The 55430-nt window shown below is 55.1% G+C and carries 59 protein-coding genes and 2 pseudogenes (2 of these 61 cut by a window edge); 37 read left to right on the top strand and 24 right to left on the bottom strand.

Annotated elements, in window-relative coordinates:
* The 3 genes from OR1_RS11975 to OR1_RS11965 all read left to right on the top strand — a co-directional run.
* Nucleotides 1-248, top strand: partial view of a hypothetical protein gene (locus OR1_RS11975; RefSeq protein ID WP_041972097.1) — the 3' portion only. 994 nt of this gene lie to the left of the window's left edge; only the last 248 of its 1242 coding nucleotides appear in the window; its start codon lies beyond the left edge, outside the window; the stop codon is at nucleotides 246-248.
* A 74-nt stretch (nucleotides 249-322) separates the two neighbouring features.
* The gene (locus OR1_RS11970; RefSeq protein ID WP_041972096.1) at nucleotides 323-1141 is read left to right on the top strand and encodes a hypothetical protein; all 819 of its coding nucleotides are present in this window, start codon (nucleotides 323-325) and stop codon (nucleotides 1139-1141) included.
* Nucleotides 1138-2220, top strand: coding sequence for a radical SAM protein (locus OR1_RS11965; protein WP_041972095.1), 1083 nt, complete (start codon nucleotides 1138-1140; stop codon nucleotides 2218-2220). Before OR1_RS11970 ends, OR1_RS11965 begins: the two co-directional genes overlap by 4 nt.
* A 37-nt stretch (nucleotides 2221-2257) precedes the next feature.
* Here the strand turns inward: OR1_RS11965 and OR1_RS20865 are convergent, their stop codons facing one another.
* The 6 genes and pseudogenes from OR1_RS20865 to OR1_RS21625 all read right to left on the bottom strand — a co-directional run.
* Entirely contained in the window at nucleotides 2258-2767 is a 510-nt protein-coding gene (locus tag OR1_RS20865; RefSeq protein WP_052440414.1) for a DUF4124 domain-containing protein, read from the bottom strand.
* A 91-nt stretch (nucleotides 2768-2858) separates the two neighbouring features.
* On the bottom strand, nucleotides 2859-3782 hold the full coding sequence (locus OR1_RS11955) for a chemotaxis protein (RefSeq protein WP_041972094.1): 924 nt from the start codon (nucleotides 3780-3782) through the stop codon (nucleotides 2859-2861).
* Between the two features lie 134 nt (nucleotides 3783-3916).
* A complete protein-coding gene (locus tag OR1_RS11950; protein WP_152609879.1) occupies nucleotides 3917-4204 on the bottom strand; it encodes a hypothetical protein in 288 nt (95 codons plus the stop codon).
* A 203-nt stretch (nucleotides 4205-4407) separates the two neighbouring features.
* A complete protein-coding gene (locus tag OR1_RS11945; RefSeq protein WP_041972092.1) occupies nucleotides 4408-4803 on the bottom strand; it encodes a type II toxin-antitoxin system VapC family toxin in 396 nt (131 codons plus the stop codon).
* Entirely contained in the window at nucleotides 4800-5033 is a 234-nt protein-coding gene (locus OR1_RS11940) for a type II toxin-antitoxin system Phd/YefM family antitoxin (protein WP_041972091.1), read from the bottom strand. Before OR1_RS11940 ends, OR1_RS11945 begins: the two co-directional genes overlap by 4 nt.
* Nucleotides 5034-5121: 88 nt before the next feature.
* Nucleotides 5122-5265, bottom strand: a pseudogene (locus OR1_RS21625) (transposase); the annotation flags it as partial.
* A 392-nt stretch (nucleotides 5266-5657) separates the two neighbouring features.
* On the opposite strand from OR1_RS21625, the gene OR1_RS22505 reads away from it, so the two are divergent.
* Nucleotides 5658-6194, top strand: coding sequence for a hypothetical protein (locus tag OR1_RS22505; protein WP_082002924.1), 537 nt, complete (start codon nucleotides 5658-5660; stop codon nucleotides 6192-6194).
* A gap of 254 nt (nucleotides 6195-6448) precedes the next feature.
* Here the strand turns inward: OR1_RS22505 and OR1_RS11930 are convergent, their stop codons facing one another.
* Nucleotides 6449-6814 carry an SdpI family protein gene (locus tag OR1_RS11930; protein ID WP_041972088.1) on the bottom strand — a complete coding sequence of 122 codons (366 nt, stop codon included), beginning with the start codon at nucleotides 6812-6814 and terminating at the stop codon, nucleotides 6449-6451.
* Between the two features lie 387 nt (nucleotides 6815-7201).
* Between OR1_RS11930 and OR1_RS11925 the strand changes: the two genes are divergently transcribed.
* Complete coding sequence (locus OR1_RS11925; RefSeq protein WP_052440413.1) at nucleotides 7202-8152, top strand: N-acetylmuramidase domain-containing protein; 951 nt, start codon at nucleotides 7202-7204, stop codon at nucleotides 8150-8152.
* Between the two features lie 10 nt (nucleotides 8153-8162).
* Complete coding sequence (locus OR1_RS11920) at nucleotides 8163-9680, top strand: M36 family metallopeptidase (RefSeq protein WP_052440412.1); 1518 nt, start codon at nucleotides 8163-8165, stop codon at nucleotides 9678-9680.
* 51 nt (nucleotides 9681-9731) lie between these two features.
* Here the strand turns inward: OR1_RS11920 and OR1_RS11915 are convergent, their stop codons facing one another.
* The 6 genes from OR1_RS11915 to OR1_RS11890 all read right to left on the bottom strand — a co-directional run bounded on the left by OR1_RS11915 (nucleotide 9732) and on the right by OR1_RS11890 (nucleotide 20080).
* Nucleotides 9732-12383: a chitobiase/beta-hexosaminidase C-terminal domain-containing protein gene (locus tag OR1_RS11915; RefSeq protein WP_041972087.1), complete on the bottom strand. Its 2652-nt coding sequence runs from the start codon at nucleotides 12381-12383 to the stop codon at nucleotides 9732-9734.
* A gap of 390 nt (nucleotides 12384-12773) precedes the next feature.
* Complete coding sequence (locus tag OR1_RS11910; protein WP_041972086.1) at nucleotides 12774-14087, bottom strand: alpha-amylase family glycosyl hydrolase; 1314 nt, start codon at nucleotides 14085-14087, stop codon at nucleotides 12774-12776.
* Nucleotides 14087-15223: a patatin-like phospholipase family protein gene (locus OR1_RS11905; RefSeq protein WP_041972085.1), complete on the bottom strand. Its 1137-nt coding sequence runs from the start codon at nucleotides 15221-15223 to the stop codon at nucleotides 14087-14089. The genes OR1_RS11910 and OR1_RS11905 overlap by 1 nt, the downstream gene beginning before the upstream one ends.
* 11 nt (nucleotides 15224-15234) lie before the next feature.
* Nucleotides 15235-16515: a patatin-like phospholipase family protein gene (locus OR1_RS11900; protein ID WP_041972084.1), complete on the bottom strand. Its 1281-nt coding sequence runs from the start codon at nucleotides 16513-16515 to the stop codon at nucleotides 15235-15237.
* Entirely contained in the window at nucleotides 16481-19240 is a 2760-nt protein-coding gene (locus tag OR1_RS11895) for a patatin-like phospholipase family protein (protein WP_041972083.1), read from the bottom strand. Before OR1_RS11895 ends, OR1_RS11900 begins: the two co-directional genes overlap by 35 nt.
* Before the next feature lie 228 nt (nucleotides 19241-19468).
* Nucleotides 19469-20080: a response regulator transcription factor gene (locus OR1_RS11890; RefSeq protein ID WP_041972082.1), complete on the bottom strand. Its 612-nt coding sequence runs from the start codon at nucleotides 20078-20080 to the stop codon at nucleotides 19469-19471.
* 124 nt (nucleotides 20081-20204) lie between these two features.
* Between OR1_RS11890 and OR1_RS11885 the strand changes: the two genes are divergently transcribed.
* The 6 genes from OR1_RS11885 to OR1_RS11860 all read left to right on the top strand — a co-directional run bounded on the left by OR1_RS11885 (nucleotide 20205) and on the right by OR1_RS11860 (nucleotide 24435).
* Nucleotides 20205-20486: a DUF503 domain-containing protein gene (locus OR1_RS11885; RefSeq protein WP_041972081.1), complete on the top strand. Its 282-nt coding sequence runs from the start codon at nucleotides 20205-20207 to the stop codon at nucleotides 20484-20486.
* A 92-nt stretch (nucleotides 20487-20578) separates the two neighbouring features.
* Nucleotides 20579-20986 carry a DUF948 domain-containing protein gene (locus OR1_RS11880; RefSeq protein ID WP_041972080.1) on the top strand — a complete coding sequence of 136 codons (408 nt, stop codon included), beginning with the start codon at nucleotides 20579-20581 and terminating at the stop codon, nucleotides 20984-20986.
* A complete protein-coding gene (locus tag OR1_RS11875; RefSeq protein WP_041972079.1) occupies nucleotides 20973-21287 on the top strand; it encodes a YtxH domain-containing protein in 315 nt (104 codons plus the stop codon). The genes OR1_RS11880 and OR1_RS11875 overlap by 14 nt, the downstream gene beginning before the upstream one ends.
* A gap of 74 nt (nucleotides 21288-21361) precedes the next feature.
* Entirely contained in the window at nucleotides 21362-22702 is a 1341-nt protein-coding gene (locus tag OR1_RS11870; RefSeq protein WP_052440411.1) for a YihY/virulence factor BrkB family protein, read from the top strand.
* 203 nt (nucleotides 22703-22905) lie between these two features.
* Nucleotides 22906-24120, top strand: a complete 1215-nt coding sequence (locus OR1_RS11865) for a penicillin-binding transpeptidase domain-containing protein (protein ID WP_370543355.1) — start codon at nucleotides 22906-22908, stop codon at nucleotides 24118-24120.
* Between the two features lie 87 nt (nucleotides 24121-24207).
* On the top strand, nucleotides 24208-24435 hold the full coding sequence (locus OR1_RS11860) for a hypothetical protein (protein WP_041972133.1): 228 nt from the start codon (nucleotides 24208-24210) through the stop codon (nucleotides 24433-24435).
* A gap of 14 nt (nucleotides 24436-24449) precedes the next feature.
* On the opposite strand, the gene OR1_RS11855 is transcribed toward OR1_RS11860, so the two are convergent.
* The gene (locus OR1_RS11855; protein ID WP_041972077.1) at nucleotides 24450-25172 is read right to left on the bottom strand and encodes a UDP-2,3-diacylglucosamine diphosphatase; all 723 of its coding nucleotides are present in this window, start codon (nucleotides 25170-25172) and stop codon (nucleotides 24450-24452) included.
* A 48-nt stretch (nucleotides 25173-25220) separates the two neighbouring features.
* Between OR1_RS11855 and OR1_RS11850 the strand changes: the two genes are divergently transcribed.
* From OR1_RS11850 to OR1_RS11790, 13 genes and pseudogenes are all read left to right on the top strand, one after another.
* On the top strand, nucleotides 25221-25673 hold the full coding sequence (locus tag OR1_RS11850; protein WP_041972076.1) for a UPF0158 family protein: 453 nt from the start codon (nucleotides 25221-25223) through the stop codon (nucleotides 25671-25673).
* Entirely contained in the window at nucleotides 25666-26727 is a 1062-nt protein-coding gene (locus tag OR1_RS11845) for an AI-2E family transporter (RefSeq protein ID WP_041972075.1), read from the top strand. Before OR1_RS11850 ends, OR1_RS11845 begins: the two co-directional genes overlap by 8 nt.
* A 1-nt stretch (nucleotide 26728) precedes the next feature.
* A complete protein-coding gene (locus tag OR1_RS11840) occupies nucleotides 26729-27793 on the top strand; it encodes an AI-2E family transporter (protein WP_041972074.1) in 1065 nt (354 codons plus the stop codon).
* Entirely contained in the window at nucleotides 27777-29945 is a 2169-nt protein-coding gene (locus OR1_RS11835; RefSeq protein ID WP_041972073.1) for a heavy metal translocating P-type ATPase, read from the top strand. Before OR1_RS11840 ends, OR1_RS11835 begins: the two co-directional genes overlap by 17 nt.
* A gap of 34 nt (nucleotides 29946-29979) precedes the next feature.
* On the top strand, nucleotides 29980-30474 hold the full coding sequence (locus OR1_RS11830; RefSeq protein WP_041972132.1) for a rhodanese-like domain-containing protein: 495 nt from the start codon (nucleotides 29980-29982) through the stop codon (nucleotides 30472-30474).
* Nucleotides 30471-30899 carry a MauE/DoxX family redox-associated membrane protein gene (locus tag OR1_RS11825; RefSeq protein ID WP_041972072.1) on the top strand — a complete coding sequence of 143 codons (429 nt, stop codon included), beginning with the start codon at nucleotides 30471-30473 and terminating at the stop codon, nucleotides 30897-30899. The genes OR1_RS11830 and OR1_RS11825 overlap by 4 nt, the downstream gene beginning before the upstream one ends.
* A 68-nt stretch (nucleotides 30900-30967) precedes the next feature.
* Nucleotides 30968-31555: a glycerol-3-phosphate 1-O-acyltransferase PlsY gene (gene plsY / locus OR1_RS11820; protein ID WP_041972071.1), complete on the top strand. Its 588-nt coding sequence runs from the start codon at nucleotides 30968-30970 to the stop codon at nucleotides 31553-31555.
* An 8-nt stretch (nucleotides 31556-31563) separates the two neighbouring features.
* The gene (mltG, locus tag OR1_RS11815) at nucleotides 31564-32643 is read left to right on the top strand and encodes an endolytic transglycosylase MltG (protein ID WP_237754282.1); all 1080 of its coding nucleotides are present in this window, start codon (nucleotides 31564-31566) and stop codon (nucleotides 32641-32643) included.
* Nucleotides 32612-34558, top strand: a complete 1947-nt coding sequence (locus OR1_RS11810; RefSeq protein WP_041972070.1) for a response regulator — start codon at nucleotides 32612-32614, stop codon at nucleotides 34556-34558. The genes mltG and OR1_RS11810 overlap by 32 nt, the downstream gene beginning before the upstream one ends.
* A 108-nt stretch (nucleotides 34559-34666) precedes the next feature.
* Nucleotides 34667-36087 (top strand): annotated as a pseudogene (gene hpnJ, locus OR1_RS11805) (hopanoid biosynthesis associated radical SAM protein HpnJ).
* Between the two features lie 2 nt (nucleotides 36088-36089).
* Nucleotides 36090-36953: a hopanoid biosynthesis-associated protein HpnK gene (gene hpnK, locus OR1_RS11800; protein WP_041972069.1), complete on the top strand. Its 864-nt coding sequence runs from the start codon at nucleotides 36090-36092 to the stop codon at nucleotides 36951-36953.
* Nucleotides 36947-37327, top strand: a complete 381-nt coding sequence (locus tag OR1_RS11795; protein ID WP_041972068.1) for an EamA family transporter — start codon at nucleotides 36947-36949, stop codon at nucleotides 37325-37327. Before hpnK ends, OR1_RS11795 begins: the two co-directional genes overlap by 7 nt.
* Nucleotides 37328-37560: 233 nt before the next feature.
* Entirely contained in the window at nucleotides 37561-37920 is a 360-nt protein-coding gene (locus OR1_RS11790) for a hypothetical protein (RefSeq protein ID WP_041972067.1), read from the top strand.
* Nucleotides 37921-37969: 49 nt separating this feature from the next.
* On the opposite strand, the gene OR1_RS11785 is transcribed toward OR1_RS11790, so the two are convergent.
* A complete protein-coding gene (locus OR1_RS11785; protein ID WP_041972066.1) occupies nucleotides 37970-38329 on the bottom strand; it encodes a S41 family peptidase in 360 nt (119 codons plus the stop codon).
* 129 nt (nucleotides 38330-38458) lie between these two features.
* Between OR1_RS11785 and asnS the strand changes: the two genes are divergently transcribed.
* The 5 genes from asnS (at nucleotide 38459) to OR1_RS11760 (ending at nucleotide 41680) form a co-directional block, all read left to right on the top strand.
* Entirely contained in the window at nucleotides 38459-39844 is a 1386-nt protein-coding gene (asnS, locus tag OR1_RS11780; RefSeq protein WP_041972065.1) for an asparagine--tRNA ligase, read from the top strand.
* Between the two features lie 18 nt (nucleotides 39845-39862).
* Nucleotides 39863-40153 (top strand): hypothetical protein, encoded by a 291-nt coding sequence (locus OR1_RS11775; RefSeq protein WP_041972064.1) that lies wholly within the window; start codon nucleotides 39863-39865, stop codon nucleotides 40151-40153.
* Between the two features lie 138 nt (nucleotides 40154-40291).
* Entirely contained in the window at nucleotides 40292-40834 is a 543-nt protein-coding gene (locus tag OR1_RS11770) for an RNA polymerase sigma factor (RefSeq protein ID WP_041972063.1), read from the top strand.
* Complete coding sequence (locus tag OR1_RS11765; protein ID WP_052440409.1) at nucleotides 40834-41199, top strand: DUF3619 family protein; 366 nt, start codon at nucleotides 40834-40836, stop codon at nucleotides 41197-41199. The genes OR1_RS11770 and OR1_RS11765 overlap by 1 nt, the downstream gene beginning before the upstream one ends.
* Nucleotides 41189-41680, top strand: a complete 492-nt coding sequence (locus tag OR1_RS11760; protein ID WP_041972062.1) for a DUF3106 domain-containing protein — start codon at nucleotides 41189-41191, stop codon at nucleotides 41678-41680. The genes OR1_RS11765 and OR1_RS11760 overlap by 11 nt, the downstream gene beginning before the upstream one ends.
* Nucleotides 41681-41711: 31 nt before the next feature.
* On the opposite strand, the gene OR1_RS11755 is transcribed toward OR1_RS11760, so the two are convergent.
* From OR1_RS11755 to OR1_RS11740, 4 genes are all read right to left on the bottom strand, one after another.
* Complete coding sequence (locus OR1_RS11755) at nucleotides 41712-42566, bottom strand: HDOD domain-containing protein (RefSeq protein WP_041972061.1); 855 nt, start codon at nucleotides 42564-42566, stop codon at nucleotides 41712-41714.
* Between the two features lie 13 nt (nucleotides 42567-42579).
* Nucleotides 42580-44475, bottom strand: a complete 1896-nt coding sequence (locus tag OR1_RS11750; protein ID WP_041972060.1) for a GspE/PulE family protein — start codon at nucleotides 44473-44475, stop codon at nucleotides 42580-42582.
* A 70-nt stretch (nucleotides 44476-44545) separates the two neighbouring features.
* A complete protein-coding gene (locus OR1_RS11745; RefSeq protein WP_041972059.1) occupies nucleotides 44546-45073 on the bottom strand; it encodes a zinc ribbon domain-containing protein in 528 nt (175 codons plus the stop codon).
* Between the two features lie 18 nt (nucleotides 45074-45091).
* Nucleotides 45092-45805, bottom strand: a complete 714-nt coding sequence (locus tag OR1_RS11740) for a YkgJ family cysteine cluster protein (protein ID WP_041972058.1) — start codon at nucleotides 45803-45805, stop codon at nucleotides 45092-45094.
* 213 nt (nucleotides 45806-46018) lie between these two features.
* Between OR1_RS11740 and OR1_RS11735 the strand changes: the two genes are divergently transcribed.
* Together OR1_RS11735 and OR1_RS11730 are read left to right on the top strand one after the other, a co-directional pair.
* Entirely contained in the window at nucleotides 46019-46219 is a 201-nt protein-coding gene (locus OR1_RS11735) for a cold-shock protein (RefSeq protein ID WP_041972057.1), read from the top strand.
* Nucleotides 46220-46394: 175 nt separating this feature from the next.
* On the top strand, nucleotides 46395-46577 hold the full coding sequence (locus OR1_RS11730) for a MerR family transcriptional regulator (RefSeq protein WP_041972056.1): 183 nt from the start codon (nucleotides 46395-46397) through the stop codon (nucleotides 46575-46577).
* Nucleotides 46578-46642: 65 nt separating this feature from the next.
* Here OR1_RS11730 and OR1_RS11725 read toward each other — a convergent pair whose 3' ends face one another.
* From OR1_RS11725 to OR1_RS11715, 3 genes are all read right to left on the bottom strand, one after another.
* Nucleotides 46643-46951, bottom strand: coding sequence for a hypothetical protein (locus OR1_RS11725; RefSeq protein ID WP_041972055.1), 309 nt, complete (start codon nucleotides 46949-46951; stop codon nucleotides 46643-46645).
* Between the two features lie 78 nt (nucleotides 46952-47029).
* Nucleotides 47030-48655, bottom strand: a complete 1626-nt coding sequence (locus OR1_RS11720) for a fumarate hydratase (protein ID WP_041972054.1) — start codon at nucleotides 48653-48655, stop codon at nucleotides 47030-47032.
* Nucleotides 48656-48843: 188 nt separating this feature from the next.
* Complete coding sequence (locus tag OR1_RS11715; RefSeq protein WP_041972052.1) at nucleotides 48844-50127, bottom strand: O-acetylhomoserine aminocarboxypropyltransferase/cysteine synthase family protein; 1284 nt, start codon at nucleotides 50125-50127, stop codon at nucleotides 48844-48846.
* Between the two features lie 135 nt (nucleotides 50128-50262).
* Here OR1_RS11715 and OR1_RS11710 point away from each other — a divergent pair, with 135 nt between their 5' ends.
* Together OR1_RS11710 and OR1_RS11705 are read left to right on the top strand one after the other, a co-directional pair.
* Nucleotides 50263-50589, top strand: coding sequence for a tetratricopeptide repeat protein (locus OR1_RS11710; protein WP_041972051.1), 327 nt, complete (start codon nucleotides 50263-50265; stop codon nucleotides 50587-50589).
* A 246-nt stretch (nucleotides 50590-50835) separates the two neighbouring features.
* On the top strand, nucleotides 50836-51096 hold the full coding sequence (locus OR1_RS11705) for a cytochrome c7 (RefSeq protein ID WP_041972050.1): 261 nt from the start codon (nucleotides 50836-50838) through the stop codon (nucleotides 51094-51096).
* A gap of 66 nt (nucleotides 51097-51162) precedes the next feature.
* Here OR1_RS11705 and OR1_RS11700 read toward each other — a convergent pair whose 3' ends face one another.
* Entirely contained in the window at nucleotides 51163-51762 is a 600-nt protein-coding gene (locus OR1_RS11700) for a hypothetical protein (RefSeq protein WP_041972049.1), read from the bottom strand.
* Between the two features lie 189 nt (nucleotides 51763-51951).
* On the opposite strand from OR1_RS11700, the gene hcp reads away from it, so the two are divergent.
* From hcp to OR1_RS23290, 3 genes are all read left to right on the top strand, one after another.
* Nucleotides 51952-53598 carry a hydroxylamine reductase gene (gene hcp / locus OR1_RS11695; RefSeq protein ID WP_041972048.1) on the top strand — a complete coding sequence of 549 codons (1647 nt, stop codon included), beginning with the start codon at nucleotides 51952-51954 and terminating at the stop codon, nucleotides 53596-53598.
* 269 nt (nucleotides 53599-53867) lie between these two features.
* Nucleotides 53868-54083 carry a GSU3473 family protein gene (locus OR1_RS11690; protein WP_041972047.1) on the top strand — a complete coding sequence of 72 codons (216 nt, stop codon included), beginning with the start codon at nucleotides 53868-53870 and terminating at the stop codon, nucleotides 54081-54083.
* Between the two features lie 186 nt (nucleotides 54084-54269).
* Nucleotides 54270-54479, top strand: a complete 210-nt coding sequence (locus OR1_RS23290; protein WP_370543354.1) for a GSU3473 family protein — start codon at nucleotides 54270-54272, stop codon at nucleotides 54477-54479.
* Nucleotides 54480-54569: 90 nt separating this feature from the next.
* Here OR1_RS23290 and ychF read toward each other — a convergent pair whose 3' ends face one another.
* Nucleotides 54570-55430 carry the 3' portion of a redox-regulated ATPase YchF gene (ychF, locus tag OR1_RS11680; RefSeq protein WP_041972045.1) on the bottom strand. Its footprint extends 234 nt past the window's final position, so the window shows 861 of its 1095 coding nt (coding positions 235-1095); its start codon lies off the right edge, out of view — the gene reads right to left on this strand; it ends in the stop codon at nucleotides 54570-54572.

Raw genomic sequence — 55430 nt, 5'->3', positions numbered from 1 at the left:
CCGTGGCCGTTACCGGCGAGGAAGGGATCGTCAGTCTCGATGCCTCAACATCGCACGGCTTCGGTGGCCGGACCATCGCCCTCTACCAATGGGACCTGAAGGAGAGCATCGCCGCGCCGGTTGCCAATGCCGGAACCGGCGCCACCATCAGCACCAACAACGACGAGACCCCGATTCTGCTCGACGCCTCCGGAGCAAAGGCGTCGGCCGGGGCGGTGATAACCAAATACATCTGGGACAAGAAATAGTGGCACAGCCAAAGTCGATCTGCTTCGTTAAGCGCATTGCGAATTCTAATACTTGAAGGAAAGGAGCAACAGATATGGCACTCACCAGATTCCCGATCGAAACCACGAACCCGAAGATAGAGGTAACACTACCGGTAGGAAGGCATGTCCTGGAGCTGGTGGTGGAAGACAGCGCCGGACTGCGGAGCGCGCCGGACCAGATCGTGATCGAGGTGCGCAAGGAGGTGGCCGTGCCGGCCATCACCGGCATCAACCCTGTTTCCGGGATTGCGGGCAGCACGGTAGATGCGGTGATCAACGGCACCAACCTCAGCGGCGCCACGGTGGTAGCTGTTTCCGGCACCGGGATAACCGCAAAGATCCGGACCGGCGGCACTTCCGGACAGCTCCCGGTTTCTTTCATCATTGCCGCCGATGCGGCGACCAGCCCCAGGAGCTTTACGGTCAAGACCCCGGCCGGCACGGCCAGCAGTCCGACCGGCGTTACGTTCTCCGTGGTAGTCGAGCCGAGGATCATTCCGGTCGAACCTCGGGTCGTGCCGATCGACGTCAGGCCGATCGAGCCGCAACCGATCATGGAACCGAGACTGGTCGTTACGGAGCCGCGGCTGGTGGTCGCCGAGCCGAGACCGGTCATCACCGAGCCTCAGGCGATCGTTGCCGAGCCGAGACTGGTGGTAGCCGAGCCACGGGCAATCGTGGCTGAACCGCGGGCCATTGTTGCCGAACCGCGGCTTACGGTTATTGAGAAACCGGCAAACCCGGTCATCGAGACGCGGGCCGTGATCCCCGATATCGGAACGCCGATAAACCGTCCTATCACGCCGGGCAAGGCCGCGCCGAAAAAGGGTGCCGCGCCAAAGAAGGGGACAACGACCAGGAAGAAGAAATGACGCTTGGCAAGCCAATGTCAGCCAAGGTGCGGGAGATGAACCTGGAGCTGAACCGGATGGAGACGATCTTCCAGAAGGAGCGGCTGGTCTCGGCGCCGCTCATGGTTCAGCTACCCACCGGCACCCGCTGCAACCTCCGCTGCATCTTCTGCACCGACCGGACCCCGGCCATGGCCGGGGCGTACCGGGATCTCGGCCTGGAAGAGTTCATCCCGATGGCGCACGGGCTGGAGACTGCTGCGACGGTCCAGCTCTGGGGGTGGGGTGAGCCGCTGCTCAACCCGGAATACGGCGCGATCTTCGATTACGTGACCGCGAATTATCCGGGAATCCAGATCAACGTCTCCACCAACGGCACCCTTTTCGACGCCGCCTGGCATCGCCGGCTGCTCGCCTACGCCAACTTCTCGCTCAACGTCTCGGTGAATGCCGCCACCCGCAGCACCTATCGCCTCGTGACCGGCACAGACCTGTTCGGCCGGATGGCCGCGAACCTGCGCGGCTTCGGCCGCCGCCTCCGGGAGAGTGCGGGCGGCTGCAGCCAGTACAGCGTTTCGTTTGTAGTGGTCAGGGAGAACCTGCACGAGATCCCGGCGTTTGTCGACCTGGCGGCCGAATTCGGCGCCGGTCACGTGCAGTTCATGGATATGATGGCCATCAACCCCTCGTTCGGGGTGATCTCCGCGGGGAGCGAAGGGGGGCGGGTAAGGGAGCTGTTCGCCGAGGCGCTGCAACGTGCCGCCATGGCCGGGATCTCGATCGGGACCTTCCTGCCGTACGGGGAGCACGACTACCTGGCAATGGATAAGTACGGTGGCGGCGCTGTGGCAGCGGCTGAAGCCGAGGAGCCGGTGGCGCTCAAACCGTGCTACGAGCCATGGCGCAACATGCTGGTCTCATCCGACGGCACTGCCTCGCTCTGCTGCCGCTCCGGGCTGGTTACCGGAAACCTCCGCAACGATGGGCTGGAAGGGGTCTGGAACGGCGATATCTACCGGTTCGTCAGAAAGACGGTCAACAGCGCCGATCCGCCCGATGTCTGCCGGAACTGCCCGGTGAAGCTGGGGATTTCGAGCTGAGGAAACGATCCTAGTGCAGGGGGAATAGCATTGCCGGTTAGGGTTGTCCCCCAAGCTCAACTATTTTCTTCTTTGTTGCTTCTATTTGTTCTTCCATGCGGTTTATTTCCATCAGTTGCCCCCGGTGCTGACGGATATCTCTCACTGTTTGCGGCCCGGAACGCGGCATTTGCGCAGATTCGATCCTTCTCAGTTTAAGATCGTCTTTCCGACGGGCAACGTCCGATTCCAATGATTTCAACGACTTTTTATGGCGCTGAAGTTCTTCTTCCCTGATTGCCTTTTTCCTGTCTTCCGGATTTACCTCGGCAGCCTTGGTTTCAGGGCTGCTTTGAGGCGTAACCTCAGGAGGTGGAGCGTCGGGAGTGCCTTCTATCGATTCCCGGACACTGATTTTCTTGCGAAACTTTTTGGGAATTGTACCTGGATCGTCAGTAAAATGAGTCGTCCCAGAATTATCGGTCCAGGAGTAGCTTTCCCCCTGGGCAGTGGCGGCAATTGCCGATATAGCGATCCCCAGGGTTAATATTTGCGCGATGTTCGCCATGATTGGGCTCTCTCCTTTTCCAGTACCCGGCAAATGTCCGAATGTCTAGCCTGACCCCGCTTGGTGCGTGCAAATCGCTATGACTCAACGGCTATTCCCTTGACAGGGCAGCAGTAACCCGCCTCACCAGTTCGTCGGGCGAGAATTTGGATAGAAAATCATCGGCCCCTACCTGGTCGGCCTTCTGCTTGTTTGACGGGTTGCTCATGGAGGTGTGCAGCATGACATGCAGCCCAGCAAGCGCCGGGTCGGCTTTGAGCTTGCGGGTAAAGGTAAAGCCGTCCATATCCGGCATCTCGACATCGCTGATGACCATCCCGATGCTTGCGACGTCATCCGTCTCGACAAGCTTGCCGAGATACGACAACGCCTTGGGAGCCGAATCCAGGGCAACGGCTGTTATCCCCATCTGGTCCAGCACCATGCATATCAGGGAACGTGCAGTCCTCGAATCATCCACGACCAGGACCGTACTGCCGGCAACGCTCTGCGCGAGGAGTTCCGGATTGTCTGCACTGACCTTGTGCTCCATACCCAGGACTTCGGCCAGCACCTTTTCGATATCCAGCAGCTGTATCGCTTCGCCATCCGGTCCGTAGGCAATCGCCACCAGGGAAGATGACATGGTCAGAAGGCCGGTCGGCCGTTTTATCTCTTCCCAGCCACGGGTAAGCAGCTGTTCAGGACGTTTCACCAGAAATCCGTGAATCATGCTGTTGTATTCGCAGATTATTATATAGCTGATATCCTGTTCCGTGTTTATCGGCTCCAGCTCTATCGCCATGGAGAGGTCGATCACCGTTATCGGCTTGCCCCGGAAATCGATCACCCCCTTTATGCTCGGATGACTCATGGGAACCCGGCTGAAAGTGCGTGGGCTCTCCACCATCTCGATGATCTTGAAGACGTTGATCCCATACAGCTGATCATCGGACAGGTAGAAGGTAAGCATTTCCATCTGGTTTGACAGCGCCAGGTTTGCCCGTTGACTGACTTCGTCGATAATGGATGACATGGTGCAACTCCTTTCCGTCACTCCTTTGATTTGCAACGGTGGGTGATGTGCCCTCACATTTTACCAGGGGCCTGTCAAATGTGTAGGTGACCCCTTTGTCCCTTGATGACGTGGAGAAATCCTCGATCCGGTTCTCAGTGTGGCGGCCATAGCGCGAAAACGATGACAAGAAAGACAGTAGCGGGAGCAGCCACTAGAAAATACGCCAATTTCTTTGTGAAGAAGTGCATAAACGCGAAGACGCCCGCCACCGCGAAATATATGGCGACAAGAAAATCACTCCAGCTCATCGGATTGATGAAATTCGCCAAGAGCGAAACGCCCATAATCCCAAGCAACACGACGCCAGTCGCAAGCATTAGCAAACGGCACGGAAGGCTCGCTACGACCCTCCTTAGCTTTTCCATGGCAGGTGTTTTCATGACCCCTCACAACTTATTACCCTTCTGCGGAACAGTCAGTAATCCATTGGTTTGTTTTAACGCCTTTTCCGGCTGTCCGCAAGGACAAAGATTCCGAAGGGTTAAAGATCTTTTCTGTTAATTGTTAATCGGAATCTTCTTCAGGTGAGCAGCCGTCGATCTGAGGCTGATATGGTAGATGATGCTTTGAAGATGTTGGATTCCTACCAGATTGTTTTCAGGTGGGGATAGTTGCGCAGCTTATCGTCTTTTGTCACCAGCGGCGCGCCGAGCGACAAGGCTGTGGCGGCAATGATCCGGTCCGCCGGGTCAGCGTGCGGAAACTCGGGCAGTCTGACCGATTCGACGGTAATGGCATTATTCACCGGCACAAAGGTGAGAAATGGCAGCGCCTCGCAGCGGCAGAGCCAGTCGCGGACATCCAGGGCCAACTGCAATCGGCCGCGTTCCGAAAGCAGGGCTATCTCCCAGGAACTGATGCAGGAGACATGGACAGACTTCAATTCCATTGCCGCATTGATTGCGGTTTGTGCCGGGCTGCTCAAGGCTGCGGGGTCATTAACCCACCAGATCAGCACGTGAGTATCGAGCACGATCACTTGAGCGCCTCCCAATCCTCACTCCCCACCGGCTCCAGCGGGGCATCATATTTCAGCACCGTATTACGCAGCCCGCGGAAGCACTCCTCCGGGTCCGCCACATAGGGGACAACCTTGAGCACCGGCCGGCCATGGTCTGTTATCACCAGTTCCTCGCCGGTCTGCTCGATCCTGCGGAAATACTCCAGCGAATGCGGCTTGAACTGGGATTTGGATACGGTTTGCGGCATGCTTCACCTCCGACTTAGTAATATGACTATGGTAGCATGGTCATATTGTGCGCGCAAGCAGGATTATTAATATTACTGGTAGGGCCAGATACGCCAGCACCAGGTAGACGCACAGGGCAACCCAGATCTGCGTGAGTACCGCATTCTCCGAGGTGCCGAGGAACGTCTTGATCTTAAGGTTCTGCTTGATCCGCTTGAAGAACAACTCGATCTTCCAGCGCTCATTGTAGAGAACTATGGTAGAGAACTATGGGACAGCAATGCCCTGAACTACATCAATTACGTTATCTGTACTGCAGATTTCATGTCCTCCCAATGTCGAAAAACTTTACACAATTGCAATGACTAATCCCTGTATGTTACGCCCGTAAATACAGCGTGTTATGCTTGTTGCAACCTGGGATATGCACATTTTAGGAAGATTATATGCATAAGATACTGTCGGGTTTCTTTGCATTTACTATGGCTAGCCTGAATGATTTCTGAAAATAGTCTTGAATATTCAACTCTATATCCTTTGGCAAATCTATTGCACAGTTGGAGAAAATTTCCAAAAGATGGTGTAAACAACATTTGCAAGGTTCACTGCATACTGTGTTTATCCAGTCAATTATGGGGGGTATTATGAAAAGAATAGTGGTTTTGTCATGCGTTTTATCAGTCGCGTTTTCATTCTGTTTGTCTGGTTGTGGAGGAGGGGGAGGAGGAGAATCAACTGCTGCAAATTTATCAAATACCGGTGGTGGCAATACCGGTGGTGGCAATACTGGTGGTGGCAATACCGGTGGTGGCAATACCGGTGGTGGCAATACCGGTGGTGGCAATACTGGTGGTGGCAACGATAGCACTGCTTTAGCTGGCAACTGGCATGGAAATTTTTATACAAGCCAATTTCAAATTGACGGTGATGGGCAAACGAGTGCTACCATAGTACAAAGTGGCAATTCACTTTTCGCTTCAATTACAATCAAAAATAGCTGCCGTGGTTCAGGAACCTACCAAGCTACAGTTGACTCATCTAGTAACTCTATTACTTTTGTTGGTCCTGGAACCATTACTGGGCAACTACTTAACAATACCTTCAAGGGAAGTTATACGATTCCTGCGAGTACTGGTTGTAATGCTGATCAAGGATCATTCAGTCTAACGAAAGGATTATAGCATTAATAAACGGGTCTATAACCCAAACAAAAGTGAATCCTCGTGAAGGATTCTGATTCCTGAGCTCACAGTTCTTCTCATCTGGCAACCTATAACATGCAAAAGCAAACCTCGAGGGTCGCAAACCTCAGAGGGTCAGACCTACACAATTGACAAATACTGACTTTTTGCCAGGGGCCTGTTAAATGTGTAGGTCTACCCTTTTGCTTTTTTGTAGGTCTGATCCCTTGCTTTTGTGGACTTCAAGACGGACCTCATAAGCCTGCAGAATTCCCATTCGCGTCGAATTTTTTTTGTAATTCCCTTTCAATCATGATGATCAGGGCTATGATCGCCAGCAGCACGAGGCCCACATTGAACAGGCTCAGATACTCTTTTTGAAACGGAATGAATAGCTTCACCAAAGCTATGATGAGAGACAGTGCAAGACCTAATGGCGGAAACGTGTCACCGATCCGCTTTTGCGCATAATTCCAAGTTTTCTGTGACTTCATCGAGTTTGATGTGCGATATCCGAAAAACCTGTTTATTTCCTTTGGCGGCCGGAACCTATAAAGCACTCCCAGAACTGTTATGATAACCGGGATCGACAAGTCGGTGATCCAGAAAAATACGTCCACAAGGCACCTCTGTAGTTAGTTTAGAGAACGACAATGGTCATGCCGACGCCACAAAAATATTTGTTTGTTTTAACGTCTTTTCCTGCTGTCCGCAAGTATAAAGATTCCGGAGGGTTAAAGGTGTTTTTCGTTGCGAGTCGAAGCTGATGGTGGGCTTACCAATCTGTTCAGGCGGGGGGCGTTGCATTATGCGCACAAGATGGATTCTAAGATTGCCCGTAAGATTTCCAGATTAGTACCTTATTGCTACGACTTTAATCCGGCCCATCTGCCCCATACGGTCTAGGTTGATTTCTCATGAAATAAATAACCGATAGCCTGATTGCGCAATGATTCCGTGGTGATAAATTGCTTGCACATCCGGTTGACTGATAAGGAGAGCAAGATATGGCACAAACTTATGGACTTGTAAGCGCAACCAGCCTGAACGTGCGGCCGGAGCCGTCCACTGCCAAACCGGCGCTGGGCGCGCTCAAACGGGGGACAAAGGTCGAAATTCTGGAGAAGCTGGAGGGATGGTACCGGATCAGGTCCGGGAGCCTTTCCGGCTATGTCTCCGGCGATTACGTCACCATCGTGGACAGCACCCCGGCGGCCGATTACCTCTGGGAGATGGACCAGCTCCGCACGGCGCAGCTGGCGCCGCCGGAGGGGAAGGCGATCCCGGTGCTGGCCAAGCATAACGCATCCCAGAAGATGGCAGCCAAGGTCTGGAACGGCCAGGGCGGGCTCCTGGAGATCCTCTCCGGCATCATCGAGGTGGAACCGGCCGCAGCTGTGGCGGTACTCTGCGTGGAGTCGGGCGGCGCCGGGTTCGATGCCAACAACCGGATGATCATCCGGTTCGAGAACCATATCTTCTGGAACCTCTGGGGGAAGAAGAACCCCGATACCTTCAACACCCATTTCACCTTCAACAGCCAGAAAAAATGGCTGGGCCACAAGTTCCGCAAGGATGCCAACAGCGCCTGGCTCGATTTCCACGGCAAGCAGGACAACGAGTGGCAGGTGTTCGACTTTGCCCGCACCCTCAGCGAGAATGCGGCCATGAACGCCATCAGCATGGGGGGGCCGCAGGTCATGGGGTTCAACTGCTCGCAGCTCGGCTACGATTCGGTACAGGAGATGTTCGCCAACTTCAGCAGCGACATCCGCTATCAGGTGCTCGGGTTGTTCGATTTCCTGCGCGGGCACGGCAGCACCTCAGCCATGATCGAGGCGCTGCAGCTGAAGGATTACACCCGGTTCGCCTCGTACTACAACGGTTCGGGCCAGGCGCCGGTGTACGGCAGCCGGATCGAGAGCTATGTACAGGCGTTCAAAAGCTTGAAATCTTGAAGGAGGACGTATGAAGCTCGATCTGACTACATGCAAGGTCCGCTGGGACCGGGACAACTATGTGCCGAAGAAGGTTTATGATTTTGAGACCGAACCGCTGGCGGGTGACCCGCGAAAGGTTGCCGAGGCGTTCCTGAAAGAGAACCTGGCGGTGCTGAAGATTTCGGCAGCGCTCTCAGATCTGCAGTTCGAGCAGGTGACCGAGAGCCTGGGTGGGAAAGCGGTGCTGTTCCAGCAGCATTTTGATGGGACCCCGATCCACGGGGCCTGGGTAGCGATCCATATCAACAACGCCAACCGGATCTTCATGGTGATGAACGATACCGTACCGGCCCCGACGCTGGAGAAGAAACTGGGCAAGCGGAAGGCGGCAGATTTCCTCTCCGACAATGCGATCGACGCCATCATCGCCAGGAAGGCCGCCGAGTACGGCACCCTTGCCACCGAGATCAACAAGGAAAACATGGTCTACGCCATGAAAGGAACCTTCAGGCCGGTCTGCAAGGTGAAGTTCGGCACCGAGAAGCCTGCCGGTTCCTGGATTCTGTTCATCGACCGGGTGAACGGCCATGTCATCGACGAGCGGAACGTGCTGCACAAGGCGACGGGCAAGGGTAAGGTCTTTTTGCCCAACCCGGTGGTGACGCTCGACCGGGACGACCTGCTGGATCTGAAGGATGGCGATAACGATGTCTTTGCCAAGGCCTATAAACCGGTGCAGCTCAAGGAACTCGACAGCTCGGGGTTCCTGAAGGGGCCGTACGTCGATACCACCAAGACCAGGAACGCCGCCAAGTCAGCGACACTGGACTTTCAGTTCACCAGAAGCGACGAGCGGTTCGAAGAGGTGATGGCCTACTTTCATATCGATGCCGTCCAGCGGTATATCCAGTCGCTCGGCTTCACCGGCGGCAAGGGGATTCTGAACCGCCAGATCCGGGTCAATGCCCACGGCACCCGCGAGGATAACTCCTTCTATGACCCATCGCCGGGCCGGAAGGATATCACCTTCGGCGACGGCGGGGTAGACGATGCCGAGGACGCCGAGATCATAATCCACGAGTACGGCCATGCCATCCAGGACGCCATTGTGCCGGGATACGGCCAGAAGACCGAAGGAAGGGCCATGGGGGAGGGGTTCGGCGACTACCTAGCCGGGACCTTCTATTACAGATACAAGAAGGCGGCCCGCAAGCTGAAGCTGGGTGAGTGGGACGCCAAGGGTTACCAGGGGGGACCGCAGGAGTGCCTGCGCAGACTGGAAAGCACCAAACTCTATCCGGCGGACATGGATGGTGAAGAGCATAGCGACGGCGAGATCTGGTCGGCCGTTCTCTGGCAGGTTAGGAAACTGCTGGGTGCGAAAAAGTCAGACACCGTGATCCTGGAAAGTCATTTCTACCTGAGCCAGTATTCGGACTTCAAGGACGGCGCCGAGGCGATCATCATGGCGGAGAAGAACCTGTACGGCGGGAAGCGGACCAAGGGGCTGACCAGGATTTTCAAGAACCGTGGGATACTGGCATAACAAGCGGGCAGGCAATCGCGGCATCCGGGATTGCCTGCCCCTTTTGCGTCCTCACACGATAGTCAGATTTTCCGCTATCAGTGAACCGGAACTGATGGTCAGCGTGCCGTGAAGGGTTGTGTAGCCGGTGGCTGCGCCGCCGGCGCTGACTCCCCCCTTGATGGTGATTTCTACGCCGCGGTCGATGATAAGGTTTTCATAAAGGTCTCCGGCAATGGTCTGCATGACATCGCCATTGCCGGCGCTATCAAGAGCCGCCTGCACAGTGGCGAAATATACCGGATTTGCCGGGTTGATCAGGACCGGATTGCCGAACTGGAACCCCTGGAGCAGCACGGACATGGTGTTGTTCGAGCGGTTTACCAGAACGAGATCGGCCTTCCCGTCATTGTTGAAGTCGGCAATCGCCGCTCCGGAGGTGTATTGGGGCTGCTGGAACTGGGTGTACTGTTGAAATGAACCGTTGCCGTTGCCAAGGAGGATGGAGACCAGGGCTGTCCCACCGGGGGCTTCGCCGCCGTCGTTCACTATTGCCAGGTCGGTCTTGCCGTCGCCGTTGATATCCCCCGCAGCGACAGATCGGGAGTACTGGAGTTGGGAGTAGGTGCCGGGAAACACGGAATAGAAATATCCTGCGCCATCCCCGGTCAGTATGGTCAACTGGCCGGTATCATAATTCACTACCGCCAGGTCTTCCTTGTAATCGCCATTAAAATCGCTCTTGGTCACGGAAATTGCCCCGGCGCCGACGTAATAAGAGGGGCCTGCGGTAAATGACCCCGGTCCCTGGCCGTAATAGATGTTCAGGTAACCGGTGGAAGGATTGACCGCGGCCACATCGGGCGGTCCGGCGTTTCTGAAGTGACCGACCGCAACGGAAGGGGATCCGGAACCAATCGAGATTGCTCCGGAATATGAAAATGAGCCGGCGCCGTTGCCGAGCAGGACCGAAGCCGATCCGCTCCCGCTGTTGGCGGCGACAATATCGATATAGCTATCGTAGCCATTAACTGTGCCGAAAGTGACTGCAGTCGGCTGGGACCCGACCCCGATCTCCTGCGCGCCGGTAAAGGTGCCGTCGCCATTGCCACGGTATGTGGAAACGGTATTCCGTTCGTAGTTGGCCACTGCCAGGTCTGCCTTGCCGTCCTGGTTGAAGTCGGCGGCAGCAACACTCCAGGCCTTGTAGGGAAGAGCGATCTGTACCGGTGCGAATCCGATCGAGCCGCCGCCTGGGGCTACTATGATTTCATACGTGATGGAATTGACGCTCTCCTGGCCGTTTCCGTTGACCGCAAAAAACTTCAGCGTTGTGGTGGTCGAGATATTAAGCGCTCCGCCGTACATTGCGGAAGAGGTTGTCGGCGTTGATCCATCCAGGGTGTAATAGATATTGGCCGAGCCATCATTGGCGGTGAGGGTGACCGTTTGTGGTGCCGTGAAGGTCCCGCCCGCTGGTGAAGCGGTGGTGACCGGAGGAGGGGGAAGTATTGTGTAGCTCTCTGTTTTTACCGTTCCGTCATTGCCGGCACCGTTTCTGGCGAAAAACTTCAGCGTAGTGTTGGTGTAAATGCCGATAGGGCTGGTATATACCCCGGAAGCCGTTGTCGGCGCCGAGCCGTCAATGGTGTAGTAGATGGTCGAAGGTTCGTTGGCGGTCAGGGTAACATTCTGTGGCGCGGCATAGGTCCCGCCAAAGGGTGAAGCTGTGACGACCGGCCCCGTGGCTGAACTGAGATCGGCACTCTCATTGACACTCAGGTTGCCGCTGGCAGGTCCGACATCATTGTTGCCGCCTATGACATACAGGCTGTTATTGACGATCCCGACCGCCTGGGCATAACGAGTGGTGGGGATGTCTCCCAGACTTTGCCAACTGTCGGTCTGCGGATCATACGACTGGACAACCGCAGTCCAGGTCATGGTGTTGAAATTGGTCATGCCGCCGAGCAGGTAGACTTTTCCATCTTCAGCCACAGCAGCCCTGGCCGCAACCGGCACCGGCAATGCGCTCTTTGGGGTGAAACTGTTGGCAACCGGATCGTACAGCCAGGTGCTGTTTAGCGGCATGCCGTCGCTCCCGAAACCTCCGATTATGTAAATATTCCCCTGCGATACTACTACCGCGGCATAATGCAGCGGCACCGGCATTGTGGCCTTGATGATGCTCTCATGGCTGGTTAGATCGAACTCCTCAATCGTATCGAATACCGTGCCGCTGTTGTTGCTTCCGCCCACCACGTACATCTTGTTGTTGAGGATGGCCGCGGAACACCTGATGCGTGGGGTGACCAGGGTGCCTACGGCAGCGGCACCTGAACCGGAGGCGGTGTCGTAGGAGAGGATGGCTGCCGTTGGCGTCGAGCCTACCGCACTCCCACCGGCGATATAGACGACCCCGTCCAGAACTGTTTCACCTCCGGCAAATCTCGTCTCGCTAAGGGCAGGCTTTGCCAGCCAGCTGTCCGTAAGCGGATCGTACGCTTCGACTGCTGCGGTGGTCCCGCTGTTGGTAGCCCCGCCGAGAACATAAATAGTGCCATTGACCACGACGGATGCGGCTCTCGATGTCGCTGTCGGCAGCAGGGTCTTGTTCGACCAGGTCAATTGACCGGCCATGGCAAACTGCGCCGTCAGCAGCATCAACAAGACCTGTGGTACCGACAACAGCAGGTTACGGCAAATCCGGTGCAAACATTTCATCTTCGCCTCCTCTAAATAGCAGCATGAACAGCAAATAAATCAAATTGTCGGTTGTTGGAGATTGATGCAAATACAACCACTGAAGCCGGTGTCGATCGGCGCGGACAATGGCTGGGGATGGGATTCGAGGGTAGGGCTTGTATTTTGGGCGAAAATAATAGCGTCTAAATGAATGGACGTCAATGTTAATTAGAGGGAATGTGTGATTAAAAACCGTTTAAAAACTGGCAGATACCGGCGTTGACCGGCGATTCACCGGATCAGCGATGTAATCCAGCAGACAACAAAAGGTGCCGTTGACGCGGCCCGGGCAGCCTCGGGCCTTGCCTCCAAGGCTGACAATGTGAACAGCCTGGTGCATCGGTTCCGGTTATATCCGATCCGATCGGATCAATCAGCCAGCCACAGCTGGGCCTGGCGCGGTGGAATTGAAAAGGTGAAGTTGTCGCCTTTCACCTGCATCGCATGACCGTGGATCTGGCACCGGTAGGTCCCGAGCCGCAGCCCGAAGGTCCAGATGGTGGGGTGTTGCCAGTCAGCGGTCTTGTTGATGGCCACGATCCCCCGGTATCCGCGGGCAAACACCAGGAAGCCGTCAGCCTCGTACAGGGTGCGCTGCGGCAGGCCGTGGACTACGTTGTGGAAGGCGATCATCGCCTTCAGGTCTGAGCGCTGCCAGGCATTGGCCCAGCGATCCCGGTCCTCCGGGTATTTCCCCGCGCTCTCGTTGTGGTCGGAATAGACCAGCGGCATGCCGCCGTCACGTCCCATGATATAGACCTTGGCAAGAAACTCGTCCTGCTTGTCCAGCAGTTGCCCCCTGAAACCATCGTTATTGGGTATGTCGTGGGTCACGGCAACTGTTACGCTGCGGTTCCAGGGAAGGGCCTGACCGTTTGCTGCCGGGTCTGCCAGTTCCCGCATGCTGCCGCCGGGCGAAAATACGCGACGCAGGGTCTCGTGCAGCGGAAAATCGTAGAACGACATCCCGGTCTCGCTCAGCAGGGGCCAGAGAAAAACCCTCTCCTCGTTGTCGTTGGCGGTCAGCGCCTCGCCGAACAGGTATTTCCCCTCCAAGTCGGCAGTTGCGAACACTCTCCGGATATGCTCGTCCGGCAGGTGCTTGACCGCATCGACCCGGTAGCCGTCGAATTCCAGCTCATTCAGCGCCCGGAGACAGGTCTGCTGCTGCCCGATCACCCATTCGTTCAGTTCCAGATCCGGAAGTCCGGAAAGAGAGAACTCCGTTGACTGGTATTCGTCCAGCCAGTTCTGGATATTGCCGCTGTTGTGGAAATCCCAGGGTGAAAAGAGCCCTTCGTTCAGCTCCCCGTACAGCCGGTCCCGGCCGAACTGCCGCCGTTCTTTCCGATACCGCTCCAGTTCCGCGGCGCCGGGGAAATTGAGCCGGTCGGGCCGGTTCTCGTTGGCCATGTGGTTGAAGACGATGTCGCAATAGACCTTGACCCCGTATTTGTGCAGAGCCTTGATGACATGCCTCAGGCCGGTCTTGCGGCCGAGGTGCGACCTTAACACCCGGTAGTCCTTGGGCTGGTACCGCTGCCACCACTCCGGTCCGTTCGGGTCGCTGTAGAGCGGCGGGGGGATCAGCACCCCACCGTAGCCGATCTCGGCAATCTTCGCCGCATTGGTGCTGATCTCACGGTATGGCCAGTCAAAGGCATGAAGAATGACGTCGTGCATCAGAATCCCCTGGTGTCGAGATGGTTTTTCATCGCCTCTCTACCGGCAGCGATCAGGGCTTCGAGCCTCTTGCCGCTCATGTCGAACTCGGTGGTGCCGTACCCTTTGGCCGGGAGCCGGCAGACCTCGTCTTCGTGGGCCGCGATGGCGGAACGGTCATGGGCGTCGGTAAGGGTATCGAGTATCCTGGTGACCCTCTGAATGGTCTTGAGCCGGGTGACATGGTCCAGCAGCCCTTCATCGGTGCCGGCTGATCCGGTTTTTTCCGCTTTTGCCGGTGCTCCGGACACGGTGATTGTCTCATCGATAAGGAGGCCGAGGTTCGGACAGGCATCGGGATCGATCGATCCCATGACCGCCTGGACCTCGTCATCGTCCGAGGTCAGGTAGTAGATCGGGAAGTTGGAGAGCACGCCGCCGTCAACAATGGTGTGGCCGGTGATATCCTTGCCCCGGTAGGTGCCCCAATCCTTTTGCCAGCGCACCTCCTGCCAGAGGAACGGTATGCTCATGGACATCCTCACTCCCCAGGCGACCGGACAATCCGGCGCGGTGCGGCTGTTGAGGATCAGCATGTCGTGGGAAGAGGTGTCCGAGGCAACTACCGAGAGGTCGGAGTTGGTCTGCCGGGCAAATTCCCTGAAGTTGAGGTTGCCCAACCCCGAGATCCGGGCGTCCAGTTTCTCTCGAAGCCAGTCGATGAAGGCGTCTCCGGCATACAATCCCCCCCGCTCGACAAAGGAGAAGATTTCCCGGTAGGCATCGATCTTCATCAGCCGTTTCATGAGCTGTTTGTCCAGCCATTCCTCGGTAGATTCCGGGACCAGCGGCAGGTCAATTTTGCGGAAGATGGTGTAGGTGAGGCTGTTTTTGATCTCTTCGGACGCAAATTTCGCAGCAATGTCCATGAACGTGGCGAAGCGCGGTTTCCCCTCTTTTGTTGTCTCGGTTGTCGCCTGCAGCATTGCCGGTGCTTTGTAGCCGGCCGCCATCAATGTCGCAGTGATCGCGCCGGCCGAGGTGCCGACAAACCTTCGTGCCGTGTGGCCGCGCCGTTCGAACTCCTCGATGGCGCCGACAAATACCGAACCCTTGGCGCCCCCGCCTTCAAATACCAGGTCGAATTCCGTTCCCATTGCTCCCCTCCTTATCGATCCAGCCGCATTCTGTCCAGGCACTGCCGTGCCGCATCCCTTCCGGCTTTGATCAGCAACTCCACCCGCTGGTCACTCATGTCGAACTCGGTCGTGCCGTAACCCTTGGCCGGGAGTCGGCAGACCTTGTCGGGATGGATGCTCATCACGAACTTGTCGTTGGCGTCGGTCATGGTGTCCACCAGGCGCATGAGCCGCTTGACGGTCTTCAGCTCCTTCGCTTCGTCAAGTATCCCCTTGCTCGCCTTAGGCTCGGTGCCTGCAGCGTCAGGCACCTCGATCTTCTCGTCTATCAGCAGCCCGAGTTGCGGGGCGTCGGCAGCGCCGGTCGTTCCCATGATGGCGACGAACTTCGGGTCGCTGGCGGCAACGAGGTCCAAAGGGAAGTTCGAGATGACACCGCCATCGACAATGGTGTGACCGGTGATATCCTGGCCGCGGTATCTCCCCCAATCCTTCTGCCAGCGCACCTCCTGCCAGACGAACGGAATGCTCATCGACATCCGCACGGCCCAGGCTACCGGGCAATCCGGGGCAGTCAGGCTGTTGAGCACCAGTTTTTCCTGGGCAGTGGTGTCGGAGGCTACAACGGTCAGCTCGTTGCCGGTCTTGTCGCTAAACTCTTTAAGCGTGGCGTTTCCAAGGTTGCGGCACCCGGCATCGAGTTTTTCGGTCAGCCATTCGTGGAACTTTTTCCCCTCATAGACCCCGCCCCGCTCGATAAACGAGAACAGAATCCGGTAGCGGTCATGTTCCATCAACTGAGCGAAGATCTTTTCGTCGATCTTCTCCTCTGACCGCTTGCTGATGAATGGCATATCGACTTCCCCGAAGAATTTGTAGGTATAGCTGTCAAGGATATCCTGCCGGTCAAAGGCTCCCGGGATATCCATGAAGGTGGAGAATCTGGGCTTGCCTGCGGGGGTCTTCTCGTTTACGGCGGCAAGCATCTCGTCCGCGGTGTATCCTGCCGCAAGCAGGGTGGCGGTGATGGCTCCGGCCGAGGTGCCGACAAACCGTTTACCGGTGATGTTCCGCTGCTGGAACTCCTGCAGCGCACCGACGAAAACCGTTCCTTTGGCGCCGCCCCCCTCGAACACCAGATCGAATTGCCTGGCGCCCCTGTTCTTGTCGAACCGGAACGGTTCAGCACAGGCCGCAGGCCCGTTCTTGGCTGCCGGGGCAATCGGCTTCGTATGACTGCATCCCTGTATGAGCAGGGGAGCCAGGGCAACAATGCTAACAACCGACAGACCTGTCCATATCCGTTTCATTGCTCCTCCCGTTTGTCTTTTTCATGTAGGCCTCAACCTTATCGAGGAATCTGCCGGTCGAACCACACCACCAGTTGTTGGCCAGGATCTCTTTCATGGTGTGAAAACCAAGCATCCGGTAACTCTCGAACTGCGATTCGCTGAACCACTGGTCCGAGGTCGGTTCATGGGGAAACGTCCGGTTTGCCCGGTAATAGTTATAGATGTCTGCCGGCTCCTTTTCGTCGATGACCGGTTTGATATAAACGATCCGTCCGGTAAACGCCGGCTTGCCATCGACGGCTGGGTAGTCGATGGTGCCGCTGGCGCACCGCTTGTTCTTGTCGATGATCGGCGTCAGATCCAGCGTTACCGTGGTGCAGAGGTCGATCCTGATCTTGCGGAGCGCATTGCCGAGATCTTCGAAGCTTTTTTTCTCGTCGCAGCCGGCATCGATTGCCACAATGAACCGGCAACGGCGCAGCGCCATCTCGTATAGCCCGAGGTTTTCGAAATGGCCGCCGTCGGAGAGGTAGATGTATTTGTAATGGTCCGAGGTGCGGCCGAACATCTCTCTGAACATGATTCCCGCGGACCATTTCGGACCGGTGTTACGCCAGGTGCCGCCTCCTTTGTCGCCGGTGTGGCCGAGCCACCAGCCGAGCCGCAGATTGAACAGCGCCATGATGAAGGTGATCAGCGGGGAAGAGTGGTAGCCCATGTTCGGGCTTGCCGCCGCCCCGGAGATGGCCATGGCGGTACCCAGGCTTATCCCTTCGTGCGGCAGAAGGGATTTGGATTGCGGTGCCGCATACTTGTTTATGGGGCGGTAGCCGATCTCTTTTCCCCCGGCATGGAGCGGGCTGATGGTAAACGATTCCGCTTTGCGCTGCTGCCAGGATAGCTTTTCGTCGGCGGCGACATTGAGGGCGATGTTGATGATATGAAACGGCCGCTCCCTAAGGGCGCTCATGTCGATATTGTCCTTCCAGTCAAACCCGGTCAGCGGGTTGGGTGCTCTTTCATCGGTCATCTTCGGCACACATGGCGCCAGATCTTCTTTTGTCTGAGCTGCCGCAGTCATATTTACCACAGGCTGTTTCCTTGATCCCCCCAGATAGGACCTGATCAGCCGGTTACGGTACATGCAGTGGAGCGAAAAACGGTTGATATCCACAAAATAGCTGATCAAACCGCCGCACAGTATAAAGCAGCCAAAGGTGTACAGCGCGAGCTGGTAATCCTCTTTTTTGCAGCTGTTATGGAGTTGCAGGACGTGGTGATCAATGGAAAAATTGTCCGGCCGTCCTTCCAGTATCCAGCTTGTCCCCAGTGAGAGGAGGATAAGGAACGTTGCTATGAACAAAAGCGCCGCCAGAGACATCAGGAGATTGATCCCCTTTTTCTTGAGATCTTCTTCCTTCCTGGCGGAAGCCGGGGTGCTGTCACTGTGGCCGAAGAAGGCGGTGGCCGCCCCTGAGAAGATACCGAATAGGCTGACAGCGGTGCTTTGCAGGGTCGAAATGTGCGAGAAAAAGAGTTGCGGGCCATAGTAGACCAGCGCCGACCCGGCCAGCCACAGGCAGGTGACGATCAGCGGGTGGGCGGCGGCGCTGGCCCACCATTCCCGATCGGTTTCTTCAGACGCAAGACGGACAAGCGCCACTTGCAGCAGACCCGCGGTCAGGAATGCGCCGATGAAGAGCGGCGCTGCGAAGCAGGCATAGGCCGGCAGGTCGTTGGGGATAAGGTGGTTGAGACTCTCGGCCGAAAGAATGAGCAGGTATCCGCCAAGCGCACCGGAACATGCTGCCGAGAAAAGAAACCATAAAACCTTGTACGGGTGCGGGATCTGTTTCGTCCTGATCGAGGCAATGGTGAGACCCACACCCCAGGCGGCGCTATGATAGGCTGCGCCCATGATGGCAAAGGCCGTTTTCAGATTCGCAATGGCACTATCCAGAAGATACGGCCTGGATAGCCCGGCAGAGGCTAGCAGCGCCAGGGGTTCGTGTTGTACGAACCACCCCCACGCTATGGCAAACAGGACTGCGTATCCGAGAAAAGGGGTAAGAAAGCAGATCTTGAAACAGACCTTTTCTATCTTGGCGTTACCGAGGCTGGGGAGGTCTACTGCCTCGTAGATGATGGAGAAAAAGACCATTAACCCTCCCAGCGACAGGATGGTTACTATTGGCCAGAAACCGCAGTTGAGAGCCACAACGTGAATCATGAACCTCGGCAGCATGAGAGCGGCAGCCAGGAAGGGGAGAATGACGGCCCAGTTGATCAGCATATTTCTTATGAATGTAGCGGCCAGCGTCCAGGTGTCGGCATTCATCAACCCCACCTTGGGCGACAGGTAGTTGCTGAAGTTTCGCAGTTGCCGGATCGGCTCCGGTTCCGTCCCGGGATTCTGAACGTCCTGTTGGGATGCGAGCTGATGGTTCACGTACGGGAAACAGCTGCGGGCGATCCAGGCGCTGAGCCAGGCACCGATATAACCGCCGCCGGAAACCGTGGACAGGTAGTCGAACTGCTTGAGCAACCCGGCCTTGGCAAGTCCCTGGAGGATACCCAGGTTGAAGGTGGCACTGCGGATGCCTCCTCCGGACAGGCAGAGGGCGGTATAGCCGTCAGATCCACCACTCCTGCCGCTCTGCGGATCTATGGCATTGCGTTCCTCTTCGAGCACCTTGTCAAGCGTGAGTGGTGCTGGATCATTTTGGGCCGGGGATCCGGACATGTTGCGTCCTTTTTGGCAACAAGATGCCATGAATACAGCATGAAGAGCCTGTCCATTTATTAGCAGTGATAACGAATTAGGCAATTGCCCTACTGGCTATTTATTTAGGCGCTTTAGGGGGTAGTTCGCGGGGGGCAAATCAGGTATGTCTAAAGTCGTAACAGTTTGCCGGGGAAATGAAAATGCCGGCGGAGTCGCCGGCATTTATGAATAGATATGCTGGTATCTTCAGGCGATGGGCGGAAGCCGGTACTTCATTGCCAGCGGCACCAACTGGGAACGGTTGGTGACCTTCACCTTGCGGAATATATGGCTGATGTGGGCCTTGACCGTCTGTTCGCTGATATTGAGCCGGTCTGCAATCTCTTTGTTCTTGTAACCCTGGGAGACCAGGACGATCACCTCTTGCTCCTTGCGGCTGATCTTGTCGGTGTTTTTGGCGCGCGCCGAGGACTCCGCATAGTTGAGGAGCGCCTTCAGCTTGGTGTTGTCGATCCATACCTGTCCGGCATGAATGACCGACAGCGCCTTGAGGAACAGCGACGTTTCCGTGTCGGTTGCAATGACCCCGTCGAGCTTGTGGGAGAGGAGGATGCTGATAATCTCGTTTTCCTGCAGGCCGGTATCGAACAGTATCACCTTGGCGGAAGGCCAGTTGGTGAACAACTCCGGTTTCAGCGAGGAGGCATCCACTAGTATCAGTGCGGGCGCATTGCTGCCGTTATGCGCCGATCCGTTGCTGACCGATGCCTGGTAGCCGTCAGGCGCCCTTGTAAGTAGCTCGGCCAGTGCATTGCTCAAGACAAGATTGCTGAGATTGATCATTATATTGATCGACATGTGGATACCTTTTTATGGCTACGGAATTTTATGGTAAGAATTATATAATTCTTAGACAAAATGTCAACTGGCAACGCGTTGAATTCGACGTTTCCGAGGGGTAATTCTTGTAGGAGGTATACTGATGCATGTTTGCGTATTGCAGGTTTCCCTTGCGCTCCCCTGTCACTCGCTGAAAGGCAAGCGCGGCATAGTAAAGAGTGTGTTGTCAAGAGCCCGCAACCGGTTCAATGTCTCGGCGGCCGAGGTGGAGCGGCAGGATGATCCTGCGACAGCGGAACTCGGCTTTGTCACGGTGAGCTCAAGCAAGCTGTATGCGCGGCAACTTCTTGAAAAACTGGAAGAGTGGCTTGTGGATGAACGCCCCGACGTGGAGATTCTGGCTGCGGAGATCGAGGACTGGTGATCTTCGGCGTAATACTCTTTGTTGAAAATTGCCGATTTTGCTCTATACTTGCTGCATGATCCTGATTTATGCAGAATTGACAAGGGGGTGACATGGTTATTGTAAGCATCGCGGTGTTGATTATGGCGGTGACCTTGATAGTGCTTGCCGCGGCAATTGTGCCGGCGTTTCTGGAAATAAAAAAGACGGCTGCGGCATCCAGGGAGACCCTTGAGCGGATCGAGGCCGATCTGCGGCCGGTTCTTAAGGAACTCCACGAAACATTGACCGATTTGAAAGAGATTGTTCATGAAACCGCTGAAAAGCGTGATGAAGTAGCAACGTTCATGGAAGCGCTCGGAGACACGGGCCGCGGGCTTCGCACCATAAACGGGGTTGTGGGTTCTGTTGCAGGCATTCTTTCCACCTCTTCGCTGTGGGTTACCGGTGCAAAGGTGGCAGGGAAATATGCTGTGGAAAAATTTCTACGCAAAAGGAGAAAAGCTGATGGCGAACAATGATAATGGGGTAAGCGCGGGGACCGTTCTTCTCTCTTTCCTGGCAGGGGCCGCAGTTGGAGCGGGAGCGGCCCTGCTCATGTCTCCCAAGACCGGCAAGGAGGTCAGGGAGAAGATTGCCAGTCTCACCGAGGATGCTGTTGACAAGATCAAGGAGTATGTTGTCGAGGCTCAGGACAAGATAATGACCACAATTGAAGACGGCAAGGGAGTTCTGAAGGAAAAGAAGTCGATTCTTTCCTCGGCGCTTGAGGCCGGCAAGGAAGCGATGGAGCGCGAGAAGGAAAAATACCGCGGGGCTTGAATCAAGACCCGGTATGGCAATGGAAGGGGCGCATTGACAGCGCCCCTTTTTTGTAAACAGGGTTGGTGTAAATCATGGATCTTGCCTTGAAGGTTGAAAAATCGATCTCGGAACTGCTCGGAGTCAACCCCGAAAAGTATACCGGGGTGCGCCGGCCGGTAATAAAGATTGCGCAGATCCTGTTGGTTGCGGCCAAGGACTTTATTGCCGACCGCTGTTCATTGAAGGCCTCGGCCCTCAGTTTTACCACCATTCTGTCTCTGGTCCCGTTCCTGGCCCTGGTGTTTGCCCTTCTGAAGGGGTTCGGCATCCAGAATCGCCTGGAACCGCTTATAGTCAAGCAAGTTGCTGTCGGTTCCGAAAAGGCCGTTGCCAATATCATCCAGTATATCAACAATACGCATGTCGCATCCCTGGGGGTGGTCGGGCTCTTTACCCTCGTCCTGACCGCGGTTTCCCTGTTCGATTCGATTGAGGAGGCCTTTAACGATATCTGGGGAGTAACCGAAACCCGTTCGTTTTATCGCAAACTCACCGATTACCTGAGTGTTGCGCTGGTGGCGCCGCTGCTGATGCTGTCGGCAGCCAGCATCACCACCAGCCTGAAGAGCCAGGCCGTTGTCTTGTGGCTGCTTTCGGTTCCATATATTGGCGCCCTGGTTTTCAACGGCCTGGGGATTATCCCGTTTCTGAGCATCTGGCTGGCCCTGATTTTTTTCTACATCTTTATCCCCAACACGAAGGTCCGGCTCAGTTCCGCCCTGATCGGCGGGGTGCTGGCCGGTACCCTCTGGCAGCTGGCACAGTGGTGCTACATTCATTTCCAGATGGGGGTGACGCGCTACAATGCCATCTACGGCGCTTTGTCCCTGGTGCCCCTGGTAATGGTCTGGATATACACCAGCTGGGTAGTGGTACTTTTCGGCGGCGAGGTTGCGTGGGCGCATCAAACCCTCAAGAAATGCCGCAGAGGGCTAAGGATGACCCCAGACCACTCGATGCAGGATTACCTCGCTCTTTCGCTTTTTCAGAAGATTGCCGCCGCATTTATTGCGGGGAAACCGGCACGTAGCGTTGAGGAGATTGCCGAGGAGCTGGATGTGCCGACCCGCATCATCCTGGATCTCTTCAATTTTTTTGTGGCCCAGGGGTTTCTGACGGCCGGGGGGGCTGATGCTTCGGCCTGTCTTCCGGCCCGCGATATCGACCATTTGAAGGTGGATGAAATATTGACCGCTTTGAGCGGGTATGGAGGGAGTGGGGTCGCTTTGCTCTCCTGCGCTGATTCGGCAGGCGTAACCGGGCTTCTGCGCAGGATAGAACACGGGAGAGCGGAGATCCTGGCCGGAATGACAGTCAGGGAACTCGCTATTATGCCGCCCGCCATTGACAAAATGCCGGGGGTTGGCATATAGTGCCACATCTTCCGGGTTCTCGACGATTCATCCCTCCTGACGATTGAAAGCGATACTAAACTATTCCCAGGCCTATGCAGGACATTAAAAACATAACCATAAAGAAAAAAAGCGGATTCAAAAAATTGCTGGCGTGGCGGAACGAACCCCCGCGCAACAGTTTCAGGCGTCTTGACCCCGAGCCTCCCGAGCGGAGACGGCGTTTGAGGTTTATTCTGCCGGTGATCGCCTGTCTTCTGGCGGCTTACCCGCTGTTTCATCTTCTGGTCTCCGCTGGAAATGCGCTTTCCAGCGTCAGCCGCACCCCGGTTCCCAAGGAACCGGCGTCGGCAAAAGCCGATGGGGATAACTCGTTCCGGCTCGCCCGGGAACTGCTCTCATCTTCGGCATTTGACGGGAATCGGTACCGGGCCGGCCGGCCGGACGGTTCGACAATATATTACGCCATCAATCCCGAGCTCCAGGAAAGGGTGCGTAAGGTCATGGCGGAGAACAGGGTCCCGTATGGTGTATTTGTTGCCGTGGAGCCGAAAACCGGCCGTATCCTTGCGATAGCGGCGCATTCGGAGAGTGATGCCGCCTGGGAGGCGCAGGCCCCGTACAATTTGTATCCCATGGCGTCCCTGTTCAAGATTGTCACTGCCGCCGCCGCTCTTGAACAGCGCAAGGTAACCCCCGAGACGGTGATGCCGTTCCGGGGCCGCCTCACATCGGAAAATCCGCGATACTGGGAAGCCGGTCCCAGGCACGGAAATCAGGAGATGGACCTGACCACGGCGATGGGAAAGTCGGTGAATCCGGTTTTCGGCAGATTGGCCAGCAATGTCGGGAAAGAGGGTATCTTGTCCGGTATGGAACGGTTCGGTTTCAACCAGTCCCTGCTTCCCGGAGAGCCGATTCTCTCAAGTTGCGGTTCAACACCTCAGGATGATGCGGATCTCAAGCGGCTCGGAGCCGGGCTCTGCAAGGAAGTAAAGGTCTCGCCGCTTTATGCCGCATTGATGATGGCCGCAGTAGCCAACAAAGGGGTCATGCTGCAACCGCAACTGGCCAGCGAGATCCGCGGCAGCGAAGGTAAGCTGCTCTATTCCGGAGAGCCCCGGCAGGTCAGGCGGGTTGTTTCCCCCGAGACTGCTGACCAGCTCTCCAAGATGATGTCCACAACCGTGAGCCAGGGGACTTCCCGTAAGGTGTTCCGGGACCGGCGCGGCCGGCCGAAGCTCGCTGCCGTCGATATTGCCGCCAAGACCGGTTCCATCACCGGCATTGATCCTCCCGGCCATTACAGCTGGTTTGCGGCCTATGCCCCGATCAATGATCCGCAGATCGCCCTGGCAGCCCTTGTAATCAACGGCGCCAAGTGGCGGATCAAGGCTTCGTTGCTGGGGGAACAGGCCCTAGAGGCTTTCTTCCGCTGACGGCACGGGAAAAAGTCCATCTGCTGTGTTACGCCTTGCATCTGGAGCTTTTTGCCGTGCCGAAATATAAATTTTGCTGAGTTGCTTATGGAATGCATGCGTTGCGGGACGTGCTGTGTAGCGCCGGATATCTCTGCCTTGGGGAAGCCTCCGGGGGTGAGGTGTTCCAACCTGCTGAACGATGGCAGCTGCTCGATCTATAACGAACGGCCTGCTGTCTGTCGCGGCTATCGACCGGATGAGATCTGCCTGAAAGTGGCGGCGCCGACACTTGACCGGCGCGTAGCGAAGTACCTGGAACTGTTTGGGCTGTAGGAGGCGGGGAGAGGTCAGCTGTATGTTTTCAATACGATCTCTTTATCTACCAGTTCGGCATAGTGCAGCCCGGCAGCCCATGCTCCCAGAGAGACCAGCCGTTTCCCCGGCGTTGCCGGGAATGTCTCGGTGAATGGTATATGGAAGTGCCCGGCAATTACCAGGTCATACCCCTTGGCAAACTGTTCCGAGGCATGCTTTACCAGAATATTGCGGAAGGCGGGGTTTTCGCCCTTCAGATGCAGGTACTCCCGCCCTTTTCGCCCCATATGATCGGCAATTGCGCACGCTACCCAAGGCGGGACGACATTCGTCAGCCAGCGGGTGAATGATGAGTGGAACACGAACCGCAACAGCCGGTATGGGATGTCTGATGGATTCGCCTCGTCGCCATGGCACAGATAGGCTTTTTGTCCGGCAATGGTCAGAGCGGCTGGTCCCGGAAATATCCTTGCTCCCAGGGTTTCGGAAAAAAACGGGCCGATATGGAAATCATGGTTTCCTTCAAAATAGACGATTTCCGTCCCGCTTTCCCGGAGTTTTTGTAGCGCTTCGAGCACCGGCAGGTAGTGGGTGAACGGGACTTCCGGGTAGCCGAGCCAGAACTCGAAGAAGTCTCCCATGATGTACAGGGTCTCGGTGGTGCCGCCCAGTTCGGCAAGAAACCGGAGCATGGCCTGGTAACTGGGGTCCCTTTCCTGCTGGAGGTGGGCATCGGCAATAAATACGGTACGCATCGGGCTACTATAGCGAAAAAGCGGCAAATGGTAAAGGAGTGACGGATATTGGGCGTATTGCGTGACGTTAATATCATCTGGGATGAACTTCTGGATGCATTTGAGAATACTGATCCCGATGTGGTATATATACTGGACCGGATTTCCGGGGAGATCTACCTGGTCCCTTCCGATTACGATGATGACCGGTTCTGGCAGGATGTGGCCACAAACAACGAACAGTACCTGCCGATCCCCGGGTTTGATTATTCGCAGGAGCGGCTGCTCCTGCACGAATTCATCCAAAAAGTGGAAAACGTTCATCTGAAGGAGATGCTCGGGAGGGCGTTCGCCGGCAAGATTCCGTACGGAAAGGTCGAGGAGATACTCTCTTTTTATCCCGAAGAGATGGACGAACTGGAGTCGCTGCGGGACAATATGTTGTCAAAGCGTGTGAAGCAGTGGCTCGAAGAGCATGATCTCTATTCTCCGATCGATGTAACCATGGATTCCTATGAGTGAGCATGCGGAAAGCCGCATAAGCCGGCCATCGATGAAGTGGGCGGCGCTGCTGGCCGGTGCCGTGATACTTGCGGCTGCCGGCTATTCCATGAAGCACACCATCTCCTGTTTTCTGCTCTCCTTTGTCTTTGCCTACCTGCTGGACCCATTGCTGGTAACACTGGAACGGAAAAATATCCGTCGCGATTACGGGTTGGCCGTTGTATACGCGATTCTATCGATTCTGGTGTTCTTCTTCACGGTTTTCATGGTGCCGCTGCTGACCAGTCGCTGGCACGATCTTGTCGCAAGCCTGCCCGGATATATCCAGAAACTCAAACAGCTGTCGAGCAATCTCAGGAACGGTTACGAGCCTTCTTTCGGTACTGCCGAGTGGCAGTGGCTCCTGGACTCTCTGATCGGCAACCTGGACAAGATGTCGGGAAAACTCGGCGCCGGCGTCTATTCCGCGGCATCGAAAGTCGCTTTCAATCTCTTGAACCTCCTGCTGGCGCCAATCCTGGTATTTTTCATGCTTCATTACAAAAGAGAGATCCAGAGTGAACTGGTAAGATGGCTCCCCCCTAATCGCAAAGAGCTGTTTCTGCAGATCGGCAGCGAAATCAATCGCAGCGTCGGCGGATACATCAGGGGCCAGCTGATTGTGTCCCTCATAGTGGCGGTACTTTCGACGGTAGCCCTTTATTTCCTCGATATAGATTATGCACTTTTAAACGGAATGTTCGCCGGGGCCGCTTCGATCCTCCCTTTCATAGGGGTGATTCTCGCTACGATCCCGCCGCTGTTTTTCGCCTATTTGAAGTTTCAGACATTTTCGGCACTTTTATCCGTTGTCGCTGCCTTTTCGGTCATCTATTTCGTGGAGGGGTACCTGATCAAGCCTCTGGTGTTCAAGGAGGCGATGAACCTGAATCCTCTGGTTACGATCATATTTGTCATGGCATTAGGAGAGGTGATGGGATTCTGGGGAATACTGCTCGCCATTCCGATCGCTGCCGCTGTGAAGATCACCCTTGAGCATCTCCGCAAGGGCGACTTTTTCCGGGTGCCCTGATATGGAACGTTCATCGGCATACGTGCGGATCTATGCCTTGTGGGGAGGAATTTTTCTCCTTTTGCTTGCCGCGAACATGCTGTTGCGGCATACGTTTTCCGCTGTCCTGACTTCACTGGCAATCGCCTACCTGTTCAACCCGCTGATGAAGTACATGGAAGAACATGCCGGTTTTCCCCGCTGGCTCTCCCTGATTCTGCTGTATTTCGTTGTCCTGACCGGCTGTTTTTTCGCCTCCTTTGTCCTGGTCCCTTATGTCGGCAACCAGATCGATCTCCTGACCCTTTCGTTGCCGAGGTATCTGCAGAACTTCAAGAACGCCATCAATGACTGGCGGGAGGAGCTCTCATACTACTACGATCCGGATGAACTTGCCTGGCTGACCCAGCAGGCCACGGGAATGCTCAATCATCTGGCCGCAGAGATTTCCGGGAAGGGTTACGAGCGGGTCAAGGGGCTCGGATTTGCCCTGTTCGATCTGCTGCTCGCCCCGATACTGGTATTTTTCCTCTTGAGTTACAAGGAATCGGCAAAGAAATTCCTGATCGGCCTGATGCCTGACTCCGGCCGGAACGATCTGGTCAAAATCGGCAACAAGATCAACCGGACCTTGGAGCGCTTTCTGTATGCCATGTTGCTTGACTGTATTCTCGTAGGGATTCTCTGCTCGGGAGCGCTTTATCTGATGGGGATCGATTTTGCCCTGCTGAACGGCATGATTGCCGGCTTCTCGACCGTTGTGCCGTTTATCGGGGCCTCCTTGTCGGTCATTCCCCCGATAATGATCGGCTATCTGAACACGGGCGATCTTATGATTATCCCGAAAATATGCGGCATCTATTTTCTGATTCATGTAGTAGTTGAAGGCAACCTGATCAAGCCGCTTCTGATGCGTGGCGCCCTGCACCTGAACCCGCTGGCGGTGATCTTTGCCCTGATGGCCCTGGGAGAGATCATGGGGTTCTGGGGTGTTGTGCTTGCCGTGCCGTTGACTGCGGTGATCAAGATCTGCAGTGACGACATTCATGCCATGTTGCTGGAAAAGGACAATGTCCGAGAACCTTAGATACGCCATAACCGGGATGTCGTGCGTCAACTGCGCGGCTCGCATCGAGAAGGAACTCAATGCGACCGCTGGAATCGTTCGCGCTTCGGTCAACTTTGCCATGGAAGAGCTTTCGGTGGAGTACGACGGCACTGTTATCAAACCGCCAGCCTTGGAAGAAACCGTCAAAAGGCTCGGGTACGGCATCAAACCCCATTCCGCAGCCAGTGCCGATGACCTGAATAAATCATTGATCGCCCAGCGGAACTGGTTCGTTCTGAGCCTGGCCCTGTCCCTGCCGATAATGCTTACCATGGCAATGCACTCGAATGTTGCCGTTGGCTGGATCAATCTGGTACTGGCAACATTGGTGCAATTTTCCGCCGGACTCACCTTCTACCGCGGTTCATGGTATGCCCTGAAGAGCAAAAGCGCAAACATGGATGTCCTGGTGGCGCTGGGGACTTCTGCCGCCTATTTCTACTCGCTGTTCGCATTTCTGTCCGGCAGCCATGAAGGGGTCTTTTTTGAGGCATCCGCTATGCTGATCGCCTTTATCCGCCTGGGCAAGTACCTTGAGGCCCGTGCCCGGGGCAAGGCCAGCGAGGCGCTGAAAAAGCTCCTCAAGCTCCAGGCGGACAAGGCAAGGTTAGTGGCGGATGGCGTGGAGCGGGAAGTGGCGGCATCTGCCGTCAAGGTCGGCGATGTCGTCCTGGTCAGGCCCGGTGAGACGATCCCGGTGGATGGCGAGCTGCTGGAGGGGCGCAGCCTGGTTGACGAGTCGATGGTTACCGGCGAGTCGATGCCGGTTGAGAAGCGGGCCGGGGACGCGGTTGTGGGGGCGACCATCAATCAGAGCGGCACCATCACGATCCGCGCCACCAGGATCGGGGAAGAGACGCTGCTGTCACAGATTGTCAGGCTGGTCCAGGAGGCCCAGGCGGACAAGGCCCCGATCCAGAGGTTCGCGGACCGGGTCTCCGCTGTTTTTGTTCCGGTCGTTGTCACCATTGCTATCTTCACCTTTCTCGGCTGGTTCCTGTTTACTCCGCTTGGTTTTCTCTTTGCCTTTAAGCTTGCGATTGCCGTTGTCGTCATTGCCTGCCCCTGTGCCATGGGACTTGCCACACCCACCGCGATCATGGTGGGGAGCGGGGTCGGGCTTGCCAACGGCATTCTGATCAAGCGGGGTTCAGTGCTTGAGCAGATATCCAGGGTGCAGACGCTGCTTCTCGACAAGACCGGCACAATAACCGTTGGGAGCCCGACCCTGAGCAGCTTGGTTGCCGTAAAGGGTGTGGATGAGTCAAGACTGCTGGAATGCCTGGCCGCAGCGGAATCGCAATCGAACCACCCCCTGGCAAAAGCGATTGTGGACGGGGCTGCCAAGCGGGGCATTGCGTACGGCAATGTTACCGAATACGAAGAACGGGGCGGGTTCGGCGTTTCCTGCCTGTATAACGGCATGCATCTGCTTGCGGGGAACAGCCGGCTGATGAGCGAAGAGAAGGTCTCGACGACCCATCTGGTTGAGCAGGCCGACCGGTTGGCCCGGGCGGGGAAATCGCTCGTATGGATAGCTGCCGAGCGGAAACTGGTCGGTCTTGCCGCTCTGGGAGATCCGATCAAGGAGAACTCTGCGCGGGCGATTTACGATCTCAAGCTCATGGGGATCTCCTGTACCATGATAACGGGTGATCACAGCGCTGTTGCTGCGGCTATTGCCACGCAGGCCGGGATCGGCAAATTTGAGGCCGAAGTCCTGCCCGAGCGGAAACAGAAAGTGGTTCAGGAGTACCGGCAACGCGGAGTGGTGGTCGGAATGGTCGGTGACGGGATCAATGACGCCCCGGCCCTTGCGCAGGCCGATGTCGGGATTGCCATTGGCGGCGGTGCCGACGTGGCGAAGGAGACCGGCGACATCGTGCTGATCAGGGACGACCTGATGGATGTGGTCAGGGCAGTGAAGCTGGGGCGGGCGACGCTGGCCAAGATCAAGCAGAACCTTTTCTGGGCGCTGTTTTACAATATCCTGGGCATTCCGATCGCCGCCGGAGCGCTTTACTATAAGTACGGCATCACCCTGAGACCTGAACTGGCGGGTTTGGCCATGGCCCTTTCATCGGTATCCGTGGTTACTAACTCGTTACTGTTGAAGAGGGTCAAGTTGTAGGATGTCCGTGCATAATACTCTGAGAGGTGAGGCTGTGAATACTGGACCGAAACAGGCCGTGCTCCTGGAGGCGTTGATTGTACTGCTTCTTGCGACAGTAATCGGCATCGGATCGAACTGGAAACTGCTGTCAAATGCCCTTAGCGGCAATGTTATGGCAAAGGCGTCCTCCGGGGCTGCGCAGACAGCAATCCCGCTGCCGCTCGGACTGATGCAGGTAAAGGAACTGTTTGACAAGAAAGAAGCGGTAATAATCGACTCCCGCGACCGGAACACCTATGCCGGCGGGCATATAAAAGGCGCAATATCCCTGCCGTTGATGGATGCCGATAAGCTGATACCCGAGTTGGGAAGCAGCGTCCCGAAAAACGCCATGCTCGTTGTCTATTGCAGCGGTTATGCCTGCGAGGACAGTATCGAACTGGGGAAACAGCTGATTTCCGCTGGGTACGGGACCGTATACTATTTTGACGGCGGTTTTCCTGCCTGGCGCGACGCCCGCTACCCGATCGCAGGAGGGAAGCAATGACCGGTTCGATTCTTAAGCACGGAATTGCCATCGTCAGGATTGTCCTGGGAGCGATATTCCTCTACGCCGGGGTCGTCAAGGCTGGCGACACCAAGGCCTTTGCCGGCAGTATCGAGGCCTATCGGCTGTTGCCGTACTTTGGGAACTATCTTGCGGCATCAATACTTCCTTGGGTGGAGATAATCTGCGGGGTGCTGCTGGTGACGGGCTGGAGAGCAAAGGCCGGGGCAACGGTAACGATACTGCTCAATCTGGTGTTCATTGTCGCAATGGCATCGGCGGTTGCCAGAGGGTTGGAGATTGATTGCGGCTGTTTCCGGCAGGGTGCAAAGGACCCGCCGCTCCTGGCGATCGGCCGCGATATTCTGTTCCTGGTAATGGCGGGGCTGGTCCTCTTGCAGGACCGGTTGACCGCAAACAAATGACCTCGCTTGCGGTCCGGGCATAAATGCATTAACATGCTGATCCTTACCCTACCTGTCTGGAGATAACAGTGACACCCGAGCTGCTCTTAGTTATCGCCGCCTACCTGGCGGGCTCCATACCGACCGGGCTGCTGCTCGCACGCCTGATGGGCGGCGTAGACATCAGAACCACTGGGAGTGGTAACATCGGCGCTACTAACGTCAGCCGCACTCTCGGCTGGAAGGTAGGAGTGCTGACACTGCTGGGAGACTGCCTCAAGGGAGTGGTCCCGGTGCTGGTTGCCAGGGGAATGGGGTTCTCTGAGGGATGGCTTGCCCTGACCGCCTTTGCTGCTTTTATCGGCCATGTCTATACGATATTCCTGAGGTTCAAGGGGGGCAAGGGGGTGGCGACCGCCTTGGGCGTGTTCCTCGCACTGTCACCGCTTTCGGTAGCCGGTGCTGTGGCGATCTTTGCTTTAATGCTCTGGAAATGGCGCTATGTCTCACTCGGCTCGATCACTGCTGCGGTGGCAATGCCGCTGTTGGTCGCATTCATTGACCGAAGGGGTTTGATTTTTCTCGTCACCATTGCCATTGCCGCGATTGTCGTCTGGAAGCACCGGGAAAATATCCAGCGCTTGAGAAACGGCACCGAAAGCAAGTTCAAGGGATGAGATCGTTGTTGGGCAGACTGATTCCGAAGCGGTTCGCTAAACCTGTCCTGTTGACGGCTGCGGCATTGCTGATTGTATTGGCGGCAACATCCGGTATTGCACTGCTTCCCCCAGGTGACGGCGCCAACGTGCAGTTGGTTGATTGCGCCAAAGGGGCTTCCCTCTCCCGCGCCTCAGCGGATATGAAGCGCAAGGGGATAATCCGCAGCAGCACTGCCCTGGTTTTGCTGGCGCGGTTCAAGGGGGTCGACAATCAGGTCCAGGCCGGCACCTACAGGTTGACCGACGCTATGAGCCTTGCGGAAATTCTTCGGAAGCTGGTTGCCGGGGAGATTTACGCCTATCGTTTTGCCGTGCCCGAGGGGTATTCCATCTTTCAACTGGCCGAGCTTCTGGATAGCCGCCGGATACACGCCAAAGCCGATTTCCTGGCGGCTTGCACCGACAGGGCGCTGCTCAGGGAGTTCGGCATCACTGCTACCAGCGTCGAAGGATACCTTTTCCCTGCCACGTACAACATTACACCCGGCATGAAACCGGTTGATACGGTACGGATGATGGTGCGCCAGTTCGAAAAGACCTGTGAAAATCAGTTTTCTCCGGCTCTGGCGAAACGGGGGGATGCCCGGCATCGGCTGGTTACGCTTGCCTCTATCGTTGAGAAAGAGGCTGTCGATCCGAAAGAGCGGCCTTTAATCGCTTCGGTCTTTTACAACCGCCTCGGCAAGGGGATGCGGCTCCAGAGTGATCCGACTGCCGTTTACGGATTAAGGCCCTTTGCCGGGAAGATCAGCGGAGAGGATGTTCGCAGGTCATCACCGTATAATACCTACCGGATACACGGGCTTCCGCCGGGGCCGATCGGCAACCCGGGCGCCGGTGCGCTGCAGGCCGTTTTGGCACCGCAAAATACCCCGTATTATTACTTTGTTGCCAGAAACGACGGGACGCACTTTTTTTCGACAACGCTTGACCAACACAACATGGCTGTTACAAAGTATCTGAAGAGTAAAGGCAGGGAACGCCTCGAATCCGGGGCTGTTCCGGGGTATCGAAATGACCACCCGAGTGTTACTGGCGGAAGATAATGAAGCTCTCGCACATATGCTGGAGCGGTTTCTGGTTGCTCAGAGTTATGAAGTGCTGCTGGCGAAAAACGGCGCCGAGGCTCTGAGCATGCTGGCTTCCCGGGAAGTGGATCTCCTGGTGCTCGATCTCAGGTTGCCGGAAATAAGCGGAATCGAGGTGCTGCAGCGGTTGCGCCGGACTCCGCGTGGTGCGCATCTCCCGGTTGTGATCATGACCGGTTACTATAAGGGGGAGAAATTCGCCGAAGGGGCGAAACGGCTCGGAGTTGACCATTACCTGGAAAAGCCGTTCAGCCAGCAGAGTTTTCTGCGGGCGATTCGCGATGCCGTCTCGGGGCCGACCATGGCTCGTTCTGAACCGGCCAACCTGCTCTCCGCTCTGGTGGACCTTTACTATTCGGGCAAAAGCGGCATGCTGAAGCTGAGGCAAGGGCCGCCACTGTCGATCCTGCATGGGGTGCCGGTCTCGTTTCTGTCAAGAGGCCGCGACGAGTTTCCCGCCATGCTGGCAGCCACAGGCAAGATTTCTGCAGAAGAACGGAATCTGTTCGTTAACAGTGGCGAAGACCGCATCTTTCTGACCCAGGCCGGATATCTCACTTATGAAGAACTGCTTGAAGAGTCCCGCAAATTCCTGATCCGCACGATTTTAGATGCGGTTATGGTAAATGCTGCGGCAGAATTCGTTGCCGGTCCTGCGGAAATCGAGATGCCGCTTGTCCCGCTTCAGGTCCCGGAACTTCTTTACGAGTCATTTACCGGTCATGCCCTAGGCTTCAACGCCGACAGTTTTCTCTCTCGCTTCGGCCACCTGTTCCCGGCCCGAACCGCCAACTTCTACCGGCAGGCGAATCTGGTCTCCATGAGCCGGGATGATATAACAACTCTCAACCTGATAAATGGCCGCCGTCCCCTTCTCGAAGTTGTCGGGACCGGCTCAAAACGGGGTTCCTCTGCCACTTTCTGCTCCTTCCTCAAGGTAATGCGTCTCATCAGCCTGAATCCTGCCCCGGATGACGAGGAGCAGGCCGATTTCAGGTTGAAGGTTCTGTACAATCGCCCTATGGAGGAGGAATTGGATGAGGGCGAAGAGAAGTCAGAACGGTTTGAGGACCTGGTGGCGGAAGTCTCCGGCAATGTGGAGTTAGCCGTTGGGAATGAGGGGATGGCCGCTCCTCTCCTGAGTTCGGTGATAAGTTTCGAGCAGCAGGTGCAGCGGGATTTCGCCTATATCAAGGAGAAGAATTATTATGAGTTGCTGGGTATGACCCCCGGCTCTTTCACCTTCAACACCCTGAAGGATTCATATTTCTCGCGCACCAGGCCGTATTCCCAGGAAAGGCTCATGGAACTTTCCGGGCCTGTGCTGGAAATGGCCCAGGAAGTGCTGTCAGTGCTGTCAACTGCCTACAACACTCTGTCGAACGTTATTTCCAAGGAGCGGTACGATGAACTCCTGAACTCCGACAAGATCGGCATCGACGGAAAACAGGACGACAAGCTGCAAGCCCAGGTTCAGTTCCAGTCGGGTAAGGTTTTTCTGGAGATGGGGGAATTCGCCAATGCCGAGAAGGCGTTTCAGGATGCCTATCGTCTCGAACCGGACGTTGCCCTTCATTCGGCTTTTCTTGCCTGGGCAATATATCGCAATCCGTCGAACAAGGGGTCCAAGGCTGCCAGTGACAAGGCCAGGAACCTGTTGGCCAGGTCACTTCAGAATGGCCGGCATCCGGAAGCTTTTTCATTCCGGGGGTGGATGCTTCTTGATGAGGGGAGAGAGGGGTTGGCGGAAGGTGAGTTTCAGAAGGCGCTGAAGCTTAATCCTCGCGATGCCCTGGCGCGCAACGGGCTCCAGCAGATAACCGATCACCGGCAGTCGGAAAAGAAGGGGTTGTTCAGCAAGTTCTTCGGATAACCCGATTCGATTAGCGCCTTTCTCCATATTGACCTTGACAAATGTTCTCCCCACTTTTAATCTACGAGTTTATTTTTCCCCTTATAGTACATCAGTATCGGAGTAGTTATGAAACCGTTGTTCCTGAATCCCCCACCTTCGAGGATTTCGATGGCGGCGCCGGCGCCCGCTATCAGGCCTCGCGTGAGGTGACCTCATTCTGGTATCCTACCTGGCTCTGCTATCCGGCAGGCATGATCGCGGGTAGCCGGGTGGTCGATGCCCCGGTGCAGCGGCTGGACCTGTCTGACTGCCTGGCCATTGCCAGGGATTTTGACGTGGTGGTGATGTATACATCCACGCCGACGCTGGCGATCGATGTGGCGACGGCCAGAGCGATCAAGTCGCAGAAACCTGCCACAATCACGGTGCTCACCGGCCCCCATGTCACCATCATGCCCGATGAGTCGCTCCAGTTTGCCGGTGATGCAGTCGACATCGTCTGTCGCGGCGAGTTCGATTACGCCATCAAGGAGCTGTGCGAAGGGCGGGAATGGGAGCGGATCGACGGGATCAGTTTCCTGAAGGAGGGGCAGGTCGTGCATACCGCAGATCGGCCGGTTCTTACCGACCTGGATGCGCTTCCTTTTGTGTCACAGGTTTATAAACGCGACCTCCCGATCAGGGAATATATTATTCCGCACTTCAAAAACCCGTATGTTTCGATATATTCCAGCCGCGGTTGCCCGTCAAAATGCACCTTCTGCCTCTGGCCGCAGACATATTCGGGCCAGAAGATGCGCACCCGTTCACCTCAAAACGTTTATGAAGAAGTGAAGTGGATCGTCGACAATATTCCGGAGATGCGGGAGCTCTCTTTTGACGATGATACCTTTTCCGCAGATCGGAACCATGCGCGGGCAGTGTCCGAACTTATCAAGCCGCTCGGCATTTCCTGGGTCATCAACGCCCGGGCCAATTGCGATTTCGAAACATTGAAGATCATGCGCGATGCCGGGCTTCGCCATGTCGTTGTTGGCTACGAGTCCGGCAGTCCCCAGATCCTGAAAAACGTAAAAAAGGGAGTAACCCGCGATCAGGCGATCCAGTTCACCAGCGACTGCAAAAAACTGGGCATTTCCATCCACGGGGCATTTATCATGGGGTTGCCCGGCGAGACCAGAGAGACCATCCAGGACACGATCGAGTATGCAAAAAAGCTGGATCTGGGGTCTATCCAGGTTTCACTCGCATCGCCTTATCCTGGCACGGAATTCTGGGAGCAGTGCAAGCAAGAAGGGTGGATTGCTTCGGATGCGTATATTGATGATACCGGGCACCAGATGTGCGTCATCAACTACCCGCACCTGTCCAACAAAGAGATCTTTGCTGCTGTAGAGCAGTTCTACAACAAGTTTTACTTCCGTCCCAAGTACATTGCCCGGAGCATTGGCAGAATGATCATTGACGGTGAGGAGCGGAGGAAGCTGCTGAAAGAAGGAAAACAATACCTGGACTACATGAAGAAGCGTAAACTGACGCAGCAGTGAAGATGAAGGAACTTATCGTTAATGCCGATGATTTCGGGCTTTCAAGCGGTGCAAACCGGGCAATCATAAAGGCTTGGCAGGAAGGGGTGCTGACCAGCGCATCACTGATGGTCGCTGGCAAGGGGTTCGAGGAGGCGGTCTGCCTGGCAAAAGAGAACCCCGGGTTGCAGGTGGGACTGCATCTGACCCTGGTCCAGGGGCGATCCGCCCGGGAGCGGTCCGGTTTCCCGCCGCTGGTGGACTCTCAAGGACATTTCCCGCACGACCCCGTCTATGCCGGAATACGGTACTTTTTCATCAAATCGCTCAGAAAACAGCTTACGGCCGAGATCGAGGCCCAGATAACCCGCTTTCTGGAAACCGGCCTGCCGCTGTCCCATATCGATGGGCATCTGAACATCCATATGCACCCGACCGTGTTTGACATTCTTTGCCGTCTGATGCCGAAATACGGGATATCGTCTTTCAGGCTTTCCCGAGAACGGCTGGGGGTGGATCTGGAGCTTGCTCCCAGGCGGCGTCTCGGAAAGTTTGCCGATGCCTTCATCTTCGACCGGCTGGCAAAGCGGTGCCGGCCGATGCTCGACCGGCTCGGCATTGCTTACGCAACAGAAGTCAAGGGGCTCCTGAATTCCGGTCAGATGACGGAAGAATATTTTATGAAAGCGTTAGATGTATTGCAGGACGGTGTTACGGAGATCTATTTCCATCCAGGGTTCCACCCTGATCAGGAGCTGTCTCACTGGATGCCGGACTACCGTCATGAAGAAGAGTTCGCGGCACTGACAGGTAAACGCTTGATGGAAAAGATCAGGTCGACCGGAATCGTTCTCCGAAACTACCGTGGTGAGGTAAAGGAATGCTGAAGACCATAATAATCATGCTTCTGGCGGTAACTGCCGGAACAGTCGGGGATATCCTTTTGGCCAAGGGGATGAAGGAGATGGGCGACATATCGGCCATGAACCTTCGCGGGATATTCAACGCGGCATACCAGGCTCTCACCAATCCGAAACTGATCATTGGCACGACGATGCTGGCGATCTTCTTTTTTCTCTGGCTGGCTGTTCTATCCTGGGAAGATCTGTCGGTTGCCCTGCCGATGCAGGCATTGAATTATGTTTTGGTGGCATTTCTGGCGCAGTTTTACCTGGGCGAGCATGTTTCTCCCCTCAGATGGACCGGCATCGGTCTTGTCTGTATTGGAGTGATGCTGATCACCAAAAGCGGCAATTCTTGAGCTCTTAATCCCGTCTTAGCACAATATGTTGTTCAGCTGTTGCACATCCTCTCGGGTATTATCCCCTCGTAAGAAACCATCTTGTTGCCTGGTCGTGCTTTAACTAGCTAATTTAAAAAGCTTATTATGATTAATGAGAAATAATGCCCAGCGGTGCGTTTTGGGCATCTTTTTCGTAATGTACGTGCCAAAGGTTGTCAGCCAACCCAAACCATGGACAGGAGGAAGTATAGATGACTCAAATAGTATTCATCTCTCTAACGGTTGCAGCAGTGGTCTCCTGTCTGATGGCACTCAGGATATACGGCGACTGGATCTCCATAACCTCTTTCGGAAGCGGTTACGATACCGAACCGCTGGCAAAACTGCGCGAATCCCTTGTCTGCTGGGTTGCCCGCCACCTCTTCTGTGCTGCCGGGGCAACAATACTTTGCGTTATGATCAAATGGTTTCCTTCGCTGCATGCCTTTCCGGGTGCTGATGTCATTCTGGCCGGATACGGAATGCTGTCGCTTCTTTTTGCTTCCCTTGACCATATGCTTTCGCAGCAAGTTCAATTTTGCCTGAGCCGGCTTAACAGTGATCGTGGCTGAGACCGCGGGAGATCGGATATGAAAAAGGGGGCCGTTTGGCTCCCTTTTTTTATTTGGGCAGCAGTAACTGCCTGCGCGTCAGGATAAAAACACGCGGCTTTTTCTCACCCGGCCGCATGATGTTGATCTGTACCTTGGTCCCCGCTTCACCCCTAAGACGATAGTCCACCATCTGCCTAAAATTGCTCCCTTTAGTCTGCTTACCGTCTATATGAGTAATGATGTCACCGGCCTTGATCCCCGCCAGATGAGCCGGGCCGCCGGCCACCAGCTGCCGGACTACGATTCTGCCGTCGGCCCATGGAATGCCGTCGATACCGACGCCGCCGAAGTTGCGCAGATCCTCGGCATATCCGGGACAGACCGGGGCGAGCAAGAGGAGAACTAATATAATGGCGTATTTGATCATGACGCCGTAACCATAATATTCCTGGACACGGCCTGTAAAGAATAAAGTGCAGTTCAGAAGTGAGTGCAAGAATGGATTGTGCCGGGGGGGTATGCTACAATGAAGTCAAAATTGATTCAAGGAGTGGGGATGACGGCAAGAACACGAATCAATATATTGCTTGCAGACGGTTGCCCTGGCGGCAGTGCCGCTATCGCCGGGTGGGTCAGGACGGTAAGGTCGGGCAAAGGGATCACTTTTCTGGCCCTCAATGACGGATCAAGCCTGGAATGCATACAGGTAGTTGCTGATACGGGGCTGGAGAATTTTACCGTAGTGTCCCGCCTGGGGACCGGCAGTGCCGTGCGAGTTACCGGAATGCTTCAGGAATCACCGGCTTCAGGTCAGCGGCTGGAACTGCACGCAACGGAGATAACGGTAATCGGGTCGGCCGACCAGGATTATCCGCTACAGAAAAAGCGCCACAGTTTTGAGTTTCTGCGGGAAATAGCGCATCTCAGGCCCCGTACGAATACTTTCGGGGCGGTATTCCGCACCCGGTCCGCCCTTGCCCAGGCGGTGCACCGGTTTTTTGCGGAAAAGGGGTTCATGTATGTCCATACCCCGATCATAACAGCGAACGACTGTGAAGGTGCCGGCGAACTGTTTCGCGTTACCACTCTGCCGCTGGACAACCTGCCACTGACCAACGGCAAGGTGGATTTTAATGCCGATTTCTTTGGTCAGGCTACCGGATTGACCGTAAGCGGGCAACTTGAGGGAGAACTGTTTGCCCTGGCCTTTTCCGACATCTACACCTTTGGCCCCACCTTCCGGGCGGAAAATTCCAATACCCCCCGTCATGCTGCCGAGTTCTGGATGATAGAGCCGGAGATGGCTTTTGCGGACCTGATGGCCGATGCGGCTCTGGCAGAGGATTTTCTCCGCTATCTGTGCAGTTTTGCCCTTGAGGAATGCAGCAATGATATGGCATTCTTCGATGCGCACATTGAAAAGGGGATCATCGGCCGGATCAGGGCTGTGGCCGATTCTTCCTTTGCGATGATGGATTATTCCGAGGCGATCTCACGTTTGGAGAAGGCACCGGTAACTTTCCAGTACCCGGTATCGTGGGGGCTTGACCTGCAGACCGAGCACGAACGGTATCTCACCGAACAGGTTGTTGGCGGCCCGGTGTTCATTGTAAATTACCCTAAAGCTATCAAAGCGTTTTATATGCGGCAGAACGATGACGCTAGGACCGTTGCTGCCATGGACCTGCTGGTGCCGAAAGTCGGGGAGATAATCGGCGGGAGCCAGAGGGAGGAACGTCTGGATCTGCTGCAACAGAGGATGCTTGAGACCGGAATCAATCCCGAGGGGCTCTGGTGGTATCTGGACAGCCGACGCTGGGGATCTTGCCCCCATGCCGGATTTGGCCTCGGATTTGAACGGCTTGTCATGTACATTACCGGAATGGAGAACATCCGGGATGTCCTCCCGTTTCCGAGAACACCCAGGCATGCAGGGTTCTGATAAGAAAGGAATGAACTAATGTCTTATGAAGTGAAGCAGCTTCTTGTTATCTTTTGCTTTTTTGTCCTGCCGGGAATTGTCGGTGCCTGGATTGCCTCCACAAAAGGGCGGAACACCCTGGGATGGTTCTTTATATGCGCATTTTTCCCTCCAACCATTATGGCGATCATAATCCAATCGCCCATAAAGGAGGTGGAAGGGCATTACCGGGAATGCCCCGCCTGCAGAGAGCTGCAGTCCTGGAAACTCTCCGCGTGCAAATACTGCGGCGCCGCTATGACACGGGCTCCTCATGTTCACGAGGAGTGATGCCGTTCCTTTCGATTCCAATGTTTCGCGCCTGCCCTTGCTGGCCCAAAAAGGTTCCGACTTATTGTCAACCAATTAACCTGATGATCGTTATATCAAATATCGGCAGAGTTGATTATGCCAAGTGGGGAGTGAACGCTGGGAACATCTGACGAACTGAACCGTTTCCTGGCAGAGGTGGAGCGACGGGCCTTCAGAATGGCATATCTTGCGACCGGCTGTCAGGATGATGCCCTGGATGTAGTGCAGGACGGGATGCTCGATTTTGTCAGGCGTTATGCCGCCAAGCCTGTTGAAGAATGGCGGCCGCTGTTCCACCGTGTTCTCCAGAGCCGGATCACCGACTGGCATCGTCGTAAAACGGTACGTAGCCGTTTTCGGGGCTGGTTCGGCATAGGGGGGGAGGATGGTGACGACGGGTCCGACCCTGTTGAATCCTATGCGGATCCCAGAGGCGATACCCCGGCATCAGAACTCTTGAATCGCGAGCTTGGCGAACGTCTTGAAAAGGTTGTCAAACAATTGCCGTTAAGGCAACAACAGGCTTTTCTGCTGCGTGCCTGGGAGGGGCTAGACGTTGCCCATACCGCTGTGGCTATGAAATGTTCTGAGGGGAGCGTCAAGACACATTATTTCCGAGCAGTAAACGCTTTGCGCAACGTTCTGGAGGAGTATCGGTGATGCGTGGCGATCGGATCGACAATGAAGCTGCCCTTGCAAAGGCGCGGCTGGTGCTGGATCAGGCGGCGGAAAACCTATCGCCGGATGTGCGGAGCTCGTTGCGTAATGCCCGCACCAAGGCAGTCGAGCTTGCGGAGCGGCGTGAGCGGAAGTTTTTTTTGCCACGCTGGGTGACTGCCGGAGGGGTGGCATCGCTCGCGGTTCTGGTGGTCGCCGTTTCTCTCTGGCTCGCTCCTGTCAGCACCAACTTGCCGCCAAAAGGGGATGACGAGGTGGATATTGTGGCTTCCGGCGAGCAACTGGAACTATATGATGATCTTGATTTCTTTCTCTGGCTGGCGGAGCATGACAAAAATGCGCGCTAGGTTTTTGCTGGCACTGATCTTTGTTGTTGTTAGCGGTGGCATGGCGGCCGGCGATCAGGGGAATGGTATCCCCTGGGAGAGTCTTTCCCGAGGGGAAAAGGAACTGCTGCGGCGCTATGCCGATAGCTGGCATACGCTCCCGTATGATCGTCAGGACCGTTTACGAAGAAGCGCCGAACGTTTGAGCCGCATGTCTCCTCAAGAGCGTGCCGAAATGCGGCAATATTATAGAAAGTTGCGCGATCTGCCGCCTGAACGAAGAGAGCAGTTGAAAAAAAGGGCCGATGAGTTCCGGAGTTTGCCTGCGCCGGAGCAGGAGAGGGTAAGGGCGCGATACCGCTGGTACAAGGAGCTGCCTTCTGCAGAGCGAAAAGTGTTACGCGAAAAATGGCGTGCCCTGCCGCCCGATGAGCGCCGGCGAATCAGGAGCGAAATGCATAATAGTCAGGCTGACGACAAAATGGAACGGTTAAAGCGCTAAGACAGCAGCTTTGGCTGTGTTACTTTCGAGCCTATTTCCCGCCTTGGGCAACCATCTTCAACGTATCCTCTATGACTATCTCCAGTTCTGCCAGGATAATCTCCTTGGCCCCAAGCACCTGGGCCTCGGTCGTTGCGAACAGGACCAGCGACGGGTTCGGGCACATCCCTATTCCCAGCTTGTTGCATCCCTGATCAACCAGTCGCACCAGGGCGAGCAGGGGGTTGGCCTGTTTCCACCCCTCCTTGTGGTGATCGCGCACGACATCACAGTAAATCTCCGGCATGTTCCACTTTTTCATCAGGGTGTAACCCTGTTCTTCATGCATGCTGCTGAGAACCTCGTTGACCAGCGCGGGTGACACGGATACGCCCAACTCTCCTGATTTGCACAGTTCGTCGAGCACTTTCAGCAGAAACAGCTTGCCGATATCGTGCAGAAGACCGGCAAGGAACCCCTCTTGGGAAAGTGCCCCGTACCCGGTCTTACCGGCAAGCCATTTGGTTCCTATTGCACAGCAAAAGGCATGTTTCCACAGGGTCTGCATGACAGAGTTGAACTGCATATTGCTGGACCGGTAAAAATCCTGTTGGGTGGCGAGCATGGCAATATTGGAGACTTCCCTCGCTCCGAGGCGGATTGCCGCATCCTTGATGGTCGTGACCTTGCTCAGCCCCGAGTAGAAGACCGAATTGGCAACCCTGAGCACATGGCTGGCAACGCCGGGATCAGCAACGATCAGTTGGGAAATCTCTTCCAGTTTGAAGTCAGGTTTGGCTAGTACCTGCTGAAGCTTGAGCGCCACGGCGTGAAAGACCGGCACGTCCAGAGTGTTGCTGCTCAAGTGGGCGTTGATTATCTCTACTATCGACTGTTTCTTCGTCATGACGGCCAGATCCTTATATCCCCAGAATTCTCTTCAGTTCATGCAACGGTCTCGGTTTGCTTATTCTCGGCAGGTCTCTCAAAACTTCGTGAATTGAAACCAGACCTCTGGCCGCCTTAACCAGGCCGTCTTCAAACAGCGTGACCAGGCCGGAAGTCTCCATGCTCAACCTGCGGATCTCGGCAGAACTCCGGTTGCCGAGGATCGCCTCTTTTACCGGCTCGTTCAGGACCAGGAGTTCAAAGATGGCGGTCCTCCCCTTGAAGCCTGTGAACCGGCACTCTTTGCAGCCTCTACCTTCCCTGAACTCGGCCCCGGCAAGATCCGGCGCCATATAACCGAGCCGGCTGATCTCCAGCGGTGTCGGGATATAGGTTTCAGCGCAATGGTCGCAGACCAGCCTGAGCAGGCGCTGGGCAACGACGCACACCACTGTTGAGGAAATGAGGAACGCCTCTATTTCCATGTTCATCAGCCGGATCAGCCCGCCGATGCTGTCTTCCGTGTGAAAGGTCGTGAGTACCTTATGGCCGGTCAGTGCCGCCTGGATGGCGGTCTCAGCCGAGAAGGTGTCTCTGATCTCCCCGAGAACGATGATGTCCGGGTCTTGCCGGACAATATGCCGGAGTGTTTCCTCGAAGGTCACGCCGATCTTGGGGTTTATGGAACATTGGGAGATGCCGTCGATGACAAACTCGACCGGGTCCTCAGCCGTGATAATACTGGTGTTGATGTTGTTGAGATATTTGACGCAGCTGTACAGGGTCGATGTCTTGCCTGAGCCGGTAGGGCCGGTGACGATCATGACGCCGGTGGGCGTATCCAGGGCATCGTAGATGAAGTGCTCCAGCATGCGGGGCGCCATGCCGATATCGTTAATCTCAAGAATGGAGCCTTTTTTGTTCAATAGCCGCAGCACGATCTTTTCCCCGAAGATCGTGATGTAGAAAGAAACCCTTAGATCCAGGTTGAAGCCGTGTTTTCGGCTTTCAAAAAGGATCCTGCCGTCCTGATGCCGCCGTTTCTCGGCGATATCCGCCTGGGCCATGACTTTGATGCGGCTGGAGACCTGGGGCGCCAGTTCAAGCGGGAGATCGCGGTGCTGCATCATGACGCCGTCCCTGCGGAAACGGATACGGATGCGATCCTTCATCGGCTCTATATGGATATCGCTGGCGTTTTCCGAAATGGCATCTTCGAACAGGGTGTTGATTATACCGATAACCGTGTTTTCGTCAGCAGGTCCGGCCTCGGCATGGGTCGCGTTTTTTTCCGCATTGGTCAGTGCATCCAGAATTTCCAGTTTTGAGGCTATGGCCGGGCTGATCTCTTTGCCGAAAATGGATTCGGCGGTCTCGCGGGCTTTCCGGTCCAGCGGGTCGGCAAAGGCAACGGTCACAACAGCGCCTTCCCGGACTACCGGGACGAACAGGAACTCGCGGCAGGTCTGAAACGGTGCTTTGACAAACAGTTTCCGGTCGAGTTTCCGGAATTCCAGTTCCACCTGGGGAAAACCGAGCTGGTAGGCAAGCACTTCCAGAAGTTTTCTCTCGTCGATGAAGCCGTGCGCCACCAGCAGGTCTCCCAGCTTCATGCCGGAAGAGCCTTCTTTCTGCAGGTTCAGGGCCGCCTGGAGGTCCGATTCTCTCAGGTAACCGAGTTCGACCAACAGGTCTCCCATTCGGATCGCCACCCGGTTCTTGCGCAAGACGTCTCGGACCTGGTCACCAGTGACATAGCCAAGTTCCTGAATAATATCGATGATGGTTTTATTTGATGCCAGTTTGGAGCGGACACGAATGGCGTAGGAAAGCTGATCATTGGTCAGCAGCGATTCTTTTACCAGTAGTGGTGCAATTGCCCCTGCCTGTGGATGTATTGCCTCTCCAGTTCTTTGTTGTGCGCTCATGGGTCTCTCAAAGTCTAATGAATTTCGAAAAGTATAGACGTTTGTCGGCCTTTTGCAACAGTGACCACTGCTATATCCGGGGATCAAAATCCGGCTGTTCGAAGCTGTATAGCGTGTCGTCGTGAACAGGAGGCGTATATCTGCGTTTCAGCCCTTTGATTCCTTCCCGGGAAAACAGATCTCCGGCCTGGTCGTTGTCAAGGATGTCACCCAGTTCGGCCTCGATCATCTCCGGATCTTCTCCTGATTCCAGCCTGCGGATCGCCTCGTCAAAGCCAGCCCCGAGATTCATTCCAGTTGCTTCTGAAATCCGGCGCATGACCCGCGCCATCTGGCGGGGATCGTTTTCATCTATCCCGTCCAACTCGCTTGCCATCCCCATGAGTGCTTTTTCCAGCCGCGTCTCGTCAATGTCCGGCAGCCCGTCACTGGCCGGTTCCTCCCCTCTCCCTTTTGAAATGGCAAAGTTTGATACCTGCCGCTCCAGTTCGGGCCGTTGGCACTTCGGGCATGATGGGCGTTTTGTCGTATTGGCGGTCCGGGCCAGAAAACTGTAAATCGTGTGGCAATCGCTGCAGTAGAACTCGTAAACAGGCATTTGCCGCCTCCATATATTTCAGGTTGTCGGATTGGTGAGTGAAACCAGGTAGGGATGATTAAGGCCGCGGCGATCAAGAAAATCGATCACGGCATCATACCCATGCAGCACATGCGCGGCGAAATCGTGTTCCTTGTTGAGCAAAACCATGAGCGCCAGGTTGCCGTAGATGGAGAACCCAAGATGTTGCACCATCATATCGGCGATACGGGCCTCAAGACCCTGGCCGATCTCTCCGGTCGCTGCTACATAGTGCGTTGGGAATGCAACAACCTCAGCATCAAGGCTGGCGATGAACGCCTGTTTCTCCGCGCTCGTCATCTCACCGAAATCGGCACCGCACCAGAAGCTATCTTTTGAAGAGAGGAGCGCGCGGCACGAAAAGGGGCGGTCTGGATAGATGCTGCATGACCCTTCGGAAAGAAAGGGGCAGGGTCCGGCTTGTTGCCGGTGCATTTTAAGAAACGATTTATAGTCCGTGGCGGCGATAATGATCTCTTGCAGCTTCTCAAGATGGGGCTGCAACTTGCCTGTACAGTTATACTGAACCTTTTCCGCAATATAGAGGGACTCCGGCCAGGTGCAGTTCACGACAAGGGAACAGCAGTTGCTGCAGTTGTCGGAACAGAACACTCTCCCGCCAAGAAGGGTATACCCATTGATCCAGGCGGCGGTGGTCGAGTCGGAGTGCGCCCGGAGTCTGCGGACCTCTTCTCTGATGCTGTTCAGCAAAATAATCGCTCCTCTGCTTAACTTAAAGGGATCAATGGGCAAAAGATATGAATTTTTCTGAGATCAGGCAAGAAAAATTGGCAGGATATGGAAATTTGCTTGCTTTAAGATGAGGGTATGTTAAGGTTAAGCAATTTTAGAACACTGAATGTGCTCAGTCACATCGGCGGTTGCCGGTGCATTAAAACAGAAGCATCAGAGGGAGAAACAGGGATGACAACAGGCAGAGTGAAATGGTTCAATGACAGCAAGGGGTTCGGTTTTCTTGAGCAGGAGAACGGCGACGATGTTTTTGTTCATTTTTCGGCAATTCAGAGCGAAGGCTTCAAGTCCCTTGCCGAAGGCGATTCGGTTCAGTTCGAGATCGTTAAAGGCCCAAAAGGTTTGCAGGCTGCTAATGTGTCTCGAATCTGATTCATTAGGGACAGAAAGCTGTAAAAAAGGCCCCGTTTTCGGGGCCTTTTCTTTTCAATGATAAGCAGGCCAGGCAAGAGATTGAGAGACCGCAAATTGGTTCTGTGCGCCGGGCTGCGAAAAGCAGTTCAGGGTGGTATACTTATATTGTAGCAACTGACAAAGGGGGATTGCCATGTCACTGGAAAAAACCTGGTACATTTTGGATGATGCCGCGGAAAAGTTTGGTATCGACAAAAATCAGATCCTGAAATGGGTAGAAGATGGTTTGGTTCGTGCCGAGGAGTCCAGCGGCAAGGTCGCAAGGGTGAATCTGGATGATCTGGAGTTGCAGGTGCAGGAGATGACCGGGATTTGATGGTTATCAAGAGCCCTTGCCAGGGCTCTTGATAACACCATTGTTGTTGAAGGGTTGTCGTCAGTCTATTTCTTTTTCAGAGGGGTCTGTTTCCAGTAGATACCGAGTACTTCTTTCTCATTGGCGTTCAGTCGCGCGCCGCGCTTCTCCATCTCTCGCTGAATTGCCGGCATATTCTTTCCTGCCGCTATTGCTTCATCAATTTTGGCGCTGCTGTGACAGGAGGTACAGCTCTTGTCGATTATGGTCCGGGCTTTGCTGAAATCTCCTCCCCGAACGTTGCCGAGATTCGCGCCGGTTTTCGGCGGGTCAGCCGAGAGGCTCGGGGATGCTGCCAAGAGCAGAAAACATAAAGCAAGTGTCGGCCTTCTCATTATACTCGCCTCCATCTGTTAAGTTGCCCCCGGATGCTTGGGCATCCGGGGACATTTGATTTGCTGCCGCATTAAAAGTTACAGTCCCAGTTGCTTGAAGAAGTCGTTCCCCTTGTCGTCAACCAGGATGAAGGCCGGGAAGTTCTCCACTTCGATCTTCCAGACCGCTTCCATCCCCAGTTCTGGGAAGTCGATACACTCGACCTTCTTGATGTTCTCTTCAGCCAGAACTGCGGCCGGGCCGCCGATGGAGCCGAGGTAGAAACCGCCGTGCTTCTTGCAGGCGTCGGTGACCTGCTGGCTCCGGTTCCCCTTGGCGATCATGATCATGGAGCCGCCGTTAGCCTGGAGCAGGTCGACATAGGAGTCCATCCGGCCGGCAGTAGTCGGGCCGAAAGAGCCGGAAGGCTTGCCGGGCGGGGTTTTGGCCGGACCCGCGTAATAGATCGGATGGTTCTTGAGGTAGTCGGGGAGCGGCTTGCCGGAGTCGAGGATCTCCTTGAACTTCGCATGGGCGATATCGCGGCCGACGACGATGGTGCCGTTCAGGAGGAGCGGCGTTGATACCGGATGCTTGGTGAGCTCGGCCAGGATCTCTTTCATCGGCCGGTTGAGGTCGATCTTCACTCCGTGCTCATGCTTGCCCCGGTACTGTTCCGGAATCAGCCGGCCCGGATTGCGGTCCATCTCTTCGACGAAAAGGCCGTCCTTGGTGATCTTTGCCTTGATGTTGCGGTCGGCGGAGCAGGAGACTGCCATGCCGACTGGGCAGGAGGCGCCGTGGCGCGGGAGGCGGATGACCCTGATGTCGTGGGCAAAGTATTTGCCGCCGAACTGGGCGCCGATGCCGAGCTTGTAGGCCTCTTCAAGGAGCTTCTGCTCCAGTTCCAGGTCGCGGAACGCCTGACCGTGCTCGTTTCCCTTGGTCGGGAGTTCATCGAGATATTTGGCGGAGGCGAGTTTTACCGCTTTCATGCAGGCGTCGGCCGAGGTCCCGCCGACAACTACTGCGATATGATACGGCGGGCAGGCGGCAGTCCCCAGGTACTTCATCTTGCCGACCAGGAATTTCACCAGGGTATCAGGGTTGAGCAGGGCCTTGGTCTCCTGGAACAGTGAGGTCTTGTTGGCAGAGCCTCCCCCTTTTGCAATGAAGAGAAACTTGTAGTAGTCGCCGTCAACGGCCTGGATATCGATCTGGGCCGGCAGGTTGGTGCCGGTGTTGACCTCATTGTACATGTCGAGGGCCACGGTCTGGGAGTAGCGGAGGTTCTCCTCGGTGTAGGTCTTGTAGACCCCTTTGGAGAGGTACTCTTCGTCCTTGCCGCCGGTCCAGACCTGCTGGCCCTTCTTGGCGACGATGGTGGCGGTGCCGGTGTCCTGGCAGATAGGAAGCTCGAAGTTTGAGGCGATTTCGGCGTTGCGCAGGAAGGCGAGCGCTACCCCTTTGTCGTTCTGTGATGATTCCGGATCGCGGAGGATCTTGGCCACCGACTCGTTATGCTCGGGACGAAGAAGAAACGAAACGTCTCGCATCGCCTCATTGGCGAGGATCGCCAATGCCTCGGGGCAAACCCGAACAACATCTGCACCGGCGAACTGCTCGACGGTTACATATTGCTCTGATCCCTCAATCTTACGGTACTTGGTCTCGTCCTTGCCGAGAGGGTAAGGGTCCTGATAAACAAACGGTTTTGTTGCCATTGCATCTAACTCCTTTCCATGGGGGTATCTGCATTAACAAGCAGTGCCTGTGTATTCTGTATACGGTTTCGGCGGAACTATATTGGAAAAAACTGATTTTGTCGAGAGTGAAGTTGGGTGAAGAGTAACAAAAAGCCCGCCGGAAAAGGCGGGCTGTGGGGTTTCCCGGGATTCTTGATACGAAGCGGCTACTGCTGACTTTTGGCCAATGCCTGGTCGATGTCCTCAATAATGTCGTCGATATGTTCGATACCAACGGAGAGCCGGATCAGATCAGGGGTTACTCCTGATGATATCTGCTGTTCCTCGGTAAGCTGGCGATGGGTGGTGCTTGCCGGATGCAGGACGCAGCTCCGGGCATCGCCGACATGAACCACCAGGGCGATCAGCTGACAGCTCTCCATGAATATTTTACCTGCCGGAGCGCCCCCCTTGATGCCGAAGGTGAGCACGCCGCTGCACCCTTTCGGGAGGTATTTCTTCGCCCGCTCAAAGCTCGGATGGCTTGGCAGTCCGGGATAGCTGACCCAGCTCACCGAAGGGTGGGATTCCAGGTGCTTCGCCACTGCCAGGGCGTTGTCGCTGTGGCGCTGTATTCTTAACGGCAGCGTCTGCAGACCCTGGTTGAACATGAATGAATTCATCGGCGCGGGTGTGACCCCGAGGTCGCGCATCAGCTGAACCCGGGCCTTGACAATATACGCTGCCGGACCGAATGTCTTTATGTACTGCAGGCCATGGTAGCTGGAATCGGGTTCCGTGAGCTCCGGGTAGTTGCCGTTGTCCCAATTGAAGTTGCCGCCGTCGACAATAACGCCGCCGACACTGGTTGCATGACCGTCGATATACTTTGTAGTGGAGTGGATGATAATGTTGGCGCCGAGGTCGAACGGCCGGCAGAGATAAGGAGTTGCAAAAGTACTGTCTATAATCAGCGGAACTTTTTTCTCTTTGGCAATCGAGCTGAACTTGTCGAAGTCGAGGACGTTGAGCCCCGGATTGCCGATGGTCTCGGCGAAAAGGGCGCGGGTATTGGGACGAAAGGCCGCCAGGATCTCTTCGGCAGGCGCTTCCGGATCGACAAAAGTAACCTCAATCCCCATCTTGGGGAAGGTTGCCGCAAACAGATTGTAGGTTCCTCCGTAAAGAGTGCTGGCCGTGACAAAGTGCTGGCCAGCCTGACAGATGTTGAAGATGGCAAGCGTTGTGGCTGCCTGCCCGGATGAGGTGCCGAGCGCGGCAACACCTCCTTCCATCATGGCGATTTTCTTCTCGAAGGCATCGGTGGTGGGGTTACCCAGACGAGTATAGAAATGACCGGCAACCTCAAGGTCGAACAGCTTCGCCACGTAGTCGGCGCTGTCATATTTGAAGGTGGTGCTCTGGCAGATGGTGACTACCCGCGGATCTCCTGGCTTAGGGTCGTAACCACCCTGAATTGCCTGTGTTTCGATCTTCCAATTCTTGCTCATGCTCTCCCTCCGGAAAAGAAAGTGATACGAAATCGCGCAACATGATAACAGAAGAGCCGGGCAAGTTAAACAGGTAATCAGGCCGGTATGGCGGAAGGCAGGATACCGGGTATAATATATCTGCGAGGTGGACGGATGTTGAACCAGGACCGGATTCAAGAGCTGGTGAAGAGCGGCAGGTATGATGAAGCTGCTGAACTCTGCCGGGAAGAGGTAGAGCGTGAGCCGGCGAAATCCGACAATTATCTGTTCCTGGGTCGTATCCTCATGGCTGCCGACAGAAAGCGCGAGGCAATTAGAGTGTTCAGTGACGGGTTAGCATTTGAGGACAATGCCAAGATTCGCCATGAACTCAATCAGCTGGGGAGGCGCAGATTCAGAATCATCTCCTCGCTGTCCCGGGAGCATCTCCTCAACAGGATTCTTGGAAAGATTTCCCATACGCTCAAGCTGAGCAGATAAGACGAATGCCAGGAAAGCCTTGTATCGCAAATGAAGAAATATTTGCCTCAATTGCGGCATGAAATTATCCCAGTTCTCGCGTTTAGATGGTGCCGATGCTGTAAAATTCAACTGTTATGCATCATGCGTATGTTGGCATGACCGGTGTAAAGAGATCTCAGCAGATGCCTGACAAAATGTTGCATGTCCGAATTCGAGAAGATATAACTACACAAGCAGCATAACAACTACTCAAAGGAGATTAAGATGAAGAAAGCCGTTATTGCCATGTTTGCCCTTGTTGCCTTTGCCGGAACCGCTTTTGCCGCAGATACGATCGAGATGAAAAAAGGTGTAAAATTCAATCACAAAGCTCACCAGGCTACTGTGGGCAATTGCAAGAAATGCCATGAAAAGGCGCCTGGGAAGATTGAGGGATTTGGCAAGGAGTGGGCTCACAAGAACTGCAAGGGTTGTCACAGTGACATGAAGAAAGGGCCGACGTCCTGCAAAGAGTGCCACAAATAATCTTTGCCGATATACGGCAATTCGCAAAAAGGGTGACGCACAGCGTTGCCCTTTTTCGTTTTAGGCTTATTTAAAGCGGAATATGAACCTGGTGCCGAAGACATCTTCTCCAGATTTGGTCCCTCTTTGATAGGGCCCTTTGAGGATGTTCTGGTCATAATAAAGGTTCAGGTCGACCTGCTGACCGAGCCGGAACCCCATTTCTCCTGTCCAAGTGAGGTTTTCCGGGGATAGTTTGAGGATCTCGTATTCGTGGCGTGCTGCAGCAGTTGCCGGGGCTGCACCGCCTCCCGGAGTCCGTCCTTCCGTTGCCTCGTAATTGTATATCGGCAACTTGGTGGCAAAGCCCAGATAGAACAGGTCTGACAGTCTGATTCTTCCTCCTGCCTGAGCATGGACCTTGTGGGTGATATCGTCCCGTCCGATCCCTGTTTCCCGTTGATGCACGGTATGACTGACCCCGAATTCCGGCTCAACGGTTACATCGCTACCTGGCTTGACTCTCATGCCGCCCGAGGTCAGAAGCCTGTCCGGCTCCAGTCTTCGGATGAAGGTTGCAGGCGGCACCTGGCTTTTCGACGTAACCTCATCGTCCGCAGCTGCTGAGTACGGGGAAGCAAGTAGTGTTGCCATCATCAGCAATGTCAGTAGCGGTCCGTAGTGCATGCCAATTCTCCCTTCTTCAATTTATCACAATTCCTGAAACTCGGAAAATCGTGTTTTCTTGACTGAGGTCAAGGATGGTCACGGATAAATGATATACTTTCACCGTGCATGGCAATGCGCCAGAAATAAAACGAGCTAAAATTTATAACATCAAACCGGAGCTGAATAAAAGAGAGGGAGGTAATATCAATGGGTATGTTCTGCAACCAATGTGAGCAGGCGGCAAATGGGGTAGGGTGTTCAATTTCGGGAGTTTGTGGTAAAAAGCCGGATGTGGCGGCTTTGCAGGATCTGCTGCTCTACACGCTGAAAGGGATTTCGTTATATGCCGCCAAGGCACGCGAACTCGGAGGTAAAGACGCCTCAATTGACCGTTTCATCGTGGAAGGGTTGTTCACTACCGTTACCAACGTGGATTTTGATGCCGGTCATATAGAGAAGGCGATCCGTAAAGGTATTGAAGTAAGAGCCCAGGCAAAGTCTCTTTATGAAAGTAGTTGCCAGGCAAAAGGGGTTGCCCCTGCCAGGGTGGATATCCCTCAAGCGACCTATACCCCGGCAGCCGACCAGGCAGGGCTCGTCCGCCAAGGGGAAGAGCATGGCCTTAGCACTCTGCATGTTAACGAAGATATTCGCTCGGTCATCGAGACCCTAACTTTTGGTTTAAAGGGGATGGCGGCTTATATGGATCATGCCTTGATCCTCGGGAGAAGCGATGAAGAGGTCCTGGCCTTCTTTCACAGAGCTCTGGCAGCAACAACCGATCCGGGTCTCGGGCTCATGGATTTCGTGGGGCTCGCCATGGAGTGCGGCAAACAAAATCTCCGCACCATGGAAATACTGAATCAGGGGCATGTCGAGACCTATGGCCATCCCGTGCCGACCCCGGTCAATCTGGGGACCCGTGCCGGCAAGGCGATCCTTGTCTCCGGCCACGATCTCAAGATGCTTGAGGAACTGTTGAAGCAGACCGAGGGGAAAGGGATCAATATTTATACCCATGGTGAGATGATGCCGGCGCATGCCTATCCCGGATTGAAGAAGTACCCGCACTTGGCTGGAAACTTTGGTGGCGCCTGGCAGGATCAGGCAAAAGAGTTTGTGAATTTCCCCGGAGCAATAATTTTCAACACAAATTGCATTCAGCGGCCGGCTGATTCCTACAAGGACCGTCTCTTCACATGGGGATTGGTGCAGTGGCCCGATGTGCAGCATATCGAAGGATGGGACTTTTCTGCCGTAATCTCCAGAGCTCAGGAGTTATCCGGTTTTTCCGAGAACCCGGGACAGGAAATCCTTGTCGGGTTTGGACACAATGCCGTGCTGGGAGTCGCCGATAAAGTCATCGCTGCAGTCAAGTCAGGAGCCATTAAGCGGTTCTTCCTGATCGGCGGCTGCGACGGCGCCAAGTCCGGCCGGAATTACTACACCGAATTTGCCGAGAAGGTGCCCCAGGACTGTGTAATACTGACCCTCGCCTGTGGCAAGTATCGTTTCAACAAACTTGAGTTCGGAGATATCGGGGGCATTCCCCGGTTGCTCGACGTAGGGCAGTGCAATGATGCTTATTCCGCTATCCAGATTGCGCTTGCCTTGGCAGGAGCCTTTGAATGCGGGGTAAACGAACTGCCACTTTCATTCATACTTTCGTGGTATGAGCAAAAAGCCGTAGTAATCCTGCTTACCTTGTTGCACTTGGGGATCAAGAATATCAAGCTCGGCCCGACTCTTCCTGCTTTTATCACTCCCAATGTGCTGAATTTCCTGGTGGAGAACTTCAATATCGGTCCGGTTACCAATGCTGAAGACGATTTAAAGGCCGCACTCGCGGCATAATTCAAACAAAGTCAAAGTTTTGGCATGGCCCGCTTTAATCGGCGGGCCTTTTTGCGTCAGTGAATTTTCGGTTCTGACATGACTGTGGGTTAAATTCTAATAATTTTAATCTTGATTTTTGTCGGTATTTCTTACATTTTGCATTACCAATCGATTTTTTGCGAGTTCTAAATATTGCTAACGTCTTGTTTCGGTAGGATTTGTATTAGTTAGCATTATTCATGCATGCTAATTATGGTTAGGGAAAAATGCAGAAAGGGGATTGCGAGATGATGATCCTGGTAAGATATCTGGACGGGACTTACGACATGGTTATGAATTATCACTTGGATGAACTGATTAAGAATAAAAGAATCATGGGGTTTGAACGGTCCAATCGCTGGGTGACCATCGGCCTTGATCCGGTACGCGGGTCAGGGGGGATTTACAGCGGCCAGGATAGGCGCCTTGGGACAGAAAATGAGCCCTTGCCGCTGTTTTCCTGAGCTTCATCTTTAGGCGTGACAGTTCTGTAATAGTAAGATTAATTAACTAAAAAAAACTGTTGCAAGTATATTTTACCCTAAGATATACTACACTCCTTCCGAAATCGGCAATCTGCCGGATTTAGTCAACCTGCCCGGACTTTCATGAACGTATAGGCAACATTTTCACGTTTTCCAGAGGAGGAGATGACGATGGTTGTTCTTGTGCGCTGTAGTGATGGTACATGTTCAGTGGCTTTAGAGGCGTGCCTTGAGGGTTTGATCAAGGGGGGATTGATATCGGCTTATCTTGACAAAGGTGAGTGGGTTTCGGTGTCTCGCGATCAAATGTTCAAGAGGGGGGTAGTTGTCGACAGAAGGAGATCAATAGAGCGAGTATTGGCAGCTATTGCCTAAAATGTTTCATTTTGTGGTTATAGGAAAAGGGCGATCATTGGATCGCCCTTTTTGTTCAGATTGGACATCCGGCAGGGTGCCGATTGCCTTTCAGACGTTGAAGCGGAAGTGCATCACATCTCCATCCTGAACCACATATTCTTTCCCTTCCAGCCGCAGGAGCCCCTTTTCCTTGGCCCCTGCTTCCCCTTTGCAGGATACAAAATCGTTGAAAGCGATTACCTCCGCCCGAATGAACCCTTTTTCAAAATCCGAATGAATCACGCCAGCTGCCTGCGGCGCCTTTGATCCGCGGGTAACCGTCCATGCCCGAACCTCTTTGACCCCGGCAGTGAAATAGGTGATCAGGCCGAGGAGTGCGTAGGCCTTTCTGATGAGGCGTTCCAGTCCGGATTCTTCCAGCCCCAGATCGGCAAGGAATTCCTGCTTTTCCGCACCATCCAGTTCGGCGATCTCTGCTTCGATCCGGCCGCAGATCGGCACCACCTGGGCACCTTCCTGAGCAGCTATCTCTCTTACCCTGGCAACGGCAGGGTGCTTGCCTTCGAGATCGTCTTCGGCAACATTGGCAACATACAGCACAGGCTTATCGGTGAGCAGATGCAGATCACGCAGCCACTGGATCTCTTCTTCGGTTGTTGCCAGCCCCCGTGCCGGTTTCCCTTCGCCCAGAACGTCTCTCAATCGAATATAGAATTCCACCTCGTCCTTGGCCTTTTTGTCGCCGCTGCGGGCCTGCTTCTCCACGCGGAGCAGTTTTTTCTCTACTGTATCGAGATCTGCCAGGCCAAGCTCGGTTTGGATAACCTCTATATCCCCTGCAGGGTCAATGCAGCCGTTGACGTGCACTACATTCTCGTCCTCAAAACAGCGGACAACATGGACAATTGCGTCGACCGAACGGATATGGCCGAGAAACTGGTTCCCCAGCCCTTCGCCTTGGCTGGCACC

It is taken from the genome of Geobacter sp. OR-1, assembly GCF_000813145.1.
GTDB lineage: Bacteria > Desulfobacterota > Desulfuromonadia > Geobacterales > DSM-12255 > Geoanaerobacter.
The sequence above is the reverse complement of the archived record's forward strand: the minus strand, read 5'-3'. Positions and strand labels throughout refer to the sequence as shown.

Excerpts from the sequence above, each read along its gene's own strand:
- OR1_RS11720 (WP_041972054.1), bottom strand. The coding sequence starts at position 48,655 with ATGGCAACAAAACCGTTTGTTTATCAGGACCCTTACCCTCTCGGCAAG.
- OR1_RS11735 (WP_041972057.1), top strand. The coding sequence starts at position 46,019 with ATGACAACAGGCAGAGTGAAATGGTTCAATGACAGCAAGGGGTTCGGT.
- OR1_RS11855 (WP_041972077.1), bottom strand. The coding sequence starts at position 25,172 with ATGCGTACCGTATTTATTGCCGATGCCCACCTCCAGCAGGAAAGGGAC.
- OR1_RS11715 (WP_041972052.1), bottom strand. The coding sequence starts at position 50,127 with ATGAGCAAGAATTGGAAGATCGAAACACAGGCAATTCAGGGTGGTTAC.
- OR1_RS11690 (WP_041972047.1), top strand. The coding sequence starts at position 53,868 with ATGATGATCCTGGTAAGATATCTGGACGGGACTTACGACATGGTTATG.
- hpnK (WP_041972069.1), top strand. The coding sequence starts at position 36,090 with ATGAAGGAACTTATCGTTAATGCCGATGATTTCGGGCTTTCAAGCGGT.
- OR1_RS11760 (WP_041972062.1), top strand. The coding sequence starts at position 41,189 with ATGCGCGCTAGGTTTTTGCTGGCACTGATCTTTGTTGTTGTTAGCGGT.
- OR1_RS11925 (WP_052440413.1), top strand. The coding sequence starts at position 7,202 with ATGGCACAAACTTATGGACTTGTAAGCGCAACCAGCCTGAACGTGCGG.
- OR1_RS11835 (WP_041972073.1), top strand. The coding sequence starts at position 27,777 with ATGTCCGAGAACCTTAGATACGCCATAACCGGGATGTCGTGCGTCAAC.
- OR1_RS11705 (WP_041972050.1), top strand. The coding sequence starts at position 50,836 with ATGAAGAAAGCCGTTATTGCCATGTTTGCCCTTGTTGCCTTTGCCGGA.
- OR1_RS11870 (WP_052440411.1), top strand. The coding sequence starts at position 21,362 with ATGGATCTTGCCTTGAAGGTTGAAAAATCGATCTCGGAACTGCTCGGA.
- OR1_RS11825 (WP_041972072.1), top strand. The coding sequence starts at position 30,471 with ATGACCGGTTCGATTCTTAAGCACGGAATTGCCATCGTCAGGATTGTC.
- OR1_RS11860 (WP_041972133.1), top strand. The coding sequence starts at position 24,208 with ATGGAATGCATGCGTTGCGGGACGTGCTGTGTAGCGCCGGATATCTCT.
- OR1_RS11950 (WP_152609879.1), bottom strand. The coding sequence starts at position 4,204 with ATGAAAACACCTGCCATGGAAAAGCTAAGGAGGGTCGTAGCGAGCCTT.
- OR1_RS11955 (WP_041972094.1), bottom strand. The coding sequence starts at position 3,782 with ATGTCATCCATTATCGACGAAGTCAGTCAACGGGCAAACCTGGCGCTG.
- OR1_RS11710 (WP_041972051.1), top strand. The coding sequence starts at position 50,263 with ATGTTGAACCAGGACCGGATTCAAGAGCTGGTGAAGAGCGGCAGGTAT.
- OR1_RS11750 (WP_041972060.1), bottom strand. The coding sequence starts at position 44,475 with ATGAGCGCACAACAAAGAACTGGAGAGGCAATACATCCACAGGCAGGG.
- OR1_RS11810 (WP_041972070.1), top strand. The coding sequence starts at position 32,612 with ATGACCACCCGAGTGTTACTGGCGGAAGATAATGAAGCTCTCGCACAT.
- OR1_RS11910 (WP_041972086.1), bottom strand. The coding sequence starts at position 14,087 with ATGCACGACGTCATTCTTCATGCCTTTGACTGGCCATACCGTGAGATC.
- OR1_RS11965 (WP_041972095.1), top strand. The coding sequence starts at position 1,138 with ATGACGCTTGGCAAGCCAATGTCAGCCAAGGTGCGGGAGATGAACCTG.
- OR1_RS11880 (WP_041972080.1), top strand. The coding sequence starts at position 20,579 with ATGGTTATTGTAAGCATCGCGGTGTTGATTATGGCGGTGACCTTGATA.
- OR1_RS11795 (WP_041972068.1), top strand. The coding sequence starts at position 36,947 with ATGCTGAAGACCATAATAATCATGCTTCTGGCGGTAACTGCCGGAACA.
- OR1_RS11915 (WP_041972087.1), bottom strand. The coding sequence starts at position 12,383 with ATGAAATGTTTGCACCGGATTTGCCGTAACCTGCTGTTGTCGGTACCA.
- OR1_RS11905 (WP_041972085.1), bottom strand. The coding sequence starts at position 15,223 with ATGGGAACGGAATTCGACCTGGTATTTGAAGGCGGGGGCGCCAAGGGT.
- OR1_RS11785 (WP_041972066.1), bottom strand. The coding sequence starts at position 38,329 with ATGATCAAATACGCCATTATATTAGTTCTCCTCTTGCTCGCCCCGGTC.
- OR1_RS11755 (WP_041972061.1), bottom strand. The coding sequence starts at position 42,566 with ATGACGAAGAAACAGTCGATAGTAGAGATAATCAACGCCCACTTGAGC.
- OR1_RS11725 (WP_041972055.1), bottom strand. The coding sequence starts at position 46,951 with ATGAGAAGGCCGACACTTGCTTTATGTTTTCTGCTCTTGGCAGCATCC.
- OR1_RS11730 (WP_041972056.1), top strand. The coding sequence starts at position 46,395 with ATGTCACTGGAAAAAACCTGGTACATTTTGGATGATGCCGCGGAAAAG.
- OR1_RS11940 (WP_041972091.1), bottom strand. The coding sequence starts at position 5,033 with ATGCCGCAAACCGTATCCAAATCCCAGTTCAAGCCGCATTCGCTGGAG.
- OR1_RS11900 (WP_041972084.1), bottom strand. The coding sequence starts at position 16,515 with ATGAAACGGATATGGACAGGTCTGTCGGTTGTTAGCATTGTTGCCCTG.
- OR1_RS11745 (WP_041972059.1), bottom strand. The coding sequence starts at position 45,073 with ATGCCTGTTTACGAGTTCTACTGCAGCGATTGCCACACGATTTACAGT.
- OR1_RS20865 (WP_052440414.1), bottom strand. The coding sequence starts at position 2,767 with ATGGCGAACATCGCGCAAATATTAACCCTGGGGATCGCTATATCGGCA.
- OR1_RS11885 (WP_041972081.1), top strand. The coding sequence starts at position 20,205 with ATGCATGTTTGCGTATTGCAGGTTTCCCTTGCGCTCCCCTGTCACTCG.
- OR1_RS11775 (WP_041972064.1), top strand. The coding sequence starts at position 39,863 with ATGTCTTATGAAGTGAAGCAGCTTCTTGTTATCTTTTGCTTTTTTGTC.
- OR1_RS11790 (WP_041972067.1), top strand. The coding sequence starts at position 37,561 with ATGACTCAAATAGTATTCATCTCTCTAACGGTTGCAGCAGTGGTCTCC.
- OR1_RS11700 (WP_041972049.1), bottom strand. The coding sequence starts at position 51,762 with ATGCACTACGGACCGCTACTGACATTGCTGATGATGGCAACACTACTT.
- OR1_RS11890 (WP_041972082.1), bottom strand. The coding sequence starts at position 20,080 with ATGTCGATCAATATAATGATCAATCTCAGCAATCTTGTCTTGAGCAAT.
- asnS (WP_041972065.1), top strand. The coding sequence starts at position 38,459 with ATGACGGCAAGAACACGAATCAATATATTGCTTGCAGACGGTTGCCCT.
- OR1_RS11845 (WP_041972075.1), top strand. The coding sequence starts at position 25,666 with ATGAGTGAGCATGCGGAAAGCCGCATAAGCCGGCCATCGATGAAGTGG.
- OR1_RS23290 (WP_370543354.1), top strand. The coding sequence starts at position 54,270 with ATGACGATGGTTGTTCTTGTGCGCTGTAGTGATGGTACATGTTCAGTG.
- OR1_RS11920 (WP_052440412.1), top strand. The coding sequence starts at position 8,163 with ATGAAGCTCGATCTGACTACATGCAAGGTCCGCTGGGACCGGGACAAC.
- OR1_RS11970 (WP_041972096.1), top strand. The coding sequence starts at position 323 with ATGGCACTCACCAGATTCCCGATCGAAACCACGAACCCGAAGATAGAG.
- OR1_RS22505 (WP_082002924.1), top strand. The coding sequence starts at position 5,658 with ATGAAAAGAATAGTGGTTTTGTCATGCGTTTTATCAGTCGCGTTTTCA.
- hcp (WP_041972048.1), top strand. The coding sequence starts at position 51,952 with ATGGGTATGTTCTGCAACCAATGTGAGCAGGCGGCAAATGGGGTAGGG.
- OR1_RS11765 (WP_052440409.1), top strand. The coding sequence starts at position 40,834 with ATGCGTGGCGATCGGATCGACAATGAAGCTGCCCTTGCAAAGGCGCGG.
- OR1_RS11840 (WP_041972074.1), top strand. The coding sequence starts at position 26,729 with ATGGAACGTTCATCGGCATACGTGCGGATCTATGCCTTGTGGGGAGGA.
- OR1_RS11875 (WP_041972079.1), top strand. The coding sequence starts at position 20,973 with ATGGCGAACAATGATAATGGGGTAAGCGCGGGGACCGTTCTTCTCTCT.
- OR1_RS11895 (WP_041972083.1), bottom strand. The coding sequence starts at position 19,240 with ATGTCCGGATCCCCGGCCCAAAATGATCCAGCACCACTCACGCTTGAC.